This window comes from Nocardia sp. NPDC052316, assembly GCF_044547795.1.
Taxonomy (GTDB): Bacteria; Actinomycetota; Actinomycetes; order Mycobacteriales; family Mycobacteriaceae; genus Nocardia.
The window spans coordinates 513493-571163 of sequence record NZ_JBIUBB010000005.1 but is presented as its reverse complement, the minus strand read 5'-3'; the positions used below and the strand labels follow the sequence as shown (position 1 = coordinate 571163).

Below are 57671 nucleotides of genomic sequence, written 5' to 3'. Positions count from 1 at the left end.
CGTTCATGCTGGTCATGCCGAGGTTGAGGAAGTAGACCGTGTGCCCGGCGCCGCCCGGCGGAATCGGCTGCGGCGGCGGGGCCATGTACCAGAACATGAACGACGGCGAGTTCAGCAGCAGGCCGCCGTTCGGCGTCGCGGCGATGGTGTCGACCATCGGCCGGATGCGCGGGTAGTCCAGGTAGTCCTCGGCCAGGATCGGATGATCGTGGCCGGTGTTGAGGACGTAGTAGACCCGTTCGTCGACGATGCCGGACGCGGAGATCTTGGTGCCGGTCTTGATCGCGGTCGTGTTGGCGGCGAACAGCGCCCAGCCCGCGGTGCCGAGCAACGCGAACAACACCACGGCGAACGACCAGTCGGCCGCGGTGGCCGACCGTAATCCGCCCGCGGGCAGCCGGATCGGCACCACGGCGACCGGCAGCAGCAGCAAGAACAACTGGGCCAACAGCATTCGGCCGTGCATGAAGTCGCCGCCGACGCGCAGCGCGTAGATCGTGAGGAGGAAACCGCTCACCAGCACCAGCGTGACGACCGCGCCCGGCGAGCGCAGCCACACTCGGATCCGGTGCGCGTTCCACCGGGACCGCCCCTCGGGTGCGGCGTGGCGGCCGATCGGCGCCGCGGGCACGGGCCCCTGACCGCGCGCCGCGATCACACCCGCGACGAGCAGCACCAGCAACGGCACCCACAGGTAATACGGGCCGACCAGATCCCACAGGTAAGTGAAGCCCTGGCCCCACTTGGCGCCGCCCGCGTCCTTGGCCACCGCGGTATTCGGGTAGGGCAGGCCGTAGTAGCCCATCCGCCAGATCTGGTAGCTCATCGGCACCAGACCCGCGGCGGCGACGATCAAGCCGCGCAACACGATCGGGCGCAACCGCGCCTGCGGCATCGGCGCGACGACGATCATCAGCAGCGCGAGCCCGCCGACCAGCGTCATCTCCGGACGGATCAGCGGGGCGAGCCCCGCGAGGAACACCAGCCCGAACAGGCCGGGCAGCCGCACCCGCTCCGCCTGACTCCAGCGGATCAGCTGCCACCACAGCAGACCGAGCCAGCAGATCACCAGGCTGCTCTCCAGCCCGGAGGTGACGTAGTCACGGGCAGGCGGGATCGCGATGTAGACGAGCATCCCGGCGGGCAGCAGCAGCGCCGACTTCGGGCCGCCCCACAGCCTGCTCGCGCCGAGCATCGCGAACACCACCGCGGCCAGCGACAACGTGAACGCGATACCGAGCACCACGTACTCGAGTCGCGCCTGGGTCAGCCAGCTGAAGAACCAGACGAGGTAGGTCCACGCGGTACTGGTGTTGGTCTCGACGCGCTCGCCCGCGTTGAAGACGGGCCCGTTGCCTGCCAGCAGGTTGCGCACCGTGCGCAGCACGATCAGGCCGTCGTCGGCGATCCAGCGGCGCTGCCAGCCACCGACGGCGAAAAGGACGACGGTGAACGCGATCCCACCGACGAACGTGGCGCGAGATAGGAGGGTGTACCGCGACGCCGAGCGGGCCGGCTGCACAGCCGGCCCCTCGTTCGCGTATTCCGTTTGCTCCACTCCCGCTACCAACATCTCGTCAGGTGAGATAGACAGCGACACCTACCGCTCCGATCCAGGCGATTGCGAGGAACTGGAGGACGCGATCCCCCAGTGCGATCTCTTCGGGTTCACCGGCCTCGCCGCCATCGACGTCGACCGCGTAACGCAGGATTGCGATGGTAAACGGAATCATAGAAATAGAGAACCAGTTGGTGTCTTTCAGACTGTCCTGCTGGAACGCCCACAGACCGTAGAACACCACCACGGCCGTGGCCGCGAGGGTCCAGATGAACCGCAGATAGGTCGGCGTGTAGTACTCCAGCGACTTACGGATCTTGGCACCGGTACCCAACGCGATCTGCAACTCGGCGTACCGCTTACCCGCCGCCATGAACAGCGAGCCGAACGCCATGATCAGCAGGAACCACTGCGACAGCACGATATCCGCCGCGGCGCCACCGGCCACGGCCCGCAGCAGGAAGCCCGAGGACACGATGCAGATGTCCAGCACCGCCTGGTGCTTGAGGCCGAGGCAGTACGCCAGCTGGATGCCGATGTACACCGCCATCACCACGGCCAGATGCCAGGAGGCGAGGAAAGAACCGGCGATCGACGCGGCCAGCAGCAGCACCGCCAGCAGATACGCCAGCTTGATCGGGACGACGCCCGCGGCGATCGGCCGGTACCGCTTCGTCGGGTGCGCCCGGTCGGCGGCCACGTCGAGCGCGTCGTTGATCAGGTAGATGCCCGAGGCGGCCATGCAGAACACCACGAAGGCGATCCCGATCGGCCGGAGCACGTCGAGTTCGTTGGCCGTGCCCGCAGCCAGCGGGGCCGCCAGCACCAGGACATTCTTGACCCACTGCCGCGGCCGGACAGCCTTGAACAGCCCACCGGCCAATGTCTTCGGCGGACCTTTGACGACCGCTTCGGCTAGGTCGGTTCCGGTTGGCTCTTCACTCATGTCAACTACCAAGGCTCTTTCTGTGGCGGTCATCGAGTCTCTTTTCGGCGGCAAGCACAACGGCGGCGGACGCGGCACCGAGCGCCGAACCAGCGAGCACATCGGAGGGATAGTGCACCCCGAGCACGACCCGGGAAAGCAGCATCGGTGGGACGAGCACCGCAGGCAAGGGTAGCCCGGTCAATCTGCCGAGCAACACCGCCGCCGCGGTGGTCGAGGTGGCGTGCGAGGACGGGAAACTCAGCTTGCTCGGCGTCGACACGTTGACCTGCACCGAGGGATCGTTCGGGCGCGGGCGCCGGACCACTCGCTTGATGACGATCGAGGCGGCGTGCGCGCCGACCGCACCCACCGCGACGCCTGCCCACTGCCTGCGCCGCGGCTTGTCGACGAGCCAGCCCGCCGCGGCGATACCGACCCACCCGAGCGCGTGCTCGCCGAAGTGCGACATGCCGCGGGCCACCTTGACCACCTCGGGCGTGCCGATCTTGGCCTGCACCGCGTTGAGGATCCGCACCTCGGCCGCCGCCTGCTCGGTGGACGGCAACGCGGACACCGGTCCGCCGTGACCGTTCGTGCTCTGCAGCGGCTTGTCCACCGCGGTGTTGTCCGCGAGACTCACGACTTATCCCCCTTCGTCTCAGCCCCGATGCCGAAGGCATTTTCCCAGGCCGCGGTGCTGGTCAGCTGCGGGTGGGCGGCGCGGTAGCGCTGCTGCATCTCCGGGAAGCGCGCGGCCAGTTCTTTGCGCAGGCGCATGGCTTCCTTGAAGAGGCCGAGGGCTTGGCGCGGGTCGCGCTTGCGGTAGACCACGCCGCGGCCGTCGGCGGTGGTGACGGTAACGCCGTCGACCTGCGACAGCAAGAACCACCGGGCGTCCAGCGTCGGGACGTTCAACTGCGGGACCTCGTGGTGTTGGGTGTGCGCCGGGCGCAGGTTGTGCACGACGCCCTTGGCCAGGCGGACCACCTTGGCGATCGGGTTGGCCGGTTCGCCGACCGCGCCGACCTCGACGTGGCTGGCCAGCGGCAGTTCGGTGGACGAGGGCAGGATGACCGCGTCCGGGTACTGCTTGCGCAGCGCGTGCACCGCGCCGAGGGCACTCGGCAGCAGCTGGAACAGCCGCTCCGGGCCCGCCAGGAAGTCGCGGATGGCCAGGTTCTGGATGGCGACCGTCGAATACTCCAGGCAGAGCAGGTGTTTCAGGGTCGCCTTGACCGTGTTCACCACCATGCCCCTGCCGTTGCCCGGCAGGTGCAGCGAGGCAACGACCAGCCGGTTGCGCAGGTGGAAGTAGGCCTGCCAGTCGATGGCGTCGTCCTTGTCGCTCCACGCCATGTGCCAGACCGCGGCACCGGGCAGGGTGACCGTGGAGTAGCCGTGCGCCCGGGCGCGCAGACCGTATTCGACGTCGTCCCACTTCAGGAACAGCGGCAGCGGCTGGCCGATCTCCTCGGCGACCCGGCGCGGGATGACACAGGTCCACCAGCCGTTGAAGTCGACGTCGATGCGCCGGTGCAGCAGCTTGGAGTTGTCGCGGTCCTTGAGCGGGTACTTGGCGAAGTCGTGGTCGTACTCGACGTTCGGCGCCGAGGTCCACATGAAGATGCCGCGGTCGACCACCTCACCCATGCTGTGCAGGTGTGAGCGCTCCTGCAGGTTGAGCATCTGCCCGCCGACCAGCATGGGCGACTTGGCGAACCGGGCGAAGGCCAGCGCGCGCAGGATCGAGTCGGGCTCGATCTCGATGTCGTCGTCCATGTAGACGATGTACTGCGCGTCGGTGGTCTTGAGCGCCTCGTACATCACCCGGCTGTAGCCGCCGGAGCCGCCGAGGTTGGGCTGGTTGTGGATGGACAGCCGGTCGCCGAGGGTCGCCGCGGCCTCGGAGAAACCGGTCTCGTCGACCACCTTGCGGTTGCCCTGGTCGACCACGATCACCGCGGTGATCTTGTCCAGCACCAGCGGGTCCGAGCCAAGGGCGGCAAGGGTTTTCACCAGATCGGTGGGCCGGTTGAAGGTCGGCATGCCGACCGCGATGCTGCCCTCGTCGGGTGCCTCCACCGGCGCGTACCAGCCGCCGGCCAGCAGCGTGACCGCCGTGTCGGTGGTGATGTCGAACCAGATCCAGCCGCCGTCCTCGAACGGGCCGAGATCGGTCTCGAACTCGACGTGCACCGACTCGGTGCCCGGCGCGACCGCGAACTCCTTGCCCTGCACGTGGATTCGCGAACCGTCCGCCTTCGAACGATAGACGTCCACCCGGCCGTGACCGGCCAGTTCCAGGCGCAGCACCACCGATTCGAGGATGCTCCAGCGACGCCAGTAGCTCGCGGGCAGCGCGTTGAAGTAGGTGCAGAACGACACCTCGGACTCCGCACCCACCGACAGCGAGGTACGGGTGGCGGCGTGCGCGCGCTTGGCGTTGGTCTTGGATTCCTCGACGTAGAGGGTGCGCACGTCCAGCGGCTCACCCGGTCGGGGCAGGATGATCCGCTGGAGCAGCGATTTCGCGCGAGTCTGGGTGGTCATGTCTTCCACAAGGGATTGGGAGGTCATTCTGCACTTTCGTCAGCGAGCGGCGCACCGGTCTCCAGGTGCGGTCGCAGCACATTGTCGAACATGCTGAGCGCACTGCCGATGGCCATATGCATATCGAGGTACTGGTAGGTGCCGAGGCGGCCGCCGAAAAGCACCTTCTCCGTCGCGGTTTCCTTCTTGGCGAGCGCGCGGTACGCGGCCAGCTTGGCCCGGTCCTCCGGCGTGTTGATCGGGTAGTACGGCTCGTCCCCGGTCTGCGCGAAGCGAGAGAACTCGCGCATGATCACCGTCTTGTCCTTCGGGTAGTCGCGCTCCGGGTGGAAGTGGCGCGGCTCGATGATGCGGGTGAAGGGCACGTCCGCGTCGTTGTAGTTCATCACCGAGGTGCCCTGGTAGTCGCCGGTCTCGAGCACTTCGGTCTCGAAATCGATGGTGCGCCAGCCGAGTTCGCCCTCTTGGTAGTCGAAGTAGCGGTCCAGCGGGCCGGTGTAGACGACCGGGGCGTCCGGGTTCGCCGCACGCAGTTCGTCGCGCACCTCGAACCAGTCGGTGTTCACCCTGACCTCGATGAGCTCGGAGGCGGCCATGTTCTCCAGCCACTTCGTGTAGCCCTCTTTGGGCAGGCCCTCGTAGGTGTCGTTGAAGTAGCGGTTGTCGAACGTGTAGCGCACCGGCAGGCGGGTGATGTTTCCCGCGGGCAGTTCCTTCGGGTCGGTCTGCCACTGCTTGGCGGTGTAGTCGCGGACGAACGCCTCGTACAGCGGGCGGCCGATCAGCGAGATCGCCTTCTCCTCGAGGTTCTGCGCGTCCTTGGTCTCGACCTCCGCGGCCTGCTCGGCGATGAGCTTGCGCGCCTCTTCCGGCGTGAAGTAGCGGCCGAAGAACTGAGAGATCAGGCCGAGGCCCATCGGGAACTGGTAGGCCTGCCCCTTGTGCATCGCGAAGACCCGGTGCTGGTACCCGGTGAACTCGGTGAACTTGGTGACGTAATCCCAGACGCGCTTGTTCGAGGTGTGGAACAGGTGCGCGCCGTACTTGTGGATCTCGATCCCGGTATCCGGATCCGGCTCCGAGTAGGCGTTGCCGCCGAGGTGGTAGCGACGATCGAGCACCAGCACGCGTTTGCCGAGCTCGGCAGCGGCGCGTTCGGCGACGGTCAGCCCGAAGAATCCGGAGCCGACGACGATCAGATCGAACTGTGAGGTGGAGTTGGCGGAGTTACCCGGGGACGATGCGACGGTCACGGGAGCCCAGAGTATCGGAAGTCCGCGCGGGGTCTGGGTGGAGTCGTGTGGCGCACAGCACGCCGGGTTGTCGGCGCGGGTTTCGTGTCCGAGCCATCCGAATTTCGCCGGGAGTTTGCCGGAAGGTGGGGCCTGCGGCAAGGAGGCGCTGTCCAATGGACGGTTCACCCTGCAGTCCTACGACGGCCGGTCAGGGGTGTGGAGGTTGGTAGGGCGTCGGCGCGGCCGGGTATCGGACGAACTGCGCTGGGGCTTGCGGGGTGGATGTGATCGGTGCGGTGGTCGAGGTGAGCACCAAGGAGATCAACGCCAAGGCGGCGCCGACGATGATCATGTCGGCCAGGAGGAAGGACTCGGCGGCCAAGCCGTGGTCGCCGCCGTACGTCACGCTGATCAAGCCGCCGACGACAAGCCAAGCGGCGCCGATGATCTCCAACTGACGGCCGACCGGCTTGCCGATCATGGACAGCAGGTTGCCCAAGGCAAGGATGCCCGCCATCAGCACCGAAACGATCAGCAGAACTTGCAGCACGGAGTGGAATTGCGACGCGAGTTTCCATGCCTCGTAGTTGTCGTCGGTGATTTTCGGCTTGGTGATCCGGTCCGCCACCCGAAAATGCTGGAAGCCAGCGATCGAGCCGAGGCCGACTGCCGCCGCGCCGAGCCAAGCCGACAGGATGGTGATCACCCCGGTCAGACCTTGGTGCGTGGACGTCGAATTGCCCGTTCGGCCATATGGATCAGCCATCGAACCCCCCTCTAGGTATCGGGCGAACCTTACCGCGCGACCAACGATCGATCGAGCCGATGAGGGCCGGGGGCGGCGAACTAGATCTCGGACTGCTCCGAAGACGCTCGAGCGTAAAGAGATTCGGCGTACGAGCGTGGCGGGGTGTACGCAATCCAGCGAGCGGTGTAGCCCGAGGAGGCGGCGAGGAACACTGCCAAGGGCAGCACGGCGGCGGTCGATGCGGCCAGCCACTCGCGGTGGAGCAAGGCAGTGAGCGAGCCGACCAGACCGTTGAAGAATCCGTTGACGGCTTCGAGTGAATGGCTCTCGGCCGGAAGCCAATCGACGCCGTAGTCGGGCCGGTAGTCGGTCAGCGAGCAGGCCAGCGCGACAAGGGCGACCGCGGTCAGCAGGCCCGAGGTGAGTATCAGGAGGTAGCGGCCTGTTTCGTCGCGGCGCAGCAGCAGGACGGCGCCGTACCCGAAGGCGGCGGCGACGAGCAGGGCACCCAGGATCGAGAAGACGGCCAGCGATTTATCGATGTGCTGCTCGCCGCGCAAGGCACTCAGCACGGTTGCGGCGCCCCACAGGTTGAGCAGCCCGGCGCACAGCGCCAGCACGCCCGCCGTGGTCGCGACGGCTCCACTCGGCGCCGCGGCTCGCGGACGCTCACTGGCGTATGTCATCGGATGCCCTTTCTCCGCCGACGGCCGGCACGCATCCAGTATGCGTACCGGCCGTCTGTTGGGCGCGATCTACAGGTGTGTCTCGGCGTAGACCCGCATGGCGTCGCGGACGAGCGCCGCGGTGCCCGCGCCGTGTACGTCGTAGTTCACCGCGAAACGCGGATCGTCCACGTACATCTCACCGAGCCCGATGAAGGCCTCCTTCGCTACCGGGCGACCCTGCCAGCCGATGCCGACCCAGCGGAAATGGCGGGCCGTGATGGCCTGCACCTCCGCGCTGTCCGGGGCCAGACCGGCGGCGTTGGCGCGCCCGAAGTCAGCGGCGATGTCGGCCTGGGTTTGCTGGAACTGCTTCTGCTCGGCTTCGCTCATCGAGCGCCACCAGCGATCACCGCTCTCGTAGGCGTCCTTGCCCCAGCGTTCGATCACCTCATCCTTGTACTGAGTGTGGTCGAAGCCATCGAAAACCTCTGCGGCCATGAGTGGTTCACCTCTTTCCGTCTTGTGCAGCGTGGTTTGCACCGACTCGATCTGGCGCCGGATCCGTTCCTGTTCCTGCCGAAGCAGTTCCAGGTGTGTGCGCAGTGCGGTACCGGAGTCCTGTTCACCGGCGAGGACTTCGGCGATGACCGGAAGGCCGAGGCCGAGTTCCCGCAGCAGCAGGATGCGTTGCAACCGCACCAGGGAGCCCTGGTCGTAGTAGCGATATCCGTTGGTGCCGATCCGGCTCGGCGGCAACAGCCCCAGCTGCCCGTAATGGCGCAGCGTGCGGCTGGTGGTACCGGCCGCCTTGGCCAGATCCTGGATGGACCACTCGGTGCGCACGACCTCGTTCTCCCTTCTCATCTCGTCGGTGTAACCAGCATGCAAGTTGACGTTACGTCAAGGTCAATCTTTTTATCCGCAGCTCAGCGCACGGCCGCCAGCGCCGGACGAGCAGGCTCCGGAATGGTGACCGGCATGGTCCGTTCGGTCACCGCGATCGGGGCGGTCGGCGCGGTCGGCGCGACCGGCGCGACCGGGGCGGTCAGCGCGACGGGCGCAGTCGGCGCGGTAGATGCGGTCGGCGCGGTCAATGCGGTCGGCGCGGTGGGCGCGATGGGCGCGGTCAGTGCGACCGACGCGGTCGGTGCGGACGGCGCGATCGACGCAATCGACGCAATCGGCGCGATCAGTGCGGCCGACGCGATCGGCGCGATGGGCGCAGTCGGCGCGGCAGGTGCCGCAATGTTCACCGGCACGGTCGGAGCCGCAACGCTAGCCGTCGGCATCGCCTTCGGCCTGCCTGCCATCTGGCCGAGCACCGTGCCGCCGAGCGCGATGACCAGACCTGCCATCTGGAGCGGGCTCAGCGCTTGACCGAGTGCGATCCAGCCGATCACGGCGGCGGACACCGGGCTCAGCAGACCGAGGAAGGCCACCGAGGTCGCGGGGACCTTGGAGATGCCGCGCAGCCAGAGCCAGTAGGCCGCGGCGGTGCCGATGATGCCGATGTACAGGTAGCCACCGATGGCGCGGTGGTCGAGCGCGGGCGGTGCGCCTTCGATGAGGAAGGCCAGCGGCAGGATGAACAGTCCACCGGCGGTGAGTTGCCAGCCGGTCATCGCGAGCGGGCCGACACCCTCGGGGCGTCCCCAGCGTTGCGTGAGCACGGTGCCCGCCGCCATGGACGCGGCGCCGGCCAGTCCGGCGATGACGCCGACGGTGTCGAGTTGTGCGTTGGCTCGCAGCACCACGAGCGCGACCCCGAAGACGCCGATCAGACCGGCGAGCACCTTGCGCCCGTTGGGCTTTTCGGCGAGCACGACGGTGGCCAGGCCGAGCGCGAACATCGGCGCGACCGCACCGAGCACGCCGGCGACGCCGCCGGGCAGCCGGTACGCGGCGAGGAACAGCAGCGGGAAGAAGGCGCCGATATTGAGCAGGCCGAGCACGGCGGCGCGCCCGATCCAGTTGCCGCGCGGCAGCACCCTGGTGATGGCGAGGAGCACCAGACCGGCGGGCAGTGCGCGCATCAGCGCGGTGAACAGCGGGCGATCCGGCGGCAGGAATTCGGTGGTGACGGCATAGGTGGAGCCCCAGACGATGGGGGTGAGGGCGGTGAGCGCCAGGGTGCCCGCGTACGAGTTTTCGGCGCGCGGGGTGGTGCTTGTGGTCATGTCGTTCGCTCCTCATTGATAATCTCAACGTTGAAATATCTACTCCGCCGAGTGCCTCAACGTCAAGTAGATCAATGTTAAGATTCTTAGAGTCGAGAGGAGCGGTCATGGACGCGGTGGATCTGTTCACCCAGCACTGGAACCGGGAGCGGCCGGATGTCGACGTCTCGCCGATGGCAGTGATCGGCCGGATCCAACGGTTGTCCCGCCTGTTCGAGCAGGACCTCAAACGGTTCTTCAGCGACTTCGGCATGGAGTTCTGGGAGTTCGACGTGCTCGCCACGCTGCGCCGCTCCGGCAGCGAAGCCGGCCTCACCGCGGGTGCGCTGATCAAGGTGGCCATGGTGACCTCGGGTGCGATCACCAACCGGATCGATCGGCTGGTGGCCAAAGGGTGGATCGAACGCCGGCCGTGCCCGGAGGACCGCCGGGTGATCCGGGTCCAACTCACCCCGGAAGGTCGCAAGGTGATCGACGATGTGCTGCCGAAGCACATGGAGAACGAGCAGCGGCTGCTCGCGTCGCTGGACCTGGACTCGCGCGAGCAGCTCGCAGGGTTGTTGCGGACGCTCGCCGAAGCACTGGGTGATGGGGCGCCGGACTGAGGTAGGTCTACCGAGAGCCCGGTCTAGGCGGACACTTTCGGCCCCTGCCGGGCTTCTAGCGTTGCGACGCAACGAAAAGTGTCCACCTAGACCGGCACCACCGTGCAGTCGTCATCACCGCGGTAACCCATCACAGCTCCGCCACAACGGTTTCCGAGGATTCGGGTGCAATCGGTCCGCTCCGCATAGGCGTCCGCTTCGGCGTGTGCTCGAGGTCAGCACCGGTCGCGGTACCTGCGGGGATAGGAATCCCAGGCGTCGGACGTGGCGTCGGAGTAGCCGCGGTTGTCGGTGCGAGCGTGCGCCCCGGTGATGCCGATGCCGCGGGCGGCGAGGCGGCACCGGCCTGTGCGGACACGGGCGGCACACCGGAACTCGACGGTGCGGACTCGAACGCGGGCGGGACGCTCGCATTGGATGGCGCCGACTCGTGCAGCGGCGCCACGACGACATCGGACGGCGCGGGCCCGTGCGCCGATGGCGCGCTCACTCCTGGCGGCACCGCCTCCTGCACGGGAGCGATATGCGCACCGGGCGGCACGGATTCACCAATCCATAGCGCACTCGCGTTCGATGGCTCCGAGCCGGACAGCCGCGACCCGCCGGTACCGAACGGCGCGGATTCTCGCTCGCGCCGCGTGTTCGCATTCGACGCCACCGACTCGTACCGCGACGGCGCGCTGGTACCGGACACCGCGCGCCCGCTCCCGAGAGGTGCGTTCACGCCAGACGCCGCAGCGTCCGTTGCACCTGGCGAATTCGTCCAGGAGGGTACGAATTCCGTTGCAAGCGTGGAACTTACGCCGGGCACGCCGGATCTCCTCGCGGGCGGCGCACTTCCGCTGGGCAGAACGGGCGCACGCCCCGGCGGCGCGCTCACATCAGTGGGCGCGGACTCATCCACAGGCGCCACAACCGCAGGTCTCGGTTCGCGAACGGTGGGCACGTTCAGAGGGGCTGGCGCGGGCTCGACCACACCGACCGGCGCGGATTCTTGCACAGGTGCCACGCTCGAACCCGCAGGCGCAGATTCATCCACAGGCGTCACACCCGCATGCACGGGCTGGCCCACAGGAGGCACGCTCGCATTGGCCGGTACGGGCTCAACCATCGGCGGCACACCCGCAACCGGCGCGGATTCATCCGCAGACGGCACGCTCGAAGCGCGACGGGCAGATTCATCCACAGGCGTCACACCCGCAGGCGCGGGCTCGCCCGCCGGAGGCACGCTCATACCGGCAAGTGCGGGCTCAACCAAGGGTGGCGCAACCACACCGGAGGCGGATATATGCACAGGCGGCGTGCTCGAACCGGCCGGTGCGGGCTCAATCGCAGGTGGTACGCCCGCACCGACTGGCGCGGATTCACCCACAGACGCCGCACCCGCGGACGCGGGCCCACCCACCGGAGGCATGCTCGCCCCGGCAGGTGTGGGCTCGACCACGGGTGGCGCAACCACACCGGTGGGGGCGGATTCATGCACAGGCGGTGTGCTCGAACCGGCGGGTGCGGGTTTATCCACAGGCGGTATGCCCACGCCGGATTCGCGGGCGGGCGGCACACCGGGGCCGGTCGGGGCCGGGGCGGCGGGGTCGGGGACCAACTGGAGGAGCGTGGTGAAGTCGACGACCTGGGCGCCGAGGGTGGGGGTGGAGATGATGACGCCGTTGGTGAACATGCGGTAGGTGCCGGCGTTTTCCGGCAGTGCCATCTCCGGGCCGAGTGGCTGGCCGACCGCGCTGCTCGCGCCACCGATCCGCCGGTACTCGATGTCGATCGGTGATTCGCCGACCGCGGCTCGGGTGCGCGGGTCCACCGGAATACGGGGTGCGTTGGGGGCGAGATCGCTCAGCGCGGGTCCGACCTCGAAGGTGTAGATGTCGGCGGGTTCGCCGCCGTCGGGGGCGGAGGAGTACTCCGATCGCAGGATCCGCCCGTCCCGCAGCAGCACGGTCCCGGCGCTGGCCGCCACGGCGGCGGCCGTGCGCGGATCCTCCTTGACGGTGCCGGGATACACCTGGCAGTCGGTGGTGTCGCAGCTCTGCGCGTACGAATAACGGTGCTCGGCAAGGACATACGAGCGAGCGGCGATCGCCTGAGCGCGCAAGGCCTCGGCCGCGCCCTTGTCCGCCCAGTTCGCCTGCACCTCGGCAGGCAGGACGCCGAGCAGGTAGTCCTCCACGTCGACGCGGTTGACGGTGCGCGCCGCCCCGTTCTCCATCGTCACACCGAGTGCGCCGCGATACCCGGTGCCGCCGCAGAGGGTGAGGTGTTCGGCGACGGGTCGATTCGGGCCGGGGTCGAGCGGATAGACCCACGGATCGTTGGTCCCGGCCTGCCACAGCACCTCGCCCTCGCACCCGACCGTCACCACGACGTTCGCTCCGCCGTTCGGCAGCGGGGTCAAATGGGCGGCTTGCCCGGCTTGCACCATCCGACCGGCGACGCGCAGACCGGCGGCCGAGTAGATGTCGAGGGTGGAGTCGTCCTGAGCGGTCAGCCGGATGCCGACGGTGTTTGCCGGAACGGTGCCGAGAGTGGCGCCCGGGTAGTAGTGGCCGAGGATGGCTTCGGCGGTCCACCCCTCCTGCGCGTTCGCCAACGCGCCGTGCTGGCTCATGCCCCGCCCGTGACCCGGTCCCGCCATCGTCCGATAGGGGGTCTCCCCCGGCCAGGCCCACAGCACGAGCACGGTGCCCACCGCTAGCGCCGCGGTGCCTGTGACCAGCACCGGACGCACGGATAGCGCAGGTCGATCGGGTCCGCGTCTGCACTGCCCCCGGCGTACCGCTCGCTTTTCTCTGCGCGCAGATTTCACCCGCATTCGTGCTCCCCCCGTGCTCTTTCGTTCCGGTGCTGTGTTGCGTCGCATCCGTTCACTCCCACGGTATTCCGGGGCCGGGCGGATTGGATACCTGTCGGCATGTCGTTCCGTCCCGGCCGCATTCCGAGAGCTACATTCGAGCAATCACATAATCCTCAACAAGAGGTTTAGATATGTGACAGTTGTGACTATTGTGGTCGTTGATACATCAGGAAGCAACCCTGGTTTTGCAGACGATCACTGGTTCGACCTGAATGGAGACGCTCGTGCCCTACCGCAAACCGAAACGTTCCTACGTCCTCCCGGTTGTCACCACGCTTGCGGTAGCGGCCCCGCTCGCGGCGCTCACGATGAGCGACTCGCCCGACTATCGCTCGGCCACCGATACCGAGCTCGCCGCCGTACCGGCGCAGCTGGCCGAGGTCGTGCTGAATTCGGCGCCCGACATCGTGCTACCGCTACGCGAACTCACCGGATTGGACCTACCGGATTTACGCCTGTCCGATCTACGAATGCTGCCGCTACCAGCGTCCATTCCCATTCCGGAAGGGCTACCGCTGCCGCCCGGCGTGCAACTACCCAAAGAAATTCCGCTACCCAAGCTGAATGGTCAACACCCGGCCACTCCCGGCCAGCAGAGCGCGCCAGGTCAGAACTCGACACCTGGACTGAACGCCACTCCCGGGCAGGGCATCGCACCAGGCCAGACCCCATTCCCGGGACAAGCCGCCACACCAGGGCAGGCACCATTTCCCGGCCAGGCCACCGCGCCGAATCGAAACGCCATTCCAGGCCAGACCACCGCGCCTAACCAGCAATCCATTCCAGGTCAGGCAGTAGCGCCGAATCAGAACGCCCCCGGGCAGGCCGCCGTGCCGTCCCAGAACCCCGGCCCCGGCCAGGCCACCGCACCGAACTCGAACGCTGTCCCCGGGCAAGCCGCCGCACCGGCGCAGAATCCTGTCCCAGGTCAGGCCACCGCACCGAGCCAAAACGCCGTGCCCGGCCAGGCCGGCACGCCGAACCAGAACGGCGTCCCAGGCCAAACCGCCGCACCAGCGCAGAACCCCGTCCCCGGTCAGGCGGTCGCACCGAACTCGAACGCTGTCCCCGGGCAAGCCGCCGCACCGGCGCAGAATCCTGCCCCGGGCCAGGCGGTCGCGCCGAGCCAGAGCGTCGTGCCGGGCCAAGCCAGCACGCCGGCCCAGAATGTCGTACCGGGCCAGTCCGCCGCGCCCGGTCAGAACCCCATTCCAGGTCAGACCCCCGCACCAGGCCAGGCGACAGCACCAGGCCAGGCGGCTGGCCCTGTTCAGAATCCGGCCCCAGGTCAGGCTCCCAATTTCGGACAGCCAACGCAGGCACCGACATCCACTCCGGGCGCCCGTTTCATCGCCGACCCCAGCCACCTGGAGCCCGGCACCACCCCCGACACCCCCGCGCTCGCACCCGGCGCCGTCCCAGCTGAATGGGCCGACCAGGTCGGCGCGCAGGTGAAGGAACTGTCCCGGGAAACGCCTTTCAGCGTTGTCGCACTCACCGGCGCCGATCTGACGAGCACCAAGGCGCTGCTGCGCGCCCGCCAGACCGACGGCACCTGGGGGCCATGGTTCGACACCGAGCCGGTGGACACCCGCCGCACCGATCGCACCGCCCCCGGCGGCAAGACCGGCACCGAACCGATCTACGTCGGCACCACCAACGCGGTGCAGATGCTGGTCACCCGCAAGCCCGCCGCGGCGGCGGTGGACGACGCCGCTGTGGACCCCGCGAACCCACCGGCACCGCGCACGGACGACCCCGCCCAGCTGTCGGGTGTCGACTTGACCGCCGTCCTCATCGATCCGGGTCGCGGTGCCATCGACAGCGCGCTGCACAAGGTCGCCGCGCCCGTGCCCGGCGGCGGACCCAAGGTGATCACCCGCGAGGGGTGGGGCGCCGACGAGAGCATCCGCTGCGAAGAACCCACCTACGACGACGGCCCCGGCAAGGACGGTCTCGGTGGCATCACCGTGCACCACACCGCCGGGCGCAACGACTACAGCAGGGAAGAGTCCGCGGGCATCGTCCGCGCGATCTACACCTATCACGCCCAGACGCTGGGCTGGTGCGACATCGGCTACAACGCACTGGTCGACAAGTACGGCCAGATCTTCGAGGGTCGCGCGGGCGGGCTCAACCGCGCGGTGCAGGGCGCGCACGCGGGCGGTTTCAACGAGAACACCGCGGGTGTCGCGCTGATGGGCAACTACACCTCAGAGGAGCCCAGCGAAGAGTCGATCGAGGCGATGGGCGAGTTCATCGGCTGGCGGGCCAAGATCGCGGGCCTCGACCCGGTCGGCTACACCACGATGTACTCCGAGGGCACCGAATTCACTTCGTACGCCTACGGCCAGGCGGTGAAGTTGCCGATCGTGTTCGCGCACCGCGACGTCGGCAACACCTCCTGCCCGGGTGACGCCGCCTACGACATGATGGATCGAATTCGCGAAATCGCCGCGAGTGTCGCGGGCGGTGCGAGCCTGGCGAACAGCGGAAACGGTGGCGACAGCGCCGCAGGCAACAGCAACAGCACCGGCACCGGCACCGGCACCGACGGCACCGCCAACAGCACGGCCCCGCAGGCCGCGCCGCGCGGCAAGCCCGACCTCGCCGCGTTGGCCGCGCTCACCAAGAAGCTGCTCAGCATGGTGAACGAGAACCCGATCGCCAAGCACTGGGCCGACAAGGGCGGTCCGCGTGGGCCGCTCGGCGCCGCGCAGACCGAGCCGCTGCCCGCCGCGCAGGGCCAGCAGTACGCCAAGTTCGCCAACGGATACGTCTACACCGCGCCCGACGGCAAGGTGATCGAGGTGATCGGCGCGATCCTCGACCGCTTCCTGCAGCTCGGCGGCGACGCGGGCGTGCTCGGTCTGCCGCAGAGCGATGCGTATCAGGTGCCGGACGGCCTGCGTTCGGACTTCCAGTACGGCTCGCTGATCCTCAATCAGGCGACCGGGATCGTCACCACGGTGTGGAAGACCTACAACGACATGTATCAGCAGGAGGCGAGTCGTCCGGCACCGGCGCCGGCCGAAACTCCTGCTCCCGCTGCGGTTCCCGCTCCGGCACCCGCCATTGTCCCGGCCCCGAGCCAGGACTCGGCCGAGGCCCCCGCCGAGTTCGCAACTCCGGAACCCGGCACCCTCCAGTTCCCCGCACCCGAGGATTTCCTCCCGAACCCCGCTCCCGAACCAGCGGGCTGACCAGAACTCGTCGCTCGGAGCTCGCTGCCACGGCAGCGGGCTCCGATTGCGTTCAACGGCACGGTGATCGGCCGCAATGTGTTGCCAACCTCGCGGCCCAGGTCGAACCGGTGTATCGCGACTCTCGGCCGCTGCCACACCCCCTCCGGCTTCTTCGCCGACATCGACTGGGCGCGTGCGGCTTTCGCGGGACCAGCCGGTGGGGTTACCCGCTCAGATCCACCAGCGTTCTAGAACACGGGCGACGCCGTCGTCGGAGTTGGACTCGGCGACCTCGTCGGCGGCCGCTTTGGCTTCGGCGTGCGCGTTCGCCATCGCGACACCGTGGCCCGCCATGGTGAGCATCGGCACGTCGTTGGGCATGTCGCCGAACGCGACGATGTTCGCGGCCTCGACGCCGAGGCGCTGCGCGACGATCGACAGCCCGGACGCCTTGGTGACACCGGGTGCGGACAGTTCGATCAGCCCGTGCTCGGTCGAGTAGGTGATATCGGCGCGCTCGCCGATCAGCGGCGCGAGCACCGTGCGCATGTCGGAGCTGCGGGCGCCGGGTAGTCGGATCAGCATCTTGATCGCCGGTGCGTCGATGACCTCGTGACGGGCCACCGTGGTGTCGTCCGGATTCAGCCAGGCGTGCTCGTAGAGCGGCGAGCTCACGAACTGCGGGGTGACCGCGTCGTGCGCGCTCGCACCCACCCGCTCAGCCGCGAGCCCGCACCCAGGCAGTGCTTCCTCGGCCAGGTCCGCGATCCAGGACAGGGTGTCCACGTCCAACGTCATGCTGGCCAGCACCCGATCGGTCGCGCTGTCGTAGATGACCGCACCGTTGCCGCACACGCACAGCGGCGCGTAGCCGAGCCCGTCGACGACCGGATCGATCCAGCGCGGCGGCCGTCCGGTGGCGAGCACGAACGGCACACCGTCGCCGATCAGCGCGTCGACCGCGGCCTTGGTGCGCGCGGTGACCCGCTCGTCGTGGTCGATGAGGGTGCCGTCGACATCGGTGGCCACCATCTTCGGCTTGGGCAGGTGCAGGAGGGTCACCTATTCCATCCTGCCGGACAACCATCTCGAAGTGGCGGGCGTGTCGCCCTGCGCACTCCGAACCGTTCGTTCGACGCACGAGCGGTTACGCGGGCGGCGGACGCCGAACACTGTCGTCCTGCGGCTTCGGCTGGCCCGATGGCGGATGCCGGACCGTCTCTTCGTCGGGCACGGGTTGTACGACAGGCGGCCAATCGCCCTGACTGCTCGGTGGGGGCTGCGCGGACAGATTCCACGCAACCTGCGGTGCTGACGACTCCTCAACGGCTTTGTCGTCCTGCACCGAGCCGCCACCTTCCGCAGCAGGTTGGGCGGGCGCGCTCCAGGCGTCTCGGGGTGCGGATGGCTGGTGCCAGTCCTGATCTGCGACGGGGTGCCAGGCCTGATCGGCGACGGGCTGCCAGGACAGACCCGGCTGCGGCGGCCCCGGGTAGGGGTATCCGTATTGCCGGGGGACGGCGGCGGCGGGGCTGTATGCCAACCAGCGGGTGGTCGGCGGAATCAGCGCGAGTACCGCGGTGGCGACGGGAAAGATGAGCCCGATCAGACTGCCTGCATCGTCGCTGATCACGCCGAGCCCGTCCGAGGAACCGTCGATGGAACGGACCAGCACGAACCCAACGAGCTGGGCGACCACCACCGTGACACAGCCGACGACAACGAGCAGGCGGCCGAACGATCTCCGGCTGAACATGGCGACCGCGCCGACGCCGAGCACGACCGCGGTCACCAGCGACAGCACTCCGGACACGATGGCCCAGGTCTGGAACCAGTCCTGCGAAAACAGCCCGGATGTGTCGTAATCCTGCAGTTGCCAGCCGATCAACCCGAACGCCAAACTGATTCCGCCACCGAGCAATTGGCCGATACTGCCGATGCACGCGAGCACCCCGGCGGTCACCGCGGTCGCCCCGCTCGGCGCGGGAACTCCGGCCGAATACGCCGGATATGGGTTGTATCCCCCGGGATATTGCGGATAACTCACGACTCCCCCTCCGACGCGTCGCACCGCCCGCGCACCTGTGTGCCGCAAGAATAAAGGACATGCCGAACCCGACGTGACACGCGCGACCGGGTCATCGTCCTTATGATCAGGGGCTAATACTCGACGCTGGTCCGTCCAGCCGAAAGACCATGAGGACTGATGACCGGCTTCCTGCTACGACGCGCGCTTCACTATGTCGTGCTGTTGCTGCTGGCGTCGTTCCTGACCTTCAGCTTGGCGTCGCTGACGTTTCGCCCGCTGGACAGTCTGGAACAGCGCAACCCGCGCCCACCGCAGGCGGTGATCGACGCCAAGGCGGAGGAGTTACACCTCAACGATCCGATCCCGCAGCGCTATATCACCTGGCTCAAGGGGATCCCGCAAGGGGATTTCGGCAAAACCCTGGCCGGCCAGCCGGTGAGCGAGGAGCTGCCGCGCCGGGTCGCGGTGAGTTTGCGGCTGCTGATCCTCGGTTCCGTGGTCGGCACCGTGCTCGGTGTGCTGATCGGTGCGGCGGGTGCCATCAGGCAATACAAATTCAGTGACTACTTCACCACGGTGATCTCACTGCTGGTGTTGAGCACGCCGGTGTTCTTGCTCGCGACATTGTTGAAATACGGTGCGCTGGAAATCAATTCGCTCACCGGCTCGCAGATATTCCTCTACACCGGGGAGACCTCGGCGAACCGCATCGACGGATTCTGGCCACAACTGCTCGACCGCCTCCAGCATCTGGTGCTGCCGACGGCCGGCCTTGCCCTCGGCGGTATGGCGGGATACAGCCGCTATCAACGCAACGCGATGCTCGACGTGCTGCAGAGCGATTTCATTCGCACCGCCCGCGCCAAAGGCCTGACTCGCAGCAAAGCCCTCTACAAGCACGGCTTGCGTACGGCGTTGATTCCGATGGCGACCTTGTTCGCCTACAGCCTGCTCGGCTTGATCACCGGCGCGACGTTCACCGAGAAGATCTTCGGCTGGCACGGCGTCGGTGAGTGGCTGGTGGACTCGATCAATGCCCAGGACTTGTACGTGGTGGTCACGGTGACCGCGTTCGCCGGACTGGTGGTGCTGGTGTCGGGCCTGCTCTCGGATGTGGTGCTGGCGATTCTCGATCCTCGGGTGCGTGTGCGATGACCGAAGCCGAGATCATTGTTCAGGGCGCGCCCGAACCCGCGGCGGCGGGCCGGAGCAAGCTGGTGCTGCGCAGGTTCCTGCGCAACAAGCCCGCCGTCATCGGCGCGGTGATCCTGATCCTGCTGTTCATCGCCAGCTTCGCGCTGCCGCCGCTGTTGAAATACGACTATCAGCAGCTGGATTACACCGCCCTGCTGAAGCCGCCCAGCGCCAAGCACCCGTTCGGCACTACGCAGATCGGGCAGGACGTGCTGGCGCAAACCCTGCGCGGCATGCAGAAGTCCCTGCTGATCGGCCTGTGCGTGGCGCTGGTCTCCACCACCATCGCCGCGACGGCGGGCGCGATGGCCGGGCTGCTCGGCGGCTGGACCGACCGCGCGATCATGTGGCTGGTCGACCTGCTGCTTGTGGTGCCGAGCTTCATCATCGTGGCACTGTTCGCGCCGCGCACGAAGGGCAGCGGATCGATCCTGCTGCTGATTCTGCTGCTCAGCCTGTTCGGCTGGATGATCAGCGCGCGCATCGTGCGCGGCCTGACGCTCAGCCTGCGTGACCGCGAGTTCGTCAGGGCCGCACGGTATATGGGCGCGCCGACGCGCACCGTCATCGTCAGCCACATCCTGCCGAACATCGCCTCGATCCTGATCATCGACACCACGCTGGCGGTCGGCGCGGCGATCATGGCCGAGACCGGGCTCAGCTTCCTCGGTTTCGGTGTGCAGCCGCCGGACGTCTCGCTCGGCTCGCTGATCGCGTCCGGCACCAAGTCGGCGCTCACCTATCCATGGCTGTTCCTGTTCGCCGGTGGCCTGCTGATCACCATCGTGTTGTGCGCCAACCTGGTCGGTGACGGACTGCGCGACGCATTCGATCCCGGCGCCAAGCGGGCGCGCTCGAAGAAGAAGGCAAAGGTATGACGGGCGCTGACCCCACCGAGAAGGTCGTGGTCGAGAAGAACTTCACCGCACCGCTGCTGGAGGTCACCGACCTCCGCGTCTCCTTCCCCAGTGAGGAGGGCCGCATCGAGGCGGTGCGCGGTGTCAACTACACCGTCTCCGACGGTGAGGTGCTCGCCATCGTCGGCGAATCCGGTTCCGGCAAGTCCGTGTCGTCGCTCGCGGTGATCGGCCTGCTGCCGGAGCAGGCGCGGATCGGCGGCTCCATCCGGCTGCGCGGCCGCGAACTGCTCGGCCTCGGCGACCGCGAATTGTCCAGGCTGCGTGGCAGTTCCATCAGCATGGTGTTCCAGGACCCGCTCTCGGCGCTGACCCCGGTGTACCGGGTCGGCGAGCAGATCGCCGAAGCCCTGCTCGCGCACGGCAAGATGAGCAAGACCGAGGCCGCGGCCAAGGCGATCGAGCTGCTCGGCCTGGTCGGCATCGGCGAACCCGAGGTGCGCGCCAAGGCTTTCCCGCACGAGTTCTCCGGCGGCATGCGCCAGCGCGTGGTCATCGCCATGGCCATCGCCAACGATCCCGCGCTGATCATCTGCGACGAGCCGACCACCGCGCTCGATGTCACGGTGCAGAAGCAGATCCTGAACCTGTTGCGCAAGGCGCGCGATATCACCGGCGCCGGCGTCATCATGATCACCCACGACATGGGCATCGCGGCCACGCTGGCCGACCGGGTCGCGGTGATGTACGCCGGAAAGATCGTCGAAACCGCCACCACCACCGAACTTTTCAGCGCACCTCGGATGCCGTACACGGTTGGCCTGCTCGGCTCCATTCCGCGGATGGATCGCCCGGCCCGCCAGCCGCTGATCCCGATCTTCGGCGCACCGCCCGCCATGCACGCACTGCCGCCGGGCTGCTCGTTCGCGCCGCGCTGCCCCATCTCGATCGATGAATGCCGGGTCGCCGAGCCGCCGTTGGAGAAGACCAACCCCGGCCACGCCGCCGCCTGCATCCGCACCGCGGAGGTCGGCACCGACGACCTGTTTGAGGCTTATCGGCAGGAAGTCACCGAGCCGAGGGTCGAGGCCGAGGTCAGCGAGCAAGTGGTGCTGCGGGTCTCGGAGTTGGTGAAGACCTTCCCGATCACCGCAGGCATCCTGTTCAAGCGCCGTAAGGGCGAGATCCGCGCCGTCGACGGCATCAGCTTCGAGGTACGCGCGGGCCGCACGCTGGCGCTGGTCGGCGAGTCCGGCTCCGGCAAATCGACCACCCTCAGCCAGATACTCGACCTGGTCCGGCCGGAATCGGGCACCATCGAAATCATGGGCAGCGACGTCGCGACCCTGACCAAGACGCGCAAGCGGGAGATCCGCCGGAAGATGCAGATCGTCTTCCAGGATCCGACCGCGTCGCTGGACCCGCGCCTACCGATCTTCGACGCACTGGCCGAGCCGATGCGCATCGACGGGCGCGGACGCGACGAGATCAGCCGCCGGGTACCGGAACTGCTAGAGCAGGTCGGCCTGCGCCGCGATCACGCCGAGCGCTACCCCGCCGACTTCTCCGGCGGCCAGAAACAGCGCATCAGCATCGCGCGAGCACTCGCGCTGGACCCGGAGATCCTGGTACTGGACGAACCGGTGTCCTCGCTGGACGTCTCCATCCAGGCCGGTGTGCTGAACCTGCTGCGCGACTTGCAGATCGAGCGCGGACTGTCCTACCTGTTCGTCTCGCACGACCTGTCCGTGGTGCGCAACCTGGCCCACGATATCGCGGTGATGTACCGCGGCAAGATCGTCGAATCCGGCCCGGCGGAACAGATTTTCGCCGACCCACGGCACGAGTACACCCGAGAACTCATCGACGCGGTGCCCGTGCCCGCCGTCAGCCGATAGAAGGAAATGGAGCGTGCGCGCGGACATCGCCGACCTCGGGTCACCGGGGGGTCGGCGTCGGATGACTACACCAAGATCGGCTTCGTGAAGTAACTACGCAGTATTCCTGCGGAAAGGAGCGGACCATGCGGGTTCGTTCATTGACCATTCGAGTGGCGATTCCACTGCTCGCCATCGGTTTGATCGCGGGCGGCTGTGCCGCCGACGACACCGACGCACCAGCGGGTTCCACCGCCGCGCTCGGCACCACGAACGACATCAACCCGAGAGATGTCAACGAATTGCGCGACGGCGGCAACCTGCGTCTCGCGCTCAGTGCCTTGCCGCAGAACTGGAATGCGCTGCACAACGACGGGAACGACGCCGACACCGGGTCGCTGCTGCGGCCCATGCTGCCGCGCGCCTTCAAAACCGATGCCGCCGCGGCGCTTACGGTCAACACCGATTACTTCACCGACGTCCAGCTGACCAACACCGAGCCTCAGCAGGTCACCTACACGATCAACCCGAAAGCCATCTGGTCCGACGGCAGCCCCATCACCTGGGAAGACATCCGCTCCCAAGCCAACGCTCTCAGCGGTGCCGACAAAACCTTCCTGATCGCCATCAACAATGGCTTCGACCGGGTGGAGAAGGTCGAACGCGGCGTCGACGACCGACAGGCCGTCATCACGTTCAAACAGCACTACGCCGACTGGCGTGGGCAATTCGCGGGGAACTCGTTCCTTTATCCCAAGTCCGTCACGGCGACACCTGAAGCCTTCAACAAGAGCCAGCTGCAAGAGATCACTTTGACGGCAGGCCCGTTCCTCGTCCAGTCGGTCGACCGGGCGCAGGGCCGAATTGTCTTGGGCCACAACCCCAAGTGGTGGGGAAACAAGCCGAAGCTCGATACCCTCACCTTCAGCGTCCTCGACAACGCCGCACGCCTGCCCGCACTGCAGAACAACGAGATCGACGCGGTCGGCCTGGCCAGCAGGGACGAGCTCAAGTCCGCGCGCAATACGCCCGGCATCGCGATCCGGCGTGCGCCGGGCAACAGCTGGTCGCACTTCACCTTCAACGGTGCGCCGGGCTCCGTGCTCGCCGACGCCGGTGTGCGCGTGGCCATCTCGAAGGCCATCGATCGTCAGGCCATCGCCACCGCGATCCAGAACGGTCTGGTCGAGGACCCGAAACCACTGAACAACCACGTGTACCTGCAGGGGCAGGAAGGTTACCGGGACAACAGCCTCGGCTTCGACCCGGCCGCCGCGGCCAGTGAACTCGATGCGCTCGGCTGGAAGCTCAACGGTGACGTCCGGGAGAAGGACGGGCGGAAACTGGAAATCCGCGACGTCATGTACAACCAGGATGTCTGGGTGCAGATGGCCCAGATCATTCAGCAGAACCTGGCCCAGATCGGCGTCAAGCTGAACATCGAAACCAAGCCGGGCACCGGGTTTTTCACCGATGTCATCCAGCCGGGCAACTTCGATGTCGGTCAGTGGACCTGGGTGGGTGACCCGTTCCCGCTCAGCAGCCTCAACCAGATCTACGGCTACAACCCTGACGATCTGCAGGGCAACTACGGCCGCGTCGGCTCCCCCGAGCTCAACGCGCTGATCGAGCAGACGATTTCGGAACTCGACCCGAAAAAGGCCGTCGAGCTGGCCAATCAGGTCGACCGTAAGGTCTTCGAGTTGGGGCATTCGCTGCCGCTCATGCAATCGCCGGGCAATGTCGCGGTTCGCGACAATCTGGCGAACTTCGGTGCGGCCGGATTGGCGTCTTACGACTACACGAAGATCGGGTTCCTCAAGTAGGCATTTCCGATTTTCCACTGAAAAGGGAGTCCCGAATGAGGATTCGCCATTTAGGCGTGCGGTTTGCGATTCCGTGCGTCGCCGTCGGGCTGATCATGTCCGGTTGCGCGGACAACGGCGGCGTGACGCCGGGTACGAGCACGATCGGCAGCACGAACGACATCAACCCGAAGGACCCGAGTGAACTACGCGACGGCGGCAACCTGCGCCTTGCGCTGACCTCATTTCCGGAGACCTTCAATTACCTGCACGTCGACGGGGGTCTCGAGGATGTGTCGGCGGTTGCCGCGCCGACCATGCCCTCGCCGTTTGTCAGTGACGCCGCGGGCGAACTCACCGTGGACCACAACTACTTCACCGACGTGAAACTGACGAGCACCAGCCCGCAACAGGTCACCTACACGATCAACCCGAAGGCCGTCTGGTCCGACGGTTCGCCGATCACTTGGGAGGATCTGCGCTCGCAGGCAGCCGCGCAAAGCGGCCGGGACAACCGCTACCTCGTGTCTTCCACCAGTGGTTTCGAACGCGTCGAAAAGGTCGAACGTGGAGTCGACGATCGGCAGGCGATCGTCACATTCAACAAGCCCTATGCCGAATGGAAAGGCCAATTCGGCTACCTGTACCCGAAGGAAACCACGGCAACCCCTGAGGCATTCAACGATCGCGACCGGAACGGCCTGGCGGTCAGCGCAGGACCGTTCGTGATCACCGAGATCGACCGCGGCCAAAACCGGATCATCTTGAGCCGCAACCCTAAATGGTGGGGTCCGACCCCGAAGCTGGAGTCGATTACCTTCAGCGTGCTCGACAGCACGGCACGGCTGCCCGCGATTCAGAACAACGAGCTCGACTACGCCTACATGTCCGGCATCGAGAACGTCACCGCGGCACGCAACTCGCAGAATGTCGTCATCCGTCGTGCACCTGAGCCGAGTTGGTCGCATCTGACCTTCAACGGCGCACCTGGCGCGCTGCTCGAGGACCCCAAGCTGCGCATCGCGATTTCGAAGGCGATCGACCGGCAGGGCCTGGTCAGCGCAGCCCAGAACGGCGTGGTCGACAACCCGAAACCGCTCAACAACCACATCTTCATGGCGGGACAGAAGGGTTACCAAGACAATTCCGCGCCCATCGCGTACGACCCCGACGAGGCCGCACGAATGCTGGACGAGCTCGGCTGGAAGCTGAACGGTGATGTACGCGAAAAGGATGGACGCAAGCTCGAGCTCCGCGATGTGATGTATCAGCAGGACCTGTGGGTGCAGACCGCGCAGATCGTGCAGCAGAATCTCGCGAAGGTCGGGGTGAAGCTCAATATCCAGACGGTGCCCGGTGCCGGGTTGTTCAAGAACGTCATCGATCCAGGCAACTTCGACATCGCCCAGTTCAGCTGGGGCGGTAGCGTTCTCCCGCTCGGTGCATTGCCCCAGATCTACGCGTACGATCCGAACAACCTGCAGGGCAACAAGGCCCGAATCGGTTCGCCAGAGCTGAATGCGTTGATCGAGGAGACCATTTCGGAACTGGATCCGCAGAAGGCAATCGAGCTGGCCAACAAGTGCGACCAGATGATCTGGGCCGAAGGTTACTCCGTTCCGCTGCACCAAGCGTCGGGAACCTACGCCGTCCGCGACAACCTCGCCAACTACGGCGCTTTCGGCCTCGCCTCCGCTGACTACACAAAAGTGGGCTTCCTGAAGTGAGTTTCGGATCAGGCCACCCGCTGGCCTATCCGAGCAGCGTGACGATCGGCGCCCTGGCGATGTGCCTCGCCTGGGCGCCGTTCGGCGATCTGGACCAGGTGGCGGCGCTGGCGACGGTGGCGCTGGGGATCATCGGATATTCGAGCTACCGGATCGCTGTTGCGTTGGGGTTTCTGGTGTTCTGGCCGTCTGGATCGGCGCGCACCGTGAGTGTTTCGCGTATTCGCCAGCAGCACCGGCTGCTCAGCCGATCTTGGCTGGAGATCAGTGGCACCGGTCGACCACGGTGGGTCCCGGTCTATTTCGATCCCGCGTTGATGAGCATGATCGAAAGCCGCGCCGATCTCACGGATCGGACCATCCACGTCGCGGGCCGCCGCCTCTATCCATCCGGCCGCATCCGCAGCACGGAACCACCGGGGCGGCTGATCGACAACCCGTCCCGCACCGACCCGAACGCCCCCACCTTGACCACCACCGCGTCCCGGCTACGCCGACGCCTCCTCCTCGACGCCCAATCCACCGTCGCCGCCCCCTTCGCAGCCCTGCTCTGGATCTACGTCGACGGCGGCTCCTTCACTACCTTCCTCGCCGCCACCTGCGTCGCGGCCACCACCGCCCTCTGGCTCTCCGCCATCCGCGGCTCCGACCCGAGCTGAACCGGGCTACGACCTCAGAGCCCATCCGGGCGGGACAGAGCGGCAAGGGCGGGTGAGCACTCCGTGATGCTCCGCCGGCAAAATGCTTCGCCAAGAATTGGTCTGACCACTTGACCTCCTGACCTATTAGGCGCACAGTAGGGCTATGGCTTTGCAACCTGTGGTCAAGCGGTCGGTGTCGGGGGATGTTTTCGAGCAGATCGCGGCGGATGTGCTGAGTGGGGAGTTGGTGCCGGGGGCGACGTTGCCGAGTGAGCGGCAGTTGGCGGAGGCGTTGGGGGTGTCGCGGCCTGCGGTGCGGGAGGCGTTGCAGCGGCTGGCGGCGGCGGGGTTGGTCGCGGTGCGGCAGGGGGATGCGACGACGGTGCTGGATTATCGGCGGGGGGCGGGGCTGGAGGTTTTGCCGCGGCTGCTGGTGCAGGCCGGGGAGTTGGAGCCGAAGGTGGCGCGCAGCATTTTGGAGGCGCGGCTGCACAACGGGCCGAAGGTGGCGGAACTCGCCGCGGGACGGCTGGGCGCGGCGGATGCCGAGACGGTGGGCGCCCTATTGGCGGACACGGTGGAAGCGCTTGCCGCGGAACAGGATCCGGTGGCGCAGCAGCGGCATGCGATGGAGTTCTGGGACCACGTGGTGGACGCGGCCGACTCGATCGTGTTCCGGCTGATGTTCAACATGTTGCGCGCCGCCTATGAACCAGCGCTCGCGGCGCTGGCCCCGATCATGTCCGCCGAGGTGGGCAATGTCGGGGCCTACCGCGAACTGGCCGCCGCCATCGTGGCGGGCAGGCCGCAAGAGGCCGCCGATATCGCCCGGGCCCTGCTCGAGCCGGCGACCACCGCACTGATCGACGTCCTCGACGGACACTGAGCACGCTTCACCTAGGAACACCATGACGAAATCCCATGCTTCCGAACAGCATTCAATCGAAGCGAGCGGCCGGGCACGCGGCCGCGAGCGGTCACTGCGCCGCGGACTCACGCTCGACGCCGCGTTCCGCGAGTTCCTGCGCCATCCCTCGCCGTGGCTCATCGGCGGCACACTGAGCGTGGCCGTTGCCGGCCGAATCCTGGTGGGCGACTGGCAATCGACCGATCTGCTGGTGCCCGCGGTGATGCTCGCGGTGTTCCCGGTCTTCGAATGGATCGTGCATGTCACCGTGTTGCACTGGCGGCCGAGGCGACTCGGTCCGATCCCGATCGACAGCGAACTGGCTCGCAAACATCGCGCGCACCATGTCGATCCGCGCAATATCCCGTTGATCTTCATCCCGACCAGGACGCTGTCGGTGCTGGTGGTGGTACTGCTCGCACTGGCCGCCTTCGCCTTCCCGCGCCTGGGTCTCGGCCTGACGTTCCTGGTCACCATCACGGTCCTCGGCCTCGGCTACGAGTGGACGCACTACCTGATCCACACCGACTACAAGCCGAAGGGCGCGCTGTATCGCGCAGTCTGGCGCAATCACCGTCACCACCACTACAAGAACGAGCACTACTGGTTCACCGTGACGACCTCCGGCACCGCCGACCGCGTCTTCGGCACCCATCCGGACCCCGCCACCACCGAAACCTCACCCACCGCCCGCAACCTGCACGCAGGCTGAGCGCGCAGCCCACCGGAACAAGCCATCGCCCTGAGGGCGGTGGCTTCTTTCGTATCCGGGCCGTGACGAGGAGCACTTCTCCCGCCGCGAAACAATCTCTTGACTCAGTACCCTAGGGGGGTATGGTAGCTAGCAGGAGCACGGCAGAGGCCGTCGCCGACCGACACCGGAAACGGAGCATCCGATGAACGCAACCACCAAGTTCGCCGGCTTCGCCCTCGGCCTGGTCGCTGTCTTCGGGATCGCCATCGCCACCGGCGCGGCGCTCGGCCCCGAGCCGGCGGCCCCCGAGTCACACGCGCACGAGGACGTCCCCGTGGCCCCCGCCGCGCGCGAACCCAACGGCACGATGGCTACCGCAGGCGGTTACACGCTGCGGCTCGACACCGCGCTCACCGCTGCGGCGCCGAATGTCGCGCTGCGCTTCCGCATCCTCGACCAGGACGGCGCACCGCTCACTCGCTACCAGCGCGCCCACGACAAGGACCTGCACCTGATCGTGGTGCGGCGCGACATGACCGCCTTCCAGCATGTCCACCCCGTACTCGGCGGTGACGGAACCTGGAGCGTCCCCCTGGATCTCACCCGCGCGGGCGACTATCGAGTCTTCGCCGACTTCACCCCCGAGGGCGGCGAGAACCTGACCCTCGGCACCGACCTGCGGGTCGCGGGCAATTACGACCCGCGGCCGCTGCCGGTCGCGGCGACCACCAGCACGGTCGACGGCTACACCGTCACCCTCGACGGTGCCGTCACCCCCGGCCGATCCTCGAAGGTCACGCTGTCCGTCAGCCGCGACGGCACACCGGTTACCGACCTGCAGCCCTACCTGGCGGCCTACGGTCACCTCGTCGCACTGCGCGCCGCCGATCTCGCCTATCTGCACGTGCACCCCGACGGTCACCCCGGCGACGGTGTCACACCGGCGGGACCGGGCATCACCTTCTATGTCACCGCACCGAGCGCGGGCGACTACCGGCTGTTCCTCGACTTCCAGCACGAAGGGGTGGTCCGCACCGCCGAATTCACGCTGACCGTCGGCCAGGGCACCGCGGCTGCCGAGTCCGCGACGCACGACGGGCACGGCAACACCCCCGCGCCCGCTCCGGCACCCGGCGCCCCCGCCCAGGAACCGGCACACGGCCACTGAGGTCCGGCCGGCGCTGCGAGGCACCGACTCGACAGATATCGACCCAGCACGGCGCGCACCACCGTCGCGACAGCGACGACTGAATCTCCACTACCGTGCCGCACAGAACGGAGCACACGATGACCACCGCGACGCAACCACCCGGCACCGGGCAGGTCGAACTGGTAATCGGCGGCATGACCTGCGCGTCCTGCGCCAATCGCATCGAGAAGAAGCTGAACAAGCTCGACGGTGTCACCGCGACGGTGAACTACGCGACCGAGAAGGCGCGGGTCGATGTCACCGGTGACGTCTCCCCCGCGGAGCTGATCGCCACCGTTGAGCAGGCCGGATACAGCGCGACCCTGCCGCCGCCGAAGTCCGCGCCCGCGCAAGTCGCTGTCGCCGAGCAAGATCCGACGGCCGCGCTGCGCACGCGACTGCTGGTCTCGCTGGTGCTGACGGTGCCGGTGATCGCGATGGCGATGATCCCCGCACTGCAGTTCACCAACTGGCAGTGGCTCTCGCTGACGCTGGCCGCGCCGGTGGTGGTGTGGGGTGCGCTGCCGTTCCACCGCGCGGCGCTGACCAACCTGCGCCACGGCACGGCCACCATGGACACGCTGGTGTCGATGGGCACCCTCGCCGCGCTGGGCTGGTCGCTGTACGCGCTGTTCTGGGGTACCGCGGGCACGCCGGGCATGAAGCACCCGTTCGAGTTCACCATCTCCCGGATGGACGGCACCGGCAGCATCTACCTGGAGGCCGCCGCAGGTGTCACCACGTTCATCCTGGCCGGACGCTTCTTCGAGGCGCGGTCCAAGCGGCGCGCCGGCGCGGCGCTGCGGGCCCTGCTGGAACTCGGCGCGAAGGAGGTCTCGGTCCTGCGCGACGGTATTGAGCAGCGAATCCCGGTGGAGCAGTTGGCCGTCGGCGACCAGTTCGTCGTGCGGCCCGGCGAGAAGATCGCCACCGACGGCGTGGTGACCGAGGGCTCGTCCGCGGTCGACGCCTCGATGCTGACCGGCGAGTCCGTGCCGGTCGAGGTCGGGCCGGACGACACCGTGGTCGGTGCCACCGTGAACGTCGGTGGCCGGATCGTGGTGCGCGCCAGCCGAATCGGCTCGGATACCCAGCTGGCCCAGATGGCGCAGCTGGTCGAGGACGCGCAGACCGGCAAGGCCCAGGCGCAGCGACTGGCCGACAAGATCTCCGGCATCTTCGTGCCGATCGTGATCGCGCTGTCGGTCGCGACGCTCGGATTCTGGCTCGGCACCGGCGGTTCCGTCGCCGCGGCCTTCACCGCCGCGGTCGCGGTGCTGATCATCGCCTGCCCCTGCGCCCTCGGGCTGGCCACGCCGACCGCGCTGATGGTCGGGACCGGTCGCGGTGCGCAGCTCGGCATCCTGATCAAGGGCCCGGAGGTGCTGGAATCGACCAGGCGAGTGGATACCGTGGTGCTCGACAAGACCGGCACCGTCACCACCGGCAAGATGACGCTGCTCGATGTCGTCGCGGCCGAAGGTGAAGACCCCGCCGAGGTGCTCGCATTCGCTGGAGCGCTGGAGGATTCGTCCGAACACCCGATCGCCCAGGCGATCGCCAAGGACGCCAGGGAACAGACCGGCGCGTTGCGCGCGGTCGAGGGCTTCGCGAATATCGAGGGCCTCGGGGTGCAGGGCGTGGTGGACGGGCACGCGGTGATCGTCGGACGGGCCCGGCTGCTCGCCGACTGGGCACAGCACCTGGACGCGGATCTGGCGCGGACCATGCGGACCGCCGAGGCCGAGGGCAAAACCGCGGTGGCGATCGGTTGGGACGGTAAGGCGCGCGGCGTACTCGTGGTCGCCGATGCCGTGAAACCGACGTCGGCCGAGGCGATTGCGCAACTGCGTGCGCTCGGGCTCACGCCGATCATGTTGACCGGCGACAACACGGCCGCCGCCGAGGCGATCGCCGCGCAGGTGGGCATCGACCAGGTGATCGCGGAGGTGCTGCCGCAGGACAAGGTCGCCACCGTCAAGCGGTTGCAAGCCGAAGGCAAGGTCGTCGCGATGGTGGGTGACGGGGTCAACGACGCCGCGGCGCTGGCCCAGGCCGACCTCGGTTTGGCGATGGGCACCGGCACCGACGTCGCGATCGAGGCCAGCGACCTGACCCTCGTCCGTGGCGACCTACGTGCTGCGGCCGACGCGATTCGCCTGTCCCGCAAGACCTTGGGCACCATCAAGGGCAACCTCTTCTGGGCCTTCGCCTACAACGTTGCCGCCATCCCGCTGGCCATGGCCGGCCTGCTGAACCCGATGCTCGCGGGTGCCGCCATGGCGTTCTCCTCGGTCTTCGTCGTCAGCAACAGCTTGCGTCTGCGCACCTTCCGCTCCACCGCGCAGTAGTCGCGGCGAACCCCGAAGGGGACGGCACCACACGGTGTCGTCCCCTTCGGCGTGCTCGATGCCCGCTGCTCTTGCTCCTCCGGTGTGCTCGATGCCCGCTGCTCCTGCTCCGTCGGCGTGCTCAGTGCCGCTGTTTCCCACTGCTATGGCGGCGCTACCCGTGGTCGGCACCGCGCGGGGTTACTCCACTACGCCAGAGTCATGCGGCTAGTGGTGGCCGCAGTCGGCGCTTCGCGGAATGCGGCGATGTGGTCGGAGGCCCAGTCGGCGTAGGTGCGCGGCGGCCGGCCCAGGATCCGTTCGAGATCGTCGGTGAGCACGGCATTGCCACCCGCGCGGACATAGGCCTGCCCGGCGAGGGCACCCTCGATGAACGCCGCGGACATGCCCGCGGCGCGCATGTGTTCGCGGGCAGCCTCGTTCGGCACATCGAGCACCGGCACCGGACGGCCGAGGACCTCGGCGAGGATGGCGGCTTGGTCCGTGCTGGTCAGGAGTTCCGGGCCGGTGAGGGTGTAGATGTTGCCCGCGTGGTCGGCGGAGAGCAGGGCCGCGACCGCGGCGGCGGAGACGTCGCGTGGGTCGACCACACCCTGTTGTCCGGTGCCGGTCATGCTGGGCACCGGCTGGTCGTTACGGATCGCGTCGGCCCAGCTCAGCGTGTTCGAGGCGAACGAGCTCGGGCGCAGGATGGTCCATTCGACACCGCTCTCGCGGGCCGCTTGTTCGCCCGGCAGGTGCCAGGTACCGACGCCGCCGAGTGCGGTGTCGCCCGTGCCGATGGCGGAGAGTTTCACGAGGCGACGGACGCCGGCGTCACGGGCGGCGGCGATCAGAGTGCGGTCGGCGTCGGCGTATTCCGGGCCGAGGACGCCGACGATGAACGCCGCGTCGGCGCCGTGCGCGGCCGCGGCCATCGAGCCGGGGTCGAGATAGTCGCCGCGGACCACCTCGACGCCCGCGGGTAGTTGCGCCCGCGCCGGTTCCCGGGTGACGGCGCGGACCTGCTCGCCGCGTGCCACCAATTGCCGAACGATGTCGCCGCCGATGGTGCCCGTGGCACCGGTGATCAGAATCATGAGCTCAACGCTGCCGTCCGGGCCACCGCGTTCTCTAGGAGATTTCGGCACAGTCGCCGACCTGATCAGTGCTTACAGTGGGTCGGGTGACCACCATGCTGCGCACGACACCCGTCGTGACCACGGACCTCGTCGAAGCGACGGTGCCCGCGCCGGAATCGTTGCGGCCCTGGTTCACCGAGCTCGGTCAGATTCCGACGGTGCATGACCTGCCCGAGCTGTTCACCCACCTGCCGCAGACCGCGGCCACGCTCGTGCTGCGCACCGAGGAGTTCGGTCCGCGGGAGATGCTGGTCATCGGCCCGCAGACCAAAGCGTTCTACACCGAGCCCATCAAGCCCGCAGGGTGCGTCCGGCTCCGCCTGGCGCCCGGTGCGGCGCTGCCGCTGCTCGGCGTTTCGGCGGTTGCCCTCACCAACCGGGTGGTTCGCCTCGCCGACCTGCCCGGTGTCGCAGCGGATCTCGCCGATCAGCTGGCCGAGCTGGCGCCGGACGAGATCGTCGCCTTCCTGGAAGAGGCACTGCCGCAACGCATCTCCGAGAATGCGGCACTACGTACCCGACGCGATGTGCTCCGTGCGGCGGTGGCGGCGCTGTCGGCGGACCCCACCGGACGCTCCGTGCAAGCGCTGGCCGGCGAACTCGCGGTCAGCGAACGCCAACTCCGCAACCTGTTCACCGCTGGCATCGGACTGTCCCCCAAGCACTTCGCGCGCATCGATCGGGTGCGCCGCGTGCTGTCCCAAGCGGTGAACGCTCGATGGCGCACCGCCGACACCCGACCGGCCAAGACTCCCCTCGCGCAGCTCGCCGCCGACAACGGCTACTTCGACCAGTCCCACATGACTGCCGACTTCCGCACCCTCATGGGCGTCCCGCCGACGGCCTTCCTCCGCGGCGCCCTCCCCGTTCCGGTCCCCTGCCGGCCACTCGACCGCATCTAACTCGCCGAGTCGCCCCACCGCCGGTCTCCCGAAGCGCCAGTCGGATTCGGCTGGCGGCGGCGCGGTGCGTGGCACACCACGGAGTGACAACTCGGCCGATGCCACGTGTCACGCATGGCGGTTAGTGTTGCGGGGGTTGGGATTTGGCTCGGCGGCGGGCCAGTTCTTCCTGTTCCAGGACGGCGGCTTCGGCGAGGGTGGGGGCGGTGCCGCCGAGGCGGGCGGGGACCCAGCGGGCGCCGGGTTCCATGGGGTAGTCCTGTTGCGCCTGGTCGAGGAGGTCGCTCATGCGGGAACGCAGGGTGGCGGTGAGGTTTTCGCGTGGTGGCGCGGGCGGGATGGGTTCGCCGATGCGGATGTTGACGGGAAACCGGTGCCGGCCGAGCTGTTTCGGGATGTCCTTGGTCCAGACGCGATGGGCACCCCAGATGACCACGGGGATGATCGGGACATCGGCTTCGAGCGCCATCCTGGCGGCACCGGACTTGAATTCCTTCAGTTCGAAACTGCGGCTGATGGTGGCTTCCGGATAGACCACGACGAGTTCGCCGTCGCGCAGCGCCCGCACCGCGCGACTATAGGATTCGGCGCCCGCCGTGCGGTCCACCCCGATCGCCTTACAGTGCTTCATCAGAAAGCCGACGATGCCGTGCTCGAGCTCGGCTTTCATCATGTACCTGACGTTGCGGCCCGACTTGCGGCCGACCAGTCCGACCTCCATGAAGTCGAGGTACGCGGTGTGGTTCACGGCGAGCACCGCACCGCCGGTGCGCGGGATCCGGTCCTGGCCGGCGATGTCGAACCGCAGCCCCTGCACCAGGAAAATGGTGCGGACCAAGCCGGTGAGAATGTCGTAAACCGGTTCCCGCGCCATCCGAATCTCCGCTACTACGTGGCCGTCTTCCGTGCGGCCTTCGCCGCGGCCTCGGCGGCATCGAGCGCGTCGGCCTCTTCCAGCGTAGGAGCGCTGCCGCCGAGCCGGGCCGGTACCCAGTAGGCGCCCGGCTCGTGGGTGTAGTCCTTTTGCAGGTCGAGCAGCATCTCCTGCATGGTCGAGCGCAGCTTCGCGGTGAGCTCGGCGGCCGGCTCGAACGGCGGGATCGGCTCGCCGACCGCGATGGAGATCGGAGTGTTGGTGCGGCCGAGCCGCTTCGGGAAACCTTTGGTCCACACCCGCTGTGCGCCCCAGATGACGATCGGGATGATCGGCACGTCGGCCTCGATCGCCATGCGCGCGGCGCCGGACTTGAACTCCTTGATCTCGAAGCTGCGGCTGATGGTCGCCTCGGGATACACCCCGACGAGCTCGCCGCGCTTCAGGTATTCGACCGCGGCCTTGTACGAGTCCGCGCCCGCGCCACGGTCGACCGGAATGTGCTTGAGCGCACGCATGATCGGGCCGGAGATCTTGTCGTCGAAGACCTCTTTCTTGGCCATGAACCGGATGTAGCGCTTGGGCGTGCGCACCGGTAGACCCGCATAGGTGAAGTCCATGTACCCGGTGTGGTTGACCGCGAGCACGGCACCACCCCGCGCGGGGATATGTTCATCGCCCTTGACGGTGAACTTCAGGCCTTCGACGAAGAAGACGGTACGGGCTAGGCCGATGATCGTCCGGTAGACGGGTTCCACAATTCCGCTAGCGTAGTCGCTGACTGTCTCATCCGGCAGTGGGCCGCTGCTTTGTCGGTCACACCGGGCCTGGGACCGCTCGCTCGACCGACGCACGCTGTAGAGAAGAGGATCGTCGAAGTGGAAACCGCCCGTCCGAATTCATCTGGACGCGACCGGAAAACGACGCGCCGAACCGGACAGCAGCTCGGCAGGACCGCCCCGGATCCGGGAACCTCTCGACTGCTCGGCGCGGGGCACCGGTCGGCGTCGCATGCTCGGCGGGTGGCCGTCGGCGGCTTGGCGATCGCCAGTGCCCTCGTGCTCGCGGGCTGTGATTCGGTCTCGGGCATTCCGGGCGACGAGCCTGCGCCCGCCGCGGTCACCACCCCGCCCGCCGCGGTGCCGACCATTCACGCCACCTCGGCGGCGCCCGCACCCTCGGCCACCGTGCCCCCGACCGGCACCGTCACCGAACTGCCTGCCGCCGTGCAGCGCTGGGCCGCCGACTTGAAGACCAGCACGATCGCCCAGCTCCAGGCGAAGTGCTGGACCATCGCGCCGAGGAACGTAGCCGACATGTACAGCGACGAGCAGCCCATCCTGGCCGCCCTCGCCCAGCCCGGCACCGCCACCAAGAACGCGATCACCTGGCAGACCCGCACCACCACGGTGGCGATCGAACGCGCCGCGCTCGACACCGATTACGCCTGCCCCCGGGTCGCCTCGGCAGGCGCGGACATCGAGTACAACGACGCCGACGCCAGGCACACCGTGCGCCGCTACCTGGCCAGAGTCGTCGGCACCCCGCTCGACGCGGCAGACAAAGAAGGCACCTACCCGCTGGTCTGCAAGGCCGCCCCGGCAACCTGGGACCCCGCGGGCACCGGCAAGGCCATCGCCGCGCCACTCGCCAACAACCCGGGCAAGCTGACCGGCGCGACCAAATTCGCCGATCAGGAGATCAGCTCCGAGACCCTGCGCGGGGACTACCTCGCGGTCGAGGTCCCGGTCACCAACTCCGCAGGCGTGACCAAGAGCCGCACCTTCACCCTGCTCGCCGGCGCACAGGGCTACTGCATCGGCGACGTTTCTCCCTAGCCGGCGGGTGCTCGTACCGCACCGCGAGCGCCGGCATTCCCCACAGCCACTACCCTGGATGGCTGGTAACGGTAGGAGGAGCAGCTCGTGCAGATCACCAGCGTCGGACACGCCGGATTCCACATCCGCACCGCGGCGGGGTCGATCCTTTGCGACCCGTGGGTCAACCCCGCGTACTTCGCTTCGTGGTTCCCGTTCCCCGACAACACCCAGCTGGACTGGGACGAGCTGGGGAACTGCGACTTCCTCTACGTGTCGCATCTGCACCGCGACCACTTCGACGCGAAGAACCTCAGCGAGCACGTCAACAAGGACGCGACCGTGCTGCTGCCGGACTATCCGGTGCCGGATCTGCGGCGCGAGCTGGAGCAGCTCGGCTTCCACAAGTTCTTCGAGACCGAGGACTCGGTCAAGCACACCATCACCGGCCGCGACGGCGCCGCGCTGGACATCATGATCATCGCCTTGCGCGCGCCCGCCGACGGGCCGATCGGCGACTCCGGGCTGGTCGTCTCCGACGGCGAGACCACCTGTTTCAACATGAACGACGCCCGCCCGGTGGACATGGACGTGCTGCACGACTCGTTCGGCCACATCGACATCCACCTGCTGCAGTATTCGGGCGCCATCTGGTATCCGATGGTCTACGACATCCCGAGCCGGACCAAGTCGAACTTCGGTAAGCAGAAGCGTCAGCGCGGCATGGACCGGTGCCGCAGCTACATCGAGCAGGTCGGCGCCACCTGGGTGGTGCCGTCGGCCGGACCGCCGGTGTTCCTGGACGACGAGCTGCGCTACCTCAACGACGATCGCGGCGACGAGGGCAACATCTTCCCGGACCAGATGGTCTTCCTGGAGCAGATGAAGATCCACGGCAACGAGGGCGGGATCCTGATGATCCCCGGTTCGGTCGCCGACGTGCGCGGCGCCGAGCTGGAGTTGACCCATCCCTTCGAGCCAGGGCTGATCTACGACAACAAGGCCGAGTACATCGAGCTGATGGCGCAGCGGCTCGCGCCGGTGCTCGCGGCCGAAAAGGCCACGTGGGCAACGGGTGACGGGCCGCTGCTGGAACCGTTGCAGGCGCTGTTCGAGCCGATCATGGCGCAGAGCGATCTGATCTGCGACGGCATCGGCTACCCGGTGGGTCTGGTACTCGGCGACGAGACCGTGGTGCTCGACTTCCCCAAGCGCGTGGTGCGCGGACCGATCGAGGGCGAAGGCAAGTACCGCTACGGGTTCCGCATCGCCCCCGAACTGGTGCGCACGGTGTTGCGGGACAACGAACCCGACTGGGTGAACACGATTTTCCTGTCCACCCGCTTCCAGGCGTGGCGGATCGGCGGCTACAACGAATTCCTCTACACCTTCTTCAAATGCCTCACCGATGAGCGGATCGCCTACGCGGACGGCTGGTTCGCCGAGGCGCACGACGATTCCGCCTCGACCGAACTGGCCGGGTGGGAAGTGCAGCGGCGCTGCCCGCATCTGAAGGCGGATCTGTCGAAATTCGGCGTGGTGGAGGGTAATACCCTCACCTGCAATCTGCACGGCTGGCAGTGGGATCTGGAATCGGGGCGTTGCAAGACGTCCAAGGGTCACGAACTGCGGTCGCGCAAACTGAGCTGAGGCAGCGGGCAGGGCTGCGGCGCAAGTCAGGGCTGGGAGCGGGTGGCGATGCCGACGGCGACCAGTGTCAGCACGCTGCCGACTACCGCGGTGGCGGACAAGCCCGCACTGGTGGGCGCGGCCAGATCGAGGGCGATCGACATCAGGAGTTGGCCTGCGATGGAGGTCAGGCCGAGGAGGAGGACGCCGATCCAGCGGACGGTGAGCGCGGCCAGTGCGATGAACGCGACGCCGATCAGTCCGCCGAGATAGAGCCAGGGCTGGGTGGGGAATTCGGTGGGCAGGCCGGAACCGATGAGGACGGCGGCCTCGAGCAGCAGCAGGGCGATCAGGCCGACGCAGAAATTGACCAGGGTGGCGGGCAGCGGGCCACCGGCTTGTCCTACCCGGCCGTTCACCGCTTGCTGCCAAGCCAACCCGATGCCGGCCAGCGCGGGCAGGATGATCAGTAGCGCGGTCGGTGCGCCACGCAGCGAGTCGGGGACCGAGAGGGCACCGGTCGGCGCGCCAGTGCGGCCCGACCCGGCGAGCACCACCGCGGCGACGCCCAGGGCGGCACCACCGAAACGCAACGCGGTGACCGGAGTTCGCCCGTTCGGAGCCATACCGAGGCGATCGACCACCAGACTGCTCAGCAGCTGACCTGCGACGACGGCGACGGTGAAAGCAGTGACCCCGATCGCCGCGACCGTAAGGCCCTGGCAGGCGACGAAGAACGCGCCACACAGACCACCGAGCAGCTGCCACGGGCGCAACGTGCCCGCCACCAGCGCCCGCCGCACCTGCGCCACCCCATCGCGAAGTCGAGCACTCAACGCGAACGCGATCAGCAGAATCAACAGACCGGACCCGAAACTGATGGAGGCCGAGGCAATCCCGTCGTGCAATCGCGCCCCGAGCGCCCCATTGATCCGGCCCTGCACGGCCACACCCGCACCGATGCCGAACCCGAACACAAGTCCCAACCTCGCCCGCACGGTCACCACCCGCACGCTACCGCCGCCCCATCCCACCCCCGCCGCGCGCACGCCGGACACCGCACGCCAAAAGCCAGGCGCCGCACGCCCAAAGCCGGAGGTCGGATGCGGGACGCCGCACACCGGACACCGCACACCGCGGCACCGCGCCGCAGGCCATGCCGTGCCGGTTCGACCACACCCGGATACCGCTTGGGCGCGTACAGCGACCGGTGCGCGCACGCCGCACGGAGCCGTGGGGCGGCTGGATCAGCCTGCGCGGAGGGTGGCGCGGGTGGCGTAGGTGTCGTGCCGGGCGTAGGTGCGGTCGCCGCCGTTGCGGGCGATGGAGCCGCGGACCAGGCGGGTGCGGATGCGGGCGCCGAGATTTTCGTGGAAGCGGGTGGCGCCGGGCAGGATCCGGCGGGGCACCTCCAGCGCGCCGTTGACGACGGCGGTCGCCAGGACGGCGGCCTTGAAGAATCTGCTGTCGGGCAGGTCGAGGAAGTCGGCGTTGGTCGGGCCGAGGATGATTCGGCTGTAGGCGACCATGTAGCTGGTGACCACGCGACGCACCGCGCGCTGCGCCGCGGTGGTGTCGCCGACGAACAGCCCGCCCGCCGCCGGGATGAGGGCTTGGGCCAGGCGCTGGGAATCGGCGTCGGGGATGAATTCGGTGTCGGCGAGGATCCAGAAGGCGCGCCAGGTGTCGGTCTCGCAGGTCGGCAGGATCTCCGCGTCCACGCCGAGCAGGAACCCGACGTAACGCCACAGCTGGAAGACGGCGTCCTTCTCCTTGGCCGAGAATTGGAGCCCAAGCGCCTGGGCGCCAACGAGATTCGCCATGGAGAACAGCCCGAGGGTGCCGACGGTGAGCACCTGATTGACCGGGTGATCCCAGGCCGCGTAGTCCCAGTCGGGGCGCCGGTTCATGCCTGCCCGCACCAGCGCGTGCATCAACCGCACGCGCAACACGCTCTTGTAGCCGACCGCATTGCGTTCCAGGCCACCGGGAGTCGTCACATCCAGCCACCACTGGGTGGTTTCGGCGAGCCTGCGCGGTGCCATCGCATCCAGGTCGCCGGTGCCGACCAGGGTCTTGTCCGCGCGCGAGGCCAGGTAGCCGCCCATCAGAGCGAACATGCCCATGGCAATGCCGCCCCAGACGCCGGTGCGGCCGACGACGCGGGCGCCGCGATCGATCTTGTCGCGGTCCAGCCAGTACGGCGCCGCCTCCACCTGTTCGAAGAGCGCCACCAGCTCCGGCGGAGCGTCCGGCACGGCGTCGATACCGTTTTCGACGGCGAGCTCGAACATCCGGCGGCCCTCGCCGACGGGCAGCCGCTTGAACATGGCGACCACGGCGTCCGCCAGCGGGTCACCGACCTGGCTGAACCTGCGGAACGAGTCGCGCTGTGCTGCGGTGCAGCTCAGGTCGCCCGGCGCGAGGACGGGCACGGCGTACTTGAACGGAAACTCCGTGAACAGCTGCGGAGTGGGCAGTTTGTGGTTCTCATGCGCCATTGCACTTCACCCGTCGGATCGAGGTTCGCGGTCGAGCATTCTGACAAGACCGTCCCACAAAACCGAATATCTGGCAAGGAGGTATGCCAGAATGTCTCGGATGGCTACCACCTCGCGGTCCTACGGCGGCGTCCCGATCGAACAGCGCAAGGCGCGCCGGCGCGGCGCGCTGCTCGACGCCGCGCAGGACATCATCGGGACCTCGGGTTTCGCCAAACTGACCGTCTCCGGTCTGTGCACGCGGGCGCGGCTCTCCGAGCGGTACTACTACGAGAGCTTCAGCGACCTCGACGCGGTATTCGGCGAGGTATTCGACCGGATCGTCGACGAGATCGGCCAGGCGGTGGTCACCGCGTTCGTCACCACGCCCACCGACATCCGCGCCAAGACCAGGGCCGCCATCGCCGCGGCCGTCGACCTGATCGCCGACGACCCACGCAAGGCGCGCATCGCCACCGTCGAGGCCCAGCTGAACCCGGCCCTGCTGATGCGCAGGGCCGAGGTGATGCGCTCCTTCGCGGGCATCATGCTGGCCGTGTGCGCGGGCGAGATCGGCGCCGAGGTCGTCGAAAACGCCGGTGACCACGCGGAATTCGCCGCCACCCATCTGCTCGGCGGCCTCTGGGAAACCACCAACAGCTGGCTGGCCGGCACCCTCCCCGTCACCCGCACCGCGCTGATCGACCGCTCCACCGACCAATTCCTGCTCACCGCAAGCCATCTCATCGGCGTCCCGCTCGATTAGTCGTCGACGTGTTTCGGCGGTAGCCACGAGGTGGTCACCAGAGCCATCGGGAGCAGGGTGGCGCCGAGGATCGCGAGGATGGTCGGCATGGACCACCAGGTGGTGGCGATGGCGGCGAAGGCGAAGACGACCAGGGCGACGACCTCGCCGAGCAATCCGGAGACCGAGGTGACGGTCGCCCGGGCGGGACCCTCGATCGCGTCCTGGAGGCGCGCGCCCGCGACGACACCGGCGTTGTAGACGATGCCGTAGGAGACGCCGATCGCGGTGAACCCCAGGCCGGTCAGGACATACACCGCGCTCGGTCGCTGCTCGGCGAACCCGGCGATCAGCGAGCCGGCGAGGAACAGGACACCGCCGATCCCGACCGCGATCGCCATGGTGCGACCCGACATGCCCTCGGTGCGCCCGGCCAGGACAGAGCCGATGAGCGAGCCGAGCACGGTCACGCCGACGAGCAGCGGCACCACCGCCGTCACCACTCCGGCCGACTCGGCGAGCAGCGCGAAGTACTCGTCGAAGGCGGTGATCCCGAACAGCAGCGCCCCGAGCAGGACCCCGTTGCGCACAGCCCGCACCCGAATCGCCTCCCCGACACCGGTCTTCAGCATGTCGATATAGCGAGCGAACGGTCCCGACGCCACCGTCACCGCTGGGTACGAGAAGTGCGGTTGATCGCCCTCCTCCTCTTCCAGCTCATCGACCGCGGCGGCGGACACCACCTTCGGCGCGCTGGGCAACGTCATCGCGATCAACGTGTGCAGAGCGGCGAATCCGACGCTGGTCCAACCGATCAGCGCGTAGCCACCCCAGAGGTACAGCGGGGTGGCGGCCACGATGCCGATGACGATGGCGGTCTCCGAGGCCGCACGGGTGTAGCCGAGGACGCGCGCGTACGAAGCTTGTTCGCGGCGTGCGGCGAGGTCGTCGTACAGCAGCGCCTCGAAGGTGCCCGACACCAAAGCGCCTGCCGTGCCCCACAGTACGAATCCCAGCGCGAAGCCGAGATAGGTGGGCACCAGGGTCCACAAGGCGAACCCGGCAGTCAGCAGCACACCGCTCAGGATCAGCAGGGCACGGCGCGACACGGTGTCCGCCCAGGCACCGGACGGCACCTCGAGCAGGAACGCGGTGGTCGACCAGATCGCGAACAGCGAGGAGATCTGCCCGGTGCTCAGCCCATGATCGGCGAACAGCAGGGAGTACAGCGCGTAGAGCGGAATCAGGTCGCCGAGGCCCTTGAACAGCACGGCGCGAAGAGTCAGCGCGCGCAGCGACGGCGAATCGGTGCCGACCGTCAGCCGGGCCAGCACCCCGGTGACAGATCAATAGGCATAAACGAGCAAACGCATACGGCCAGCATGGGCAACCGCGCCGGGCCGCGTCAAGCGGTTATCGCAGTGGCAGCCAACCGTTGGCGGCGTGCATCGAATCGCCGTCGTCGAGGCGCCGGTCCGTCGCACCGGGGCCGACCCGCCCGTGGTTCTCGTTGAGGTCGCTGATCAGCTCCGCCACCGGATGCGAGTCGCTGTAGTGGTAGCCCTGGGCGAGCGCGAACCCGAGCTCGGTGAGCACCGCGGCCTGGTACTCGGTCTCCACGCCCTCGGCGATCACCTGCAGGTCGAGCGCGCTGCTCAACGCGGCGATCACCCCGAGCAGCGGTGGTGCCGGGGAGTCGGAGCGGATCGCGGCGACGAAGGACTGATCGACCTTGAGGATGTCGCTCGGCAGCGTGGCCAGCCTGCTGAGCGAGGAGTATCCGGTGCCGAAGTCGTCGATGGCGATGCGCACCCCACGCTCGCGCAGCGTGTGCAGATTCGCGATGGCGGTGTGGGATTCGGCGGCCAGCTCGCTCTCGGTCACCTCGAGCACCAGTTGCTCGGCGGGCCAGCCGGTGCCTGCGAGGATGCCGGCCACCCGGTCGGCGTAGCCGGCTTCGGCCAGCTCCAAGCCGCTGACGTTCACGTTCAGCGTCAGGTCGAGCTGGGCGAAGGTGTCCTGCAACCGCGCGGCGTCGGCGCAGGCCCGGCGCAACACCAACTCGTCCAGATCGGCGATGAGGTCGTACTCCTCGGCGACCCGGATCAAGCCCTCGGTGGTGACGTCCGGCTGCGCGCTCGACGACCAGCGCAGCAGCGCCTCGACACCGACCGCCTTGCCGCCGCCCTCGGTGAGGCTGACGATCGGCTGGTAGTGCACGTCGAGCAGGCCGCGGTCGATGGCCTCGCGCAACTCCACCGCGAGCGGCAGCTGGCGCGACGACTCGAGCACCGTCCGGTTGCGGCCCGCCTGCTTGGCCCGATACAACCCGACGTCCGCGCGACTCACCAGCAGCGAACCGGATTCGCCGGGCTGCCACGAGGTCACACCCGCCGAACAGCCGGTGGTCACCGCCGCGCGTAGCTGCTCGGTGAGCAGGATGGCGGCCTGCTCGGTGGTATTCGGCAACAGCATCGCGAACGCGTCGCCGCCGTAGCGGGCCAGCCGCTGGTCCGGCGCAAGCAGTTTCGACCAGGTGTCGGCCACCCGCTGCAAGACGGCGTCGCCCGCGCGGTGACCGAGGTGGTCGTTGATCTTCTGGAAGCGGTCGAGGTCGACCAGCACCAGTGCGAGGCCCTGGCCGGTTCGAGTGGCCTGGTCGATCGCGGAGTTCAGCGCACGATCGAAGCCGCGCCGGTTCAACAGCCCGGTGAGCACGTCGATATCGGCTTCCGAGGCCATCCTGGTGAGGATGCCGACCACCACGCCGACGCCGACGGTGACACCGGCCGGAATCAGCCCGGACCACCACGGCAATCCGGGATCCACCGGCCGCGCGGGCAGCACCCACAGGCACAACGCCAGCGCGAAGGCGATATGCGCGGCCGCTTGCGACCAGGCGAAGAACAGGGCGGCGTCGCAGGCGATGAAGACGTAGAACGCGGCCAGGCTGATCGCGCCGACCGTGTTGGGGAACGCGTACACCGCGATGGTCACCAGCACCGTCGCGATCGCGACGTAACCGTGGTGCACCGAGTGCGGCAACCGTGGTCCCCACGCCAGCAGGGTGAGCCCGAGCGTCAGCGCGATCGCCGCGGCCGTGCCGACCAGTGCCCGATTACCTTCGTCGCCCGGGGCGACGGCAGTGATAAGCAGACCCAGCACACCACCCATGACGTAGAACGCCCCGGTGGTCCGAGCCATGACCATAGCTGTCGCCAGCGCCGATGCCGCCCGCACCCGGGTTCGGGTATCGCCGCGCGCCCCGATTCCTCGCACGGTGAACAGCCTAGACACAACGAATCCCAGCGGTTGCCACATCCCGTGAATCCGGCATGGCGAACGGTTGGCTATTCATCGTCGCGAAACATTCGGGTAGCCAACGCGACTAGGCCGCGAGTGCCCAGATCCGATATTCACGGGCACTATCCACTGCGCCGAGGGGCGGGACCGGAGGCGGTTCGGACGAGCGAGTGTCCGCCCACCGCCGCCGACCCGTCCGTCACTTCGGCGGCGTCAGCACCTCGGTGCCGACGAACGGCACCAGCGCCGCGGGCACCCGCACCGAACCGTCGGCCTGCTGGTGGTTCTCCAGGATGGCCACGATCCAGCGGGTGGTCGCGAGCGTGCCGTTCAAAGTGGCTGCGATTTGCGGCTTTCCGTTCTCGTCGCGGTAACGCACCGAGAGGCGACGGGCCTGGAAGGTGGTGCAGTTCGAGGTCGAGGTGAGTTCCCGGTAGGTCTGCTGGGTCGGCACCCAGGCCTCGCAGTCGAACTTGCGCGCGGCCGAGCTGCCCAGATCGCCTGCGGCGACGTCGATGACCCGGTACGGGACCTCGATGGCCGCGAGCATGTCCTGCTCCCAGCCGAGCAGGCGCCGGTGCTCGGCGTCGGCCTCCTCGGGCGTGGTGAAGACGAACATCTCCACCTTGTCGAACTGGTGCACCCGGATGATGCCGCGGGTGTCCTTGCCGTAGCTGCCCGCCTCCCTGCGGAAGCACGACGACCAGCCCGCGTAGCGCTTCGCGCCCTCGCTCAGGTCCAGGATCTCGTCCGAGTGGTAACCGGCCAGCGGCACCTCCGAGGTGCCGACCAGGTAGAGATCCTCCTCCGCCAGGCGGTAGACCTCCGAGGCGTGCTGGCCGAGGAAGCCGGTGCCCGCCATGATCTCCGGGCGCACCAGCACCGGCGGGATCATCATGGTGAAACCGTTGGCCACGGCCTTCTGCGCCGCGAGTTGCAGCAGACCGAGCTGCAGCAGCGCGCCGTAGCCGGTCATGAAGTAGAAGCGGGCGCCCGAGACCTTCGCGCCGCGCTCCATGTCGATCAGGCCGAGCGACTCACCGAGTTCCAGGTGGTCCTTGGGCTCGAAGTCGAACTCCGGTGGCGTGCCGATGGTTTCCAGCACGACGTAGTCGGCCTCGCCGCCTGCGGGCGCGCCCTCCTGCACCACGTTCGAGATGGCGCGGTGCGCGGCGTCCAGGTCGGCGTCGGCGGCGTGCTGCGCGACCTCGGCCTCCTTGACCTTGACCGACATCTCCTGCGCCTGCGCGAGCAGCGCGGAGCGCTCCTCTTTGCTCGCCTTGCCGACCAGCTTGCCCATCGCCTTGTGCTCGGCGCGCAGGTTGTCGGCGGTGGCCACCGCCGCACGGCGGGCAGCGTCGGCCTCGAGCAGGGCATCGACGAGGGCGGGGTCTTCGCCACGGGCGCGCTGCGAGGCGCGGACCGCGTCGGGGTTGTCCCGCAGGAATCGGAGGTCGATCATGGGGCCTCAGCCTAGTGGTCCGGATATTGCTGTTTCACCCCGATATCCCAGGATGGGGACCGCTCGGCCGACGACGCGCGCATAGTTGGCTTGTGGGTACAACTTTCGACGAATCAGCCATCGATGACGTACTGACCGAGCTGACCGCGGGCGAGAAAGCCTGGGCGCAGACCCCGCTGCGCCGCCGCCGTGCGCTCCTCGACGACATCCACGCCCGGACCGGGCGCTTCGCCGGTGACTGGGTGCGGGCCGCGCGCACCATCAAGGGTTTGGACGCCGACTCACCGCTGGTCGGCGAGGAGTGGATGTCCGGACCGTTGACCCTGCTGCAGGCCACGGCCGCGCTCTCCGCGACGCTGGCCGCGCTGGACGAGGGGCGCAGCCCGCTCGACGGCGTCACCGTGCGGACCGCGCTCGGCAATCGGGTTGCGGTGCCGATCCTGCCGCTGAGCGGCTATGACCGGTTGCTGCTCAACGGTTTTCACGGCGAGGTCTGGCTGCGGCCCGGCGTCGACGCAGATACCGCGCGGCGGCGGGCGGGGCTCGCGCAGCTCGATCCGACCGCGACCGGCGGCATCGGGGCAGTGCTCGGCGCGGGCAACATCACCTCCATTCCGCCGTTGGACGCGCTGTACGAGCTGTTCGCGCACAACCGGGTGGTCGTGCTGAAGCTCAATCCGATCACCGATCCGCTGTACACGGTGTTCGAGATGGTGTTCGCGCCGCTGTGCGAGCTCGGCGTGCTGCGGATCGTGACCGGCGACGCGGACACCGGCCGCTACCTGGTGCACCACCCGCAGGTCGCGCATGTGCACATGACCGGAAGCGCGCAGACCCACGACACGATCGTGTGGGGGCCGGGTCCGGAGGGACTGGAACGCAAGAAGGACAAGCGGCCGCTGCTGGACAAGCCGATCACCAGCGAGCTCGGCGGTGTGTCGCCGACCATCGTGGTGCCCGGCGACTGGTCCGACGCCGATCTGCGTTTCCAGGCCGAGCACGTGGCGACCCAGCGGCTGCACAACGGCGGCTACAACTGTGTCGCCGCGCAGGCGGTGGTGCTCAGCAAGGACTGGGCGCTCAAGGACAAGTTCCTGGCGCAGCTGCGCATCGCGCTCGCGCAGGCCCCGCAGCGGGCGGCGTACTACCCGGGCAGCGACTCGCGGGTCGCCGACGCGCTGGCGTCCTATCCGGGCGCGGGCCAGGTCGGCGCGGGCCGGGTGCTGATCGAGCAGCTGCCGCCCGGCGATACGCCGCTGCTGCGCACCGAGTACTTCTCGCCCGTGCTGGGCGTGGTCGAACTGCCCTACCCCGGCGGCGAATTCCTGCAGCGCGCGGTCGATTTCGTGAACACCGAGCTCACCGGAACGCTGGGCGCCAACGTGCTGGCCCATCCGTCGACCATCCGCAGGCTCGGCATCGGCTTCGAGCGCGCCATCGAACGGCTGCGCTACGGCGCGATCGCGGTGAACGCGTGGACCGGGCTCGCCTTCCTCGCCCCGCACGCCGCGTGGGGTGCGTTCCCCGGCCACACGCTCGACGACGTGCAGAGCGGAATCGGCGTGGTGCACAACGCCTTCCTGCTCGACGACGTGGAGCGCACGGTGGTGCGCGGACCGTTCCGGCCCGCGCCGCGCTCGCTGCTGCACGGTGAGCTCGCGTTGTCGCCGAAACCGCCGTGGTTCGTCGGCAACGCGGCCGCGGCGGCGACCGCACGCAAGCTCACCGAGTTCTACGCGAGCGGCAACCCGGCGCGGATTCCCGGCATCTTCGTCTCCGCGTTCCGTGGTTAGCCCGTAAAAGCGCTGATCAAAACGGGTCGTGGCACCGCGGCGCGGAGACTGCCATGATGGATCGCGATGTCCCCCTCCGAGCACGCCCCCGAGCCGAAGCCATCGAACAGGCCGACCACGCGCGCCATGCCGTCACACAGCGGCAGCGGCGCGGCGCGGCGTTCGTTCGACGCGGTACGGGGTGTGTTCACCGGTGCGACGCCGCTGCCTGCGCCGACGCTGCGCTGGGGACTGCTGCTGGTGGCCACCGGTGCCGTGATCGCCGCCCTGGTGACGCTGTTCGTGACGGGCTACGACAACAACAAGATCGAGGCGCACAGCCCGGCCTCGGCCGGTGAACCGGTGGTCGACAAGGAATTCGGCACCGCGGTCAAGGGCGACTGCCTGAGCTGGTCCAAACCGGACCACTCCGACCTGGTCAAGGTGCGCTGCGAGAGCAAGCACATGTTCGAGGTCGCGGCGGATATCGATATGAGCAGGTACCCGGGCAAGGAGTTCGGGCCCGGCTCGCGATTCCCCGACTCGCTGCGGCTGACCGAGCTGAAGGAAGAGCACTGCGTGCCCGCGGTGCAGCAGTACATGGGCGGCAAGTTCGATCCGCGCGGGCGCTACATCGTCGGGTTGATGTATCCGAGCCCGGACGGCTGGCAGCACGGCGACCGCACGCTGCGCTGCGGATTGCAGTACGCGGCGAGCGCGGGCACGCCGCCGTCGACCGGTAGCGCCGCCGAACACGATCAGTCGAAGGTGTACGGGCCGGGCGTGTGCCTGGGCATCAACCAGAACCTGCCGACCGACCCGGTGGACTGCTCGCAGGTGCACGCCGTGGAGATCGTCTCCACCATCGATCTCGGCCAGCGGTTCCAGGGCGGACCGCCTGCCAAGGAGGAGCAGGACCGGTTCGTCGAGGAGGAGTGCGCGCGCACCTCGGCGGAGTATCTCGGCGGGCCGGATGTCGTGCGCAACAAGACGCTGACGCTGTTCTTCGACTTCCTGGACGCGCGCAGCTGGCTGGCCGGCAGCCGCAAGCTGGACTGCATGGTCGGCAAGGGGGCCGACCGGGAGGGCTTCGCGCCGATCACCGGCTCCGCGCGCGGCGACATCCTGATCAACGGGCAGGCGCCGCAGCCGCCGCCGAACACCGGCCGCTCCACCCCGACGCCGCTGCCCGGCGCCGCGCCGCTGCCGCCGCAGCCGAGGTAATCCGCGACGATGTCGGTCTCCATGTCCGAGGACCGGTTCGAGGAGTTGGTCGGCGACGCGCTCGATCGGATCCCGCCGGAGCTCGCCCAAGCCATCGATAATGTCGTCGTGCTGATCGAAGCACGCAATTCGGATGATCCACATTTGCTCGGGCTCTATCACGGAATCGCACTCACCGAACGGGACAGTCACTACGGCGGCGCGCTGCCGGACACCGTGACGATCTATCGCGAATCCATCCTCGACATCTGCTCGGACGAGAGCGAAGTGGTGGAAGAGGTGGCGATCACCGTGATCCATGAGATCGCACACTATTTCGGCATTGACGAAGACCGCCTGCATCAGCTGGGATGGGGCTAGTCTTTATCCAGCTGTATGAGTGCGGTTGCAGTTGGGGCGAGACAGGAAGAAACTTCAGGGGATTCGATGGAACCGATCGCTTCGCTGTCGCGTCCTATCACTCGAAGGGGGAATTCTCGTGGTTCCGCCCCATAGCCGCCACTAGAAGGAGTCGAGTCATGGTTGGCCACGTACTAGTACAACCCGAGGTCGTCCTTGCCGCCGCCGCCGAGCTGGATCTGCTCGCCGAGCGGCTCGCCGCCGCCGCCGCGCTGACCGCACCCGCGACGCATGTCGTCCCCTCCGGGATCGACGAGGTGTCGCTGCACGCCGCGAACCACCTCAACAAGGGTGCCGCGACGCACGACCAAGCCGTAGCCCAGGGGATTCTGGAACTGCACCACGCCGCGGCGACGTTGCGCAGTCAGCTCGTCACCCACGTCGGTGAGGATGTCGTGCGGGCGGGCGCACTCAACATCGTCAGCGGAACAATCGCTTAACGCCTGCGGGCATCGCATAAAGCACAAGCAAGGGGAGAAAGCATGACCGCAGGAATCACCGGGGTGTTCTGGCTGCCCCGTCAGGCAGAGGGCAACTCGATCGCGCTGAACGCAGGCGCACACGCCATCCCGATCTCGGCAGCGGCCACCGCGTGGGGCGGGCTGACCGCGGCCTGGGTCGATGCCACCGCGACCGTCGCCCGGGTGATGGCGGAGCTCGGCGTCGGCATGCAGGGCATCAACGGCATCTCGGCGCTGTCCAAGCTCACCGGCTTCATCGGCTGGTCCGAGCAGCAGGGTGTGATGGCGGCCACCATGAGCTCGAAGGCGGCGAGCAACGCGATCGCGTACACCGTGGCCTCGCTGGCCATGCCGAGCATCCCGGAGATCGCGGCCGTGAACGCGGCGCGGGTCGCCGCGCACTCGACCGGCGGCGTGCTCAACGGCACCTCGGAGCTGGCCGAGGCCGCCAAGGCCGCGCTCGACCTGCGGGCCGCGCTCACCATGGAGACCTACGAGGCGGCGACCACCGCGATGGTGGTCACCCCGGGCGAGTTCGTGAACCCGCCGACGATCGCGAAGGGCGCGGGCACCGCGGACGCGGGCCAGACCGATCAGGCGTTCCAGGCCACCAACGCCGACCCGGTGCAGAGCGCGATCGCCGCGGCAGGCGCGTTCGTGAACAACCCCGCCGTGGTGGGCGCGGCGACCCAAGCGGCGAACATCGCGGGCTCGGTGGCGACCACCGGTGTGTCCACCGTCGGCACCATCGGCTCGCAGGCGGTCGCGGCCGTCACCACCGCCGCCACCCCCGGAATCACCAGTGCCGCACCGGCCGCCATGGTCGGCGGCGCGGGGCTGGCCGCCGCCGCCTCGGCCGCCGGAACGCGGTCCGCGTCGTTCTCCTCCGGCCCCTCGGTCGCGCTCGGCAACGGCTCGCTCAAGCTGCCCGAAGGCTGGGGCGCCGGTGCGCCGACCGGTGCACCCGCTGCGGCACCCGTCGTCGAGAACGTCTCGGCCGGTCAGCCCGCCGCGGCCCCAGCGAGGAGCAACAACACCGCGGGTAGCCCGTTGCTGGGCAACCAGGTGCGCGACGAGGACGACGAGTCGGAGCACAAGGGGCTGGACTACCTGCGCTCGACCGAGCACTTCAACGACGGCCGCTACGCCGCCGACGGGGTGATCGGCGCCGACGCCGGTATGGCCGCTAAGTGACGGTGCTCGGTGCGGGCCGCGGCCCGTCGATGCTCGCATCGGTGGTGCTGTCGCTCGATGAAATGCAGTTTCTCCTGGAGAAGCTGGAGATCGACGAGGTGCCCGTCGTGCTGGACGCACGCGGGCAGTACGACAACGTCACCGATCACGATGCCGCGATGGCCGTGGCCGCCCAGTCGCTCACCGATCGGGAACTGCTGATCGGTGACGCGGTCCACCAGGAATTGGAGGACCGGCTGCGGGCGCTGTACCGACCGCACTGGGTGGTCGCGCTCCGGCTTTTCGTGGAGGGGCAAGCGAGTCGCATGTGTCTGGCGAAGGGCGACGAGGTAGTCACCGTCGCTTTGCGCGGGCCGCAGTCCTACGTGATCGACGAGGTCGAGGACGACCTGCCCGGCCCGGTGATCGCCGCCCTCGGCCAAGCCGACCCGCTCGACCTGACCGGCATGCGGGCGCCGACCGAACAGCTGGTCCCGATCTTCGACGACACCGGCGATGCGGCGGCGACCGCCAACCGGCTGGCGAAGGTCGGCACCCCACCCGCGGACGCGCAGGCCCTCGCCTCGGCCATGGTGCAGATCCATTCGCACGCCGAGATCGTCGGCGTGGTGTACGGCGACGGCACCCGGGACCTCACCGACAACCACATCGCGGTGTTCAACACCCGCGCTGGCCGCTTCATCGCGACCGCGAGCAAATCCGACGACGGCGTGAAGTGGACCTCGCTCAGCACCGGCACCACATCCCGTCTGCGAACGGCGTTGCAGGACTTGATCAGCGGACTGCCGGAGCGCGCGGAGTTCCCGCGCAAACCGGAGCAGGTGTAGGCCGGGCCTAACCCATCGGATCGTCGGAGGTGGGGGCGACGTCGTAGCCGAAGGGTGGGGTGAAGCGGCCCCACCGGATACAGTCCCAGCTGCCGTCGGGCAGCGGGACCAGCTCGATGGTCTCGGTGTTGTCGAGGTGGTTGTTCGTGGTGAACGGCGGCAGCACATCAGCGAGGTAGCGCGACACCAGGCGCATCGCGGCGCCGTGGTTCACCAGCAGCACATCGCCCTCGCCCGACCCGGGCGTCAGGTACGTCTCGCGTAGCTCCTCGATGACCGGCAGGAAACGGGCGAGCACGTCGCGCCCGGACTCCCCGCCGGGGACGCGTTCATCCAAATCGCCGTTGTGCCAAGCCCGATAGACGCGCTGGAAGTACAGGTGGGCCTCTTCGCTGTGCTTGCCCTCCAGCTCGCCGGCCTGCACCTCCTGCAGGTTGTCCAGCACCGTGGCTGGCACGCCGGTCGCGGCCTCGATGTAACCCGCGGTCTGCCTGGCCCGCAACGCCGTCGAGCAGAACAGCACGCGCGGCGGGTTCAGCAGGGTCTCGCCGAACAACTTCGCCTGCGCCGCACCGCGTTCGGTGAGCGGCAAACCAGGCACCTTGGTGTCGAGCAGCTTCGCGACATTGCCTTCGGTCTCACCGTGCCGGACCAGAACCAACTTGGCCGGGCCGATCTTCGCCTCGGTCACAGATCCGCCACCCCCTTTCGTAGCTGGGTCAGCCATCCCGCGGCCGCCTCGTCCGAGGGCGGTGGCGTGCCGGTCGCCGACGTGGCGGGCCAGGAACCGAGAAACCGGATCCGGGCGGTGCGGTGCAGCGCCTTGAGCGCCTCGGCCACCGCGGTGTCATCGATGTGCCCCACGCAGTCGAGATAGAAGCGATAGGTGCCCATGCCTGTGCGGGTGGGCCGGGACTCGATCCTGGTCAAATCGATGCCGCGCGTGGCGAACTCGGCGAACGCGCGCATCAGCGAGCCCGGTTCGTTCGGCAACTCCAGCACGATCGATGTCCGATCGGCTCCGGTCGCGGGCGGCGCCACGCACGGCCGGGTGACCAGCACGAAGCGGGTGATCGCCTGCTCGTGGTCGGCCACGCCCGCGGCCAGCACCGCCAGCCCGAGCCGAGCCCCGGCCAGCGCGGTGGACACCGCGGCGTCGGCCTTGCCCGCCGCCACGTCCTCGGCCGCCGCGGCATTCGAGGCCGAGACGTAGGGCTGGGCCTGCGGCAGATTCCGCGACACCCACTCACGGACCTGAGCGGCGGCCACCGGATAGGCGGCCAGCGTGCGCACCTCGGACAGCTCGGTGCCGGGGTGGCCCAGGATGGTGAAGGTCACCTCCAGCTCGGTCTCCGCCACGATCTGCAGCCGAGGGCCGACGGCCAGCGAATCGAGCGTCGCGGCGATCGAGCCCTCGACCGAACTCTCGATCGGCACCACCGCACCGTCGACGTCCCCGGCGCGGACCAGCTCGAGCGCGGCCCCTTGGCTCGGCGCGGCAACCCGCTCGACGGCCCCTGCGAAGGCCCCCGAGGATTCGAGTTCGGCGAGGGCCATCTCGGTGAAGGTTCCGGAGGGCCCGAAGTACGCGATACGCGGCACGGTTACGACCTTACTTGCGTCCGCGACCGGCGCTCCCGGTATTTACCGGCTAACCCGTTCCACCACGCCTTTCACCGCCCCGCGCGAGGGGGGCGAGGGCCTGGGTTACTTCGTCGGGGTGCTCGGTCTCGATGGCGAGCAGGACGGTTCGGAGGGCTTCTACCGCAGGCGGTTTCAGTGCGTTCAGGAACGCGATGTCCGGGGTGCCGAGCGCAGTTCGGATGTCTTCGCCGCAGAGGGCGGCGACGGTGGCGGCGACGATCGCGAGGGCTCGGGCACCGGACGCGGTTCGGGCGATGAAGCCGGTGTCGGTGTGCACGATGGCGGCCAGGAAGTCGGCGATGTCCGCGTCGGGTGCGTCTGCGTCGAGCCGCGGGGCCGAGTCGCCTGCGATCGGGACGCGCACCAGGTCGTCGACGATGCTGCGCCGGGCGGGTGCCGTCAACGCGATAAGTACCGGTTCGCCAGGTGTTTCCGCTCCGTGCGCCACCGATCCACCGTAACAACCAGGTGCGGTACGGAGTTCAGCCGTGCAACGGGCGGCGAATTCTCAGGATCAGCGTGGGGCGAACGCTTGCGGATGTTCCGCTGGTCACTTAGCTTAGGGTAACCTAATTGAGCGCCGAGCAAGGCGAACAACGCCCGACCACGGAGGTTTGCATGCCGCGTCCGACACCGACCGTCACACCGTCCACCGCCGAGCGGGTGCGCAGTGCGTGTGCGCACGCGGAGCAGGCGGTGCTGGCCATGCCCGGCATCGATCCGACGCCCGTCTCGGTGCATCACGTACGCGAGTGCGGCGACGCGGTGATCGCGGTACCGACCACCTCGGTGGCGGCGCTGGTGGCAGGCAACTCACCGGACGCGGGCGCGCCCGCGGTCTTGGAGCTCACCGATCACGCCCCACTGCCGCTGCGCGAACCCGTGCGCGCGCTGGTCTGGCTGCGCGGCTGGGTGCGCGCGGTACCCGCGCAGGCGCAGCGGGCGCTGGCCGGCGAAGTCGCCAAGGAGAACCCGGACCCGGGCCTGCTCGACGTCGGGCACACCGCGACCCTGCTGCGCCTGGTGATCAACTCGGCGGTGGTCGCCGACTCGACCGGCGCCGAATCGGTGAGCATCGACGAACTGCGAGCGGCCCGGCCGGATCCGTTCTGCGCCTTGGAATCCGCCTGGCTGCTGCACATGGACGCCGACCACGCGGACGTCGTCGCGCAGCTGGCCAGGCACCTGCCGCCCCGGCTCCAGCACGGCATCGTGCACCCGCTCGCCATCGACCGCTACGGCCTCACCCTGCGCGTCGAGGGCCGCGACGGCGACCACGACTTCCGGCTGCCGTTCAACTCCCCCGCCGACGACATCGAAGCGCTCAGCCGCGCGGTACGGACCCTCGCGGGTTGCCCCTTCCTCAACGGACTCCGCCGCATCTGAGCCGTCGGCGTGCTGCCTGATCGTTTATGGCAACCAGGACACGTGCCCGCGCAAGACCGTGTAGCCGAGGTAGGCGACCGCGTCGATGGTGGCGTGCGCGAGGATCAGCGGCCACAACTTGTTCGTGCGCTGCCAGTAGCGGCCGAAGATCAAGCCCATCACCAGGTTTCCGAGGCCGCCGCCGAGCCCCTGGTACAGGTGGTAACTACCGCGCAGCAGGGCCGAGGTGAGCAGTGACGAGTTCTCCGACCAACCGAGCTTGCGCAAGCGGGTGATCAGGTAGGCGACCACGATGATCTCCTCGGCCAGCGAGTTCGCGCAGGCCGACAGGATCAGCGCGGGCAGCCGCCACCAGTGGTCACCGAGCGACGCGGGCACGATCGTGACGCTCACCCCCATGGCGTGCGCGATCAGGTACAGACCGAGGCCGGGCAGCCCGATGATGGCCGCGAGCACCAGCCCCGGCACGATATCCGCGCGCCACCGCAGCCTGCCCGCCAGCCCGATCAGGCGCGGCCCGATCCCGCTGCGCCACAACAGGTACAGGCCGAGCGCCGCCCAGCCGACCAGGCGCGCCACACTCAGCAGTTGAAACAGCAGATCGATGGTCGACTGAGCGGACCGCGACGGATTCAGCGCGACGGTGCGCCCACCCACCCCACCGGGCGAGAGCGCGCTCTCCACCAGCGACAGCGCCGCATTGAGCCCGCTCAACCCGAAGGTGACCACCAGCACGACCGCGATCTCGAGCTTGATCCCGAGCCGCTCCCGCTCCGTCACCTCGGCCTCGCCCCGCTCGGCCCCGGACTCACCACGCATGGGCTCGAATCTATTGCCCCGCCGCCATCGACGCGGCGCACGCCCCGCCTTCCGTCACACCTGATGCCGCAACACCGACTCGGCCGGGGCCGAGTCGTGCACCGCCGCCGAGCAGGTTATCCAGCCACCACCTGATCACCGAACCAGCCAGGCCGGGCCGTTCGCACAACACCGGCGAGCAGCGCCGACAGGACTCCGCTCACCTGCCCCGAGATGCCGGAGCGGCCACTGTGACCGAACTGTTCCCCGTCCGGCGATAACACCGCCGGGGCGCCGGCGAATTCATAGAGTGTGCGCGGGCGGACGGGCATTGCGGTCGGGGCGATATCCGCGTGCCAACTGGGCACGAGAACGCTCGGACCGGATCGAGATCATCCGTCGCACCACCGACCCGAACGACGAGCGATAAGTAGAGTCTCAGTGATGAATGGCGACGACCCCCAGTACCGCGCACGGATGCGCCGGGTGCCGCCGCCCGGTCAGCCGCCGATGCCGCGCCCCGGACCGCGCCGCGCCGGACCGCCGGTCGACCCGCAGTCGCCGTACGTCGAGCCGACGCAGGTGCTGCGCCGCGGCGGCCCGCATCAACCGCTCGCGTATTCGCAGGTCCCGCCGGAACCCGTGCTGTCGCGGCGGCCGCCGCTCGACAAGCCACGCGGCGGCCCCACGCACGCGCCGACGCAGCAGCCGGTGCCCTATCGCGAGGGCCCGCCGCCGCAGCGGCCCCGGCCGCGCCGCGGGAGTCCGCCGCCACCACCGCCCGGACCGCCGCGCGGCGAACGACAAGCCCGCGCCCCAAGGCCGCGCCGCAAGCGTCACTATTTCCGCTGGTTCCTTGTCCTCTTGCTGGTGCTCGTATTGGCCGCCATCGGCGCCATCGTGAAGCTCGACGGCTCGCTGACCCGCATCCCCGCGCTGGTCAACTACTCCGAGCGACTCGGCGACACCCCCGGCACCAACTGGCTGATCGTCGGCTCGGACGGCCGCGCCGGCCTGACCCCCGAGCAGGAACAGGAGCTCGCCACCGGCGGCGAGGTCGGTCCGGAGCGCACCGACACGATCATGCTGGTGCACATCCCCGAGTCGGGGAAGACCACGATGGTCAGCCTGCCGCGCGACTCCTACGTCAGCATTCCCGGCAACGGCCAGGACAAGCTGAACGCCGCCTTCGCCCTCGGCGGGCCGCAGCTGCTGGTGCAGACCGTCGAGATCGCCACCGGCGTGCGCATCGACCACTACGCGCAGATCGGCTTCAGCGGCTTCGCCGGCGTCGTCGACGCGCTCGGTGGCATCGACGTCTGCCTGCCGACCGCCATCGACGATCCGCTGGCCGGGATCAACCTGCCCGCAGGCTGCCAGAAGCTGAGCGGCCCGGAGGCCCTCGGTTTCGTGCGCAGCCGCGCGACCGCGCTCGCCGACCTGGACCGGATCAATAACCAGCGCATCTTCATGGCCGCCCTGGTGAAGAAGGCGACCAGCACCGCGACCCTGGCCAATCCGTTCAAGCTGTGGCCGTTGGCGTCGGACACGGTGAAATCGTTGAAGGTCGACGACGGTGACCACATCTGGCACCTGGCACAGCTCGGCTGGGCGATGCGCGGCGACACGGTGGCGACGACGGTGCCGATCGGCCGGTTCGCCGATACCGACAGCGGCAATGTGCTGGTGTGGGACAAGAACAAGGCGAGCCAGTTCTTCGATGCCCTCGCTTCCGACCGTCCGATTCCGGAGGACCTGCTGACGAGGTAGCGTCGGTCACATGCCGGACATCGAGCTCGATCGCCCCTTCCCGACTCTGCTCACCGCACAGATTCGTCACGG

The 57671-nt window shown here is 68.2% G+C and carries 49 protein-coding genes (2 of these 49 only partly in view); 25 read left to right on the top strand and 24 right to left on the bottom strand.

What is annotated here, in order from left to right; translation table 11 throughout:
* The 9 genes from zomB to ACIHA7_RS26165 all read right to left on the bottom strand — a co-directional run.
* Positions 1-1573, bottom strand: the 5' portion of a protein-coding gene (gene zomB, locus ACIHA7_RS26205) for a flagellar motor control protein ZomB (RefSeq protein ID WP_397293582.1). It extends 392 nt beyond the left edge of the window; 1573 of the gene's 1965 nt are visible here — the first part of the coding sequence; the start codon lies at positions 1571-1573; its stop codon lies beyond the left edge, outside the window.
* A gap of 4 nt (positions 1574-1577) precedes the next feature.
* A complete protein-coding gene (locus tag ACIHA7_RS26200; protein WP_397293581.1) occupies positions 1578-2504 on the bottom strand; it encodes a decaprenyl-phosphate phosphoribosyltransferase in 927 nt (308 codons plus the stop codon).
* 1 nt (position 2505) lies between these two features.
* Positions 2506-3060, bottom strand: a complete 555-nt coding sequence (locus tag ACIHA7_RS26195; protein ID WP_397293860.1) for a phosphatase PAP2 family protein — start codon at positions 3058-3060, stop codon at positions 2506-2508.
* A gap of 62 nt (positions 3061-3122) precedes the next feature.
* Complete coding sequence (locus tag ACIHA7_RS26190) at positions 3123-5063, bottom strand: glycosyltransferase (protein ID WP_397293580.1); 1941 nt, start codon at positions 5061-5063, stop codon at positions 3123-3125.
* A complete protein-coding gene (gene glf, locus ACIHA7_RS26185) occupies positions 5060-6289 on the bottom strand; it encodes a UDP-galactopyranose mutase (RefSeq protein ID WP_397293579.1) in 1230 nt (409 codons plus the stop codon). Before glf ends, ACIHA7_RS26190 begins: the two co-directional genes overlap by 4 nt.
* 190 nt (positions 6290-6479) lie before the next feature.
* A complete protein-coding gene (locus ACIHA7_RS26180) occupies positions 6480-7037 on the bottom strand; it encodes a hypothetical protein (protein ID WP_397293578.1) in 558 nt (185 codons plus the stop codon).
* Between the two features lie 80 nt (positions 7038-7117).
* Complete coding sequence (locus ACIHA7_RS26175; protein ID WP_397293577.1) at positions 7118-7705, bottom strand: hypothetical protein; 588 nt, start codon at positions 7703-7705, stop codon at positions 7118-7120.
* A gap of 69 nt (positions 7706-7774) precedes the next feature.
* Positions 7775-8551 carry a MerR family transcriptional regulator gene (locus ACIHA7_RS26170; protein WP_397293576.1) on the bottom strand — a complete coding sequence of 259 codons (777 nt, stop codon included), beginning with the start codon at positions 8549-8551 and terminating at the stop codon, positions 7775-7777.
* Positions 8552-8613: 62 nt separating this feature from the next.
* Positions 8614-9864, bottom strand: a complete 1251-nt coding sequence (locus ACIHA7_RS26165) for an EamA family transporter (protein WP_397293575.1) — start codon at positions 9862-9864, stop codon at positions 8614-8616.
* A gap of 107 nt (positions 9865-9971) precedes the next feature.
* On the opposite strand from ACIHA7_RS26165, the gene ACIHA7_RS26160 reads away from it, so the two are divergent.
* Positions 9972-10469: a MarR family winged helix-turn-helix transcriptional regulator gene (locus ACIHA7_RS26160; RefSeq protein WP_397293574.1), complete on the top strand. Its 498-nt coding sequence runs from the start codon at positions 9972-9974 to the stop codon at positions 10467-10469.
* A 130-nt stretch (positions 10470-10599) separates the two neighbouring features.
* Here ACIHA7_RS26160 and ACIHA7_RS26155 read toward each other — a convergent pair whose 3' ends face one another.
* Entirely contained in the window at positions 10600-13200 is a 2601-nt protein-coding gene (locus tag ACIHA7_RS26155) for a SpoIID/LytB domain-containing protein (RefSeq protein WP_397293573.1), read from the bottom strand.
* Between the two features lie 359 nt (positions 13201-13559).
* Here ACIHA7_RS26155 and ACIHA7_RS26150 point away from each other — a divergent pair, with 359 nt between their 5' ends.
* Positions 13560-16538, top strand: coding sequence for an N-acetylmuramoyl-L-alanine amidase (locus ACIHA7_RS26150; RefSeq protein WP_397293572.1), 2979 nt, complete (start codon positions 13560-13562; stop codon positions 16536-16538).
* Positions 16539-16751: 213 nt separating this feature from the next.
* Here the strand turns inward: ACIHA7_RS26150 and ACIHA7_RS26145 are convergent, their stop codons facing one another.
* Both ACIHA7_RS26145 and ACIHA7_RS26140 read right to left on the bottom strand, forming a co-directional pair.
* Complete coding sequence (locus ACIHA7_RS26145; RefSeq protein WP_397293859.1) at positions 16752-17552, bottom strand: HAD family hydrolase; 801 nt, start codon at positions 17550-17552, stop codon at positions 16752-16754.
* Positions 17553-17667: 115 nt separating this feature from the next.
* The gene (locus ACIHA7_RS26140) at positions 17668-18567 is read right to left on the bottom strand and encodes a hypothetical protein (protein WP_397293571.1); all 900 of its coding nucleotides are present in this window, start codon (positions 18565-18567) and stop codon (positions 17668-17670) included.
* A gap of 159 nt (positions 18568-18726) precedes the next feature.
* On the opposite strand from ACIHA7_RS26140, the gene ACIHA7_RS26135 reads away from it, so the two are divergent.
* The 10 genes from ACIHA7_RS26135 to ACIHA7_RS26090 all read left to right on the top strand — a co-directional run bounded on the left by ACIHA7_RS26135 (position 18727) and on the right by ACIHA7_RS26090 (position 31791).
* Positions 18727-19704 carry an ABC transporter permease gene (locus tag ACIHA7_RS26135; RefSeq protein ID WP_397293570.1) on the top strand — a complete coding sequence of 326 codons (978 nt, stop codon included), beginning with the start codon at positions 18727-18729 and terminating at the stop codon, positions 19702-19704.
* The gene (locus tag ACIHA7_RS26130) at positions 19701-20621 is read left to right on the top strand and encodes an ABC transporter permease (RefSeq protein WP_397293569.1); all 921 of its coding nucleotides are present in this window, start codon (positions 19701-19703) and stop codon (positions 20619-20621) included. The genes ACIHA7_RS26135 and ACIHA7_RS26130 overlap by 4 nt, the downstream gene beginning before the upstream one ends.
* Positions 20618-22498, top strand: coding sequence for an ABC transporter ATP-binding protein (locus ACIHA7_RS26125; RefSeq protein ID WP_397293568.1), 1881 nt, complete (start codon positions 20618-20620; stop codon positions 22496-22498). The genes ACIHA7_RS26130 and ACIHA7_RS26125 overlap by 4 nt, the downstream gene beginning before the upstream one ends.
* A gap of 125 nt (positions 22499-22623) precedes the next feature.
* Positions 22624-24303, top strand: a complete 1680-nt coding sequence (locus tag ACIHA7_RS26120; RefSeq protein ID WP_397293567.1) for an ABC transporter family substrate-binding protein — start codon at positions 22624-22626, stop codon at positions 24301-24303.
* A 35-nt stretch (positions 24304-24338) separates the two neighbouring features.
* Entirely contained in the window at positions 24339-26009 is a 1671-nt protein-coding gene (locus ACIHA7_RS26115) for an ABC transporter family substrate-binding protein (protein ID WP_397293566.1), read from the top strand.
* Positions 26006-26668 carry a hypothetical protein gene (locus tag ACIHA7_RS26110; protein ID WP_397293565.1) on the top strand — a complete coding sequence of 221 codons (663 nt, stop codon included), beginning with the start codon at positions 26006-26008 and terminating at the stop codon, positions 26666-26668. Before ACIHA7_RS26115 ends, ACIHA7_RS26110 begins: the two co-directional genes overlap by 4 nt.
* A gap of 145 nt (positions 26669-26813) precedes the next feature.
* Entirely contained in the window at positions 26814-27536 is a 723-nt protein-coding gene (locus tag ACIHA7_RS26105; protein ID WP_397293564.1) for a FadR/GntR family transcriptional regulator, read from the top strand.
* A 22-nt stretch (positions 27537-27558) separates the two neighbouring features.
* Positions 27559-28269, top strand: coding sequence for a sterol desaturase family protein (locus ACIHA7_RS26100; protein ID WP_397293563.1), 711 nt, complete (start codon positions 27559-27561; stop codon positions 28267-28269).
* A 184-nt stretch (positions 28270-28453) separates the two neighbouring features.
* Positions 28454-29419, top strand: coding sequence for a hypothetical protein (locus ACIHA7_RS26095; RefSeq protein WP_397293562.1), 966 nt, complete (start codon positions 28454-28456; stop codon positions 29417-29419).
* A 119-nt stretch (positions 29420-29538) separates the two neighbouring features.
* Positions 29539-31791, top strand: coding sequence for a heavy metal translocating P-type ATPase (locus tag ACIHA7_RS26090; RefSeq protein ID WP_397293561.1), 2253 nt, complete (start codon positions 29539-29541; stop codon positions 31789-31791).
* A 188-nt stretch (positions 31792-31979) separates the two neighbouring features.
* Here ACIHA7_RS26090 and ACIHA7_RS26085 read toward each other — a convergent pair whose 3' ends face one another.
* Positions 31980-32870, bottom strand: a complete 891-nt coding sequence (locus ACIHA7_RS26085) for an NAD(P)H-binding protein (RefSeq protein WP_397293560.1) — start codon at positions 32868-32870, stop codon at positions 31980-31982.
* 95 nt (positions 32871-32965) lie between these two features.
* On the opposite strand from ACIHA7_RS26085, the gene ACIHA7_RS26080 reads away from it, so the two are divergent.
* On the top strand, positions 32966-33814 hold the full coding sequence (locus ACIHA7_RS26080) for a helix-turn-helix domain-containing protein (protein ID WP_397293858.1): 849 nt from the start codon (positions 32966-32968) through the stop codon (positions 33812-33814).
* A 121-nt stretch (positions 33815-33935) separates the two neighbouring features.
* Here the strand turns inward: ACIHA7_RS26080 and ACIHA7_RS26075 are convergent, their stop codons facing one another.
* Positions 33936-34688 (bottom strand): lysophospholipid acyltransferase family protein, encoded by a 753-nt coding sequence (locus ACIHA7_RS26075; protein WP_397293559.1) that lies wholly within the window; start codon positions 34686-34688, stop codon positions 33936-33938.
* 14 nt (positions 34689-34702) lie between these two features.
* Positions 34703-35446, bottom strand: a complete 744-nt coding sequence (locus ACIHA7_RS26070; RefSeq protein WP_397293558.1) for a lysophospholipid acyltransferase family protein — start codon at positions 35444-35446, stop codon at positions 34703-34705.
* Between the two features lie 264 nt (positions 35447-35710).
* Here ACIHA7_RS26070 and ACIHA7_RS26065 point away from each other — a divergent pair, with 264 nt between their 5' ends.
* Positions 35711-36526, top strand: a complete 816-nt coding sequence (locus tag ACIHA7_RS26065; RefSeq protein WP_397293557.1) for a hypothetical protein — start codon at positions 35711-35713, stop codon at positions 36524-36526.
* Between the two features lie 87 nt (positions 36527-36613).
* The gene (locus tag ACIHA7_RS26060) at positions 36614-38155 is read left to right on the top strand and encodes a Rieske 2Fe-2S domain-containing protein (RefSeq protein ID WP_397293556.1); all 1542 of its coding nucleotides are present in this window, start codon (positions 36614-36616) and stop codon (positions 38153-38155) included.
* A gap of 26 nt (positions 38156-38181) precedes the next feature.
* On the opposite strand, the gene ACIHA7_RS26055 is transcribed toward ACIHA7_RS26060, so the two are convergent.
* Both ACIHA7_RS26055 and ACIHA7_RS26050 read right to left on the bottom strand, forming a co-directional pair.
* Complete coding sequence (locus tag ACIHA7_RS26055) at positions 38182-39138, bottom strand: DMT family transporter (RefSeq protein WP_397293555.1); 957 nt, start codon at positions 39136-39138, stop codon at positions 38182-38184.
* A gap of 243 nt (positions 39139-39381) precedes the next feature.
* Entirely contained in the window at positions 39382-40635 is a 1254-nt protein-coding gene (locus ACIHA7_RS26050) for an oxygenase MpaB family protein (RefSeq protein ID WP_397293554.1), read from the bottom strand.
* A gap of 100 nt (positions 40636-40735) precedes the next feature.
* On the opposite strand from ACIHA7_RS26050, the gene ACIHA7_RS26045 reads away from it, so the two are divergent.
* Complete coding sequence (locus ACIHA7_RS26045; protein WP_397293553.1) at positions 40736-41380, top strand: TetR/AcrR family transcriptional regulator; 645 nt, start codon at positions 40736-40738, stop codon at positions 41378-41380.
* Here ACIHA7_RS26045 and ACIHA7_RS26040 read toward each other — a convergent pair.
* The 3 genes from ACIHA7_RS26040 to serS all read right to left on the bottom strand — a co-directional run bounded on the left by ACIHA7_RS26040 (position 41377) and on the right by serS (position 46124).
* Positions 41377-42654: an MFS transporter gene (locus tag ACIHA7_RS26040; protein ID WP_397293857.1), complete on the bottom strand. Its 1278-nt coding sequence runs from the start codon at positions 42652-42654 to the stop codon at positions 41377-41379. The genes ACIHA7_RS26045 and ACIHA7_RS26040 overlap by 4 nt on opposite strands.
* A gap of 118 nt (positions 42655-42772) precedes the next feature.
* On the bottom strand, positions 42773-44563 hold the full coding sequence (locus ACIHA7_RS26035; protein ID WP_397293552.1) for a putative bifunctional diguanylate cyclase/phosphodiesterase: 1791 nt from the start codon (positions 44561-44563) through the stop codon (positions 42773-42775).
* A gap of 298 nt (positions 44564-44861) precedes the next feature.
* Positions 44862-46124 (bottom strand): serine--tRNA ligase, encoded by a 1263-nt coding sequence (gene serS, locus ACIHA7_RS26030; RefSeq protein WP_397293551.1) that lies wholly within the window; start codon positions 46122-46124, stop codon positions 44862-44864.
* A 92-nt stretch (positions 46125-46216) separates the two neighbouring features.
* Here serS and ACIHA7_RS26025 point away from each other — a divergent pair, with 92 nt between their 5' ends.
* From ACIHA7_RS26025 to ACIHA7_RS26000, 6 genes are all read left to right on the top strand, one after another.
* Positions 46217-47917, top strand: coding sequence for an aldehyde dehydrogenase family protein (locus ACIHA7_RS26025; RefSeq protein ID WP_397293550.1), 1701 nt, complete (start codon positions 46217-46219; stop codon positions 47915-47917).
* Between the two features lie 126 nt (positions 47918-48043).
* On the top strand, positions 48044-49120 hold the full coding sequence (locus ACIHA7_RS26020; RefSeq protein WP_397293549.1) for a septum formation family protein: 1077 nt from the start codon (positions 48044-48046) through the stop codon (positions 49118-49120).
* Between the two features lie 9 nt (positions 49121-49129).
* On the top strand, positions 49130-49480 hold the full coding sequence (locus ACIHA7_RS26015; RefSeq protein WP_397293548.1) for a metallopeptidase family protein: 351 nt from the start codon (positions 49130-49132) through the stop codon (positions 49478-49480).
* A gap of 158 nt (positions 49481-49638) precedes the next feature.
* The gene (locus ACIHA7_RS26010) at positions 49639-49959 is read left to right on the top strand and encodes a PE domain-containing protein (RefSeq protein ID WP_397293547.1); all 321 of its coding nucleotides are present in this window, start codon (positions 49639-49641) and stop codon (positions 49957-49959) included.
* Between the two features lie 42 nt (positions 49960-50001).
* Positions 50002-51174 carry a PPE domain-containing protein gene (locus ACIHA7_RS26005; RefSeq protein ID WP_397293546.1) on the top strand — a complete coding sequence of 391 codons (1173 nt, stop codon included), beginning with the start codon at positions 50002-50004 and terminating at the stop codon, positions 51172-51174.
* Positions 51171-52001, top strand: coding sequence for an ESX secretion-associated protein EspG (locus tag ACIHA7_RS26000; protein WP_397293545.1), 831 nt, complete (start codon positions 51171-51173; stop codon positions 51999-52001). The genes ACIHA7_RS26005 and ACIHA7_RS26000 overlap by 4 nt, the downstream gene beginning before the upstream one ends.
* A 7-nt stretch (positions 52002-52008) precedes the next feature.
* On the opposite strand, the gene ACIHA7_RS25995 is transcribed toward ACIHA7_RS26000, so the two are convergent.
* The 3 genes from ACIHA7_RS25995 to ACIHA7_RS25985 are packed head-to-tail and all read right to left on the bottom strand — an operon-like array spanning position 52009 to position 54093.
* A complete protein-coding gene (locus tag ACIHA7_RS25995; RefSeq protein WP_397293544.1) occupies positions 52009-52692 on the bottom strand; it encodes a histidine phosphatase family protein in 684 nt (227 codons plus the stop codon).
* A complete protein-coding gene (pheA, locus tag ACIHA7_RS25990; protein ID WP_397293543.1) occupies positions 52689-53603 on the bottom strand; it encodes a prephenate dehydratase in 915 nt (304 codons plus the stop codon). Before pheA ends, ACIHA7_RS25995 begins: the two co-directional genes overlap by 4 nt.
* Before the next feature lie 49 nt (positions 53604-53652).
* The gene (locus tag ACIHA7_RS25985; RefSeq protein ID WP_397293542.1) at positions 53653-54093 is read right to left on the bottom strand and encodes a hypothetical protein; all 441 of its coding nucleotides are present in this window, start codon (positions 54091-54093) and stop codon (positions 53653-53655) included.
* A 170-nt stretch (positions 54094-54263) separates the two neighbouring features.
* On the opposite strand from ACIHA7_RS25985, the gene ACIHA7_RS25980 reads away from it, so the two are divergent.
* Positions 54264-55031 carry a DUF2470 domain-containing protein gene (locus tag ACIHA7_RS25980; RefSeq protein ID WP_397293541.1) on the top strand — a complete coding sequence of 256 codons (768 nt, stop codon included), beginning with the start codon at positions 54264-54266 and terminating at the stop codon, positions 55029-55031.
* 24 nt (positions 55032-55055) lie between these two features.
* On the opposite strand, the gene ACIHA7_RS25975 is transcribed toward ACIHA7_RS25980, so the two are convergent.
* A complete protein-coding gene (locus tag ACIHA7_RS25975) occupies positions 55056-55850 on the bottom strand; it encodes a CPBP family intramembrane glutamic endopeptidase (protein WP_397293540.1) in 795 nt (264 codons plus the stop codon).
* Positions 55851-56273: 423 nt separating this feature from the next.
* On the opposite strand from ACIHA7_RS25975, the gene ACIHA7_RS25970 reads away from it, so the two are divergent.
* Positions 56274-57599, top strand: coding sequence for an LCP family protein (locus tag ACIHA7_RS25970; RefSeq protein ID WP_397293539.1), 1326 nt, complete (start codon positions 56274-56276; stop codon positions 57597-57599).
* A 10-nt stretch (positions 57600-57609) separates the two neighbouring features.
* Positions 57610-57671: the beginning of a ferritin gene (locus ACIHA7_RS25965; RefSeq protein WP_397293538.1), read on the top strand. The gene runs 487 nt beyond the window's last position; only the first 62 of its 549 coding nucleotides appear in the window; it begins with the start codon at positions 57610-57612; the stop codon falls past the right edge of the window.

Excerpts from the sequence above, each read along its gene's own strand:
- ACIHA7_RS26200 (WP_397293581.1), bottom strand. The coding sequence starts at position 2,504 with ATGAGTGAAGAGCCAACCGGAACCGACCTAGCCGAAGCGGTCGTCAAA.
- ACIHA7_RS26190 (WP_397293580.1), bottom strand. The coding sequence starts at position 5,063 with ATGACCTCCCAATCCCTTGTGGAAGACATGACCACCCAGACTCGCGCG.
- ACIHA7_RS26180 (WP_397293578.1), bottom strand. The coding sequence starts at position 7,037 with ATGGCTGATCCATATGGCCGAACGGGCAATTCGACGTCCACGCACCAA.
- ACIHA7_RS26175 (WP_397293577.1), bottom strand. The coding sequence starts at position 7,705 with ATGACATACGCCAGTGAGCGTCCGCGAGCCGCGGCGCCGAGTGGAGCC.
- ACIHA7_RS26170 (WP_397293576.1), bottom strand. The coding sequence starts at position 8,551 with ATGAGAAGGGAGAACGAGGTCGTGCGCACCGAGTGGTCCATCCAGGAT.
- ACIHA7_RS26165 (WP_397293575.1), bottom strand. The coding sequence starts at position 9,864 with ATGACCACAAGCACCACCCCGCGCGCCGAAAACTCGTACGCGGGCACC.
- ACIHA7_RS26160 (WP_397293574.1), top strand. The coding sequence starts at position 9,972 with ATGGACGCGGTGGATCTGTTCACCCAGCACTGGAACCGGGAGCGGCCG.
- ACIHA7_RS26145 (WP_397293859.1), bottom strand. The coding sequence starts at position 17,552 with ATGGTGGCCACCGATGTCGACGGCACCCTCATCGACCACGACGAGCGG.
- ACIHA7_RS26135 (WP_397293570.1), top strand. The coding sequence starts at position 18,727 with ATGACCGGCTTCCTGCTACGACGCGCGCTTCACTATGTCGTGCTGTTG.
- ACIHA7_RS26130 (WP_397293569.1), top strand. The coding sequence starts at position 19,701 with ATGACCGAAGCCGAGATCATTGTTCAGGGCGCGCCCGAACCCGCGGCG.
- ACIHA7_RS26125 (WP_397293568.1), top strand. The coding sequence starts at position 20,618 with ATGACGGGCGCTGACCCCACCGAGAAGGTCGTGGTCGAGAAGAACTTC.
- ACIHA7_RS26120 (WP_397293567.1), top strand. The coding sequence starts at position 22,624 with ATGCGGGTTCGTTCATTGACCATTCGAGTGGCGATTCCACTGCTCGCC.
- ACIHA7_RS26115 (WP_397293566.1), top strand. The coding sequence starts at position 24,339 with ATGAGGATTCGCCATTTAGGCGTGCGGTTTGCGATTCCGTGCGTCGCC.
- ACIHA7_RS26105 (WP_397293564.1), top strand. The coding sequence starts at position 26,814 with ATGGCTTTGCAACCTGTGGTCAAGCGGTCGGTGTCGGGGGATGTTTTC.
- ACIHA7_RS26100 (WP_397293563.1), top strand. The coding sequence starts at position 27,559 with ATGACGAAATCCCATGCTTCCGAACAGCATTCAATCGAAGCGAGCGGC.
- ACIHA7_RS26095 (WP_397293562.1), top strand. The coding sequence starts at position 28,454 with ATGAACGCAACCACCAAGTTCGCCGGCTTCGCCCTCGGCCTGGTCGCT.
- ACIHA7_RS26090 (WP_397293561.1), top strand. The coding sequence starts at position 29,539 with ATGACCACCGCGACGCAACCACCCGGCACCGGGCAGGTCGAACTGGTA.
- ACIHA7_RS26085 (WP_397293560.1), bottom strand. The coding sequence starts at position 32,870 with ATGATTCTGATCACCGGTGCCACGGGCACCATCGGCGGCGACATCGTT.
- ACIHA7_RS26080 (WP_397293858.1), top strand. The coding sequence starts at position 32,966 with ATGCTGCGCACGACACCCGTCGTGACCACGGACCTCGTCGAAGCGACG.
- ACIHA7_RS26075 (WP_397293559.1), bottom strand. The coding sequence starts at position 34,688 with ATGGCGCGGGAACCGGTTTACGACATTCTCACCGGCTTGGTCCGCACC.
- ACIHA7_RS26050 (WP_397293554.1), bottom strand. The coding sequence starts at position 40,635 with ATGGCGCATGAGAACCACAAACTGCCCACTCCGCAGCTGTTCACGGAG.
- ACIHA7_RS26045 (WP_397293553.1), top strand. The coding sequence starts at position 40,736 with ATGGCTACCACCTCGCGGTCCTACGGCGGCGTCCCGATCGAACAGCGC.
- ACIHA7_RS26035 (WP_397293552.1), bottom strand. The coding sequence starts at position 44,563 with ATGGCTCGGACCACCGGGGCGTTCTACGTCATGGGTGGTGTGCTGGGT.
- serS (WP_397293551.1), bottom strand. The coding sequence starts at position 46,124 with ATGATCGACCTCCGATTCCTGCGGGACAACCCCGACGCGGTCCGCGCC.
- ACIHA7_RS26020 (WP_397293549.1), top strand. The coding sequence starts at position 48,044 with ATGCCGTCACACAGCGGCAGCGGCGCGGCGCGGCGTTCGTTCGACGCG.
- ACIHA7_RS26015 (WP_397293548.1), top strand. The coding sequence starts at position 49,130 with ATGTCGGTCTCCATGTCCGAGGACCGGTTCGAGGAGTTGGTCGGCGAC.
- ACIHA7_RS26010 (WP_397293547.1), top strand. The coding sequence starts at position 49,639 with ATGGTTGGCCACGTACTAGTACAACCCGAGGTCGTCCTTGCCGCCGCC.
- ACIHA7_RS26005 (WP_397293546.1), top strand. The coding sequence starts at position 50,002 with ATGACCGCAGGAATCACCGGGGTGTTCTGGCTGCCCCGTCAGGCAGAG.
- ACIHA7_RS25980 (WP_397293541.1), top strand. The coding sequence starts at position 54,264 with ATGCCGCGTCCGACACCGACCGTCACACCGTCCACCGCCGAGCGGGTG.
- ACIHA7_RS25975 (WP_397293540.1), bottom strand. The coding sequence starts at position 55,850 with ATGCGTGGTGAGTCCGGGGCCGAGCGGGGCGAGGCCGAGGTGACGGAG.
- ACIHA7_RS25970 (WP_397293539.1), top strand. The coding sequence starts at position 56,274 with ATGAATGGCGACGACCCCCAGTACCGCGCACGGATGCGCCGGGTGCCG.